The 55,884-nt window shown below is 62.0% G+C and carries 56 protein-coding genes (1 of these 56 only partly in view); 37 read left to right on the top strand and 19 right to left on the bottom strand.

Annotated elements, in window-relative coordinates; all coding sequences use genetic code 11:
* A protein-coding gene (locus ACD590_RS00280; RefSeq protein WP_128408555.1) for a ribokinase crosses the window boundary here: on the top strand, positions 1-106 show its end. Its footprint begins 794 nt before the window's first position; only the last 106 of its 900 coding nucleotides appear in the window; the start codon falls outside the window, past its left edge; the stop codon is at positions 104-106.
* Positions 107-452: 346 nt separating this feature from the next.
* Entirely contained in the window at positions 453-2,792 is a 2,340-nt protein-coding gene (locus tag ACD590_RS00275; protein ID WP_439001914.1) for a methyl-accepting chemotaxis protein, read from the top strand.
* A gap of 87 nt (positions 2,793-2,879) precedes the next feature.
* Here the strand turns inward: ACD590_RS00275 and ptsN are convergent, their stop codons facing one another.
* The 7 genes from ptsN to lptC all read right to left on the bottom strand — a co-directional run bounded on the left by ptsN (position 2,880) and on the right by lptC (position 9,187).
* Positions 2,880-3,344, bottom strand: coding sequence for a PTS IIA-like nitrogen regulatory protein PtsN (gene ptsN / locus ACD590_RS00270; protein ID WP_018244527.1), 465 nt, complete (start codon positions 3,342-3,344; stop codon positions 2,880-2,882).
* A 73-nt stretch (positions 3,345-3,417) separates the two neighbouring features.
* The gene (hpf, locus tag ACD590_RS00265; RefSeq protein WP_017958734.1) at positions 3,418-3,993 is read right to left on the bottom strand and encodes a ribosome hibernation-promoting factor, HPF/YfiA family; all 576 of its coding nucleotides are present in this window, start codon (positions 3,991-3,993) and stop codon (positions 3,418-3,420) included.
* A 292-nt stretch (positions 3,994-4,285) separates the two neighbouring features.
* Positions 4,286-5,209 (bottom strand): DMT family transporter, encoded by a 924-nt coding sequence (locus tag ACD590_RS00260; RefSeq protein WP_439001913.1) that lies wholly within the window; start codon positions 5,207-5,209, stop codon positions 4,286-4,288.
* A gap of 129 nt (positions 5,210-5,338) precedes the next feature.
* A complete protein-coding gene (gene rpoN, locus ACD590_RS00255) occupies positions 5,339-6,898 on the bottom strand; it encodes an RNA polymerase factor sigma-54 (protein ID WP_018244525.1) in 1,560 nt (519 codons plus the stop codon).
* 155 nt (positions 6,899-7,053) lie between these two features.
* On the bottom strand, positions 7,054-7,830 hold the full coding sequence (gene lptB, locus ACD590_RS00250) for an LPS export ABC transporter ATP-binding protein (protein ID WP_003556077.1): 777 nt from the start codon (positions 7,828-7,830) through the stop codon (positions 7,054-7,056).
* Positions 7,831-7,870: 40 nt separating this feature from the next.
* Positions 7,871-8,506 carry an LptA/OstA family protein gene (locus ACD590_RS00245; protein ID WP_439001912.1) on the bottom strand — a complete coding sequence of 212 codons (636 nt, stop codon included), beginning with the start codon at positions 8,504-8,506 and terminating at the stop codon, positions 7,871-7,873.
* A gap of 15 nt (positions 8,507-8,521) precedes the next feature.
* A complete protein-coding gene (lptC, locus tag ACD590_RS00240) occupies positions 8,522-9,187 on the bottom strand; it encodes an LPS export ABC transporter periplasmic protein LptC (protein ID WP_439001911.1) in 666 nt (221 codons plus the stop codon).
* 225 nt (positions 9,188-9,412) lie between these two features.
* Between lptC and sppA the strand changes: the two genes are divergently transcribed.
* The 3 genes from sppA (at position 9,413) to ACD590_RS00225 (ending at position 11,188) form a co-directional block, all read left to right on the top strand.
* Complete coding sequence (sppA, locus tag ACD590_RS00235) at positions 9,413-10,363, top strand: signal peptide peptidase SppA (protein ID WP_439001910.1); 951 nt, start codon at positions 9,413-9,415, stop codon at positions 10,361-10,363.
* Between the two features lie 29 nt (positions 10,364-10,392).
* Positions 10,393-10,692 (top strand): integration host factor subunit beta, encoded by a 300-nt coding sequence (locus ACD590_RS00230; protein WP_003544934.1) that lies wholly within the window; start codon positions 10,393-10,395, stop codon positions 10,690-10,692.
* 163 nt (positions 10,693-10,855) lie between these two features.
* Positions 10,856-11,188, top strand: a complete 333-nt coding sequence (locus tag ACD590_RS00225) for a LapA family protein (protein WP_018447771.1) — start codon at positions 10,856-10,858, stop codon at positions 11,186-11,188.
* Between the two features lie 52 nt (positions 11,189-11,240).
* On the opposite strand, the gene ACD590_RS00220 is transcribed toward ACD590_RS00225, so the two are convergent.
* Positions 11,241-11,675 (bottom strand): GNAT family N-acetyltransferase, encoded by a 435-nt coding sequence (locus ACD590_RS00220; protein ID WP_026230891.1) that lies wholly within the window; start codon positions 11,673-11,675, stop codon positions 11,241-11,243.
* 37 nt (positions 11,676-11,712) lie between these two features.
* Entirely contained in the window at positions 11,713-12,168 is a 456-nt protein-coding gene (locus tag ACD590_RS00215; RefSeq protein WP_047617260.1) for an SRPBCC family protein, read from the bottom strand.
* 121 nt (positions 12,169-12,289) lie between these two features.
* On the opposite strand from ACD590_RS00215, the gene ACD590_RS00210 reads away from it, so the two are divergent.
* From ACD590_RS00210 to ACD590_RS00185, 6 genes are all read left to right on the top strand, one after another.
* Entirely contained in the window at positions 12,290-12,880 is a 591-nt protein-coding gene (locus ACD590_RS00210; protein WP_282680766.1) for an NUDIX hydrolase, read from the top strand.
* A 187-nt stretch (positions 12,881-13,067) separates the two neighbouring features.
* The gene (locus tag ACD590_RS00205; RefSeq protein WP_028731669.1) at positions 13,068-14,165 is read left to right on the top strand and encodes a class I SAM-dependent methyltransferase; all 1,098 of its coding nucleotides are present in this window, start codon (positions 13,068-13,070) and stop codon (positions 14,163-14,165) included.
* Positions 14,162-15,022 carry a TrmH family RNA methyltransferase gene (locus ACD590_RS00200; protein WP_210066780.1) on the top strand — a complete coding sequence of 287 codons (861 nt, stop codon included), beginning with the start codon at positions 14,162-14,164 and terminating at the stop codon, positions 15,020-15,022. The genes ACD590_RS00205 and ACD590_RS00200 overlap by 4 nt, the downstream gene beginning before the upstream one ends.
* Entirely contained in the window at positions 15,019-15,522 is a 504-nt protein-coding gene (lspA, locus tag ACD590_RS00195; RefSeq protein ID WP_018244515.1) for a signal peptidase II, read from the top strand. The genes ACD590_RS00200 and lspA overlap by 4 nt, the downstream gene beginning before the upstream one ends.
* Positions 15,523-15,577: 55 nt before the next feature.
* Positions 15,578-17,860, top strand: coding sequence for an ATP-binding protein (locus ACD590_RS00190; protein WP_439001909.1), 2,283 nt, complete (start codon positions 15,578-15,580; stop codon positions 17,858-17,860).
* 108 nt (positions 17,861-17,968) lie between these two features.
* Entirely contained in the window at positions 17,969-18,847 is an 879-nt protein-coding gene (locus ACD590_RS00185) for a GNAT family N-acetyltransferase (protein ID WP_018244513.1), read from the top strand.
* 33 nt (positions 18,848-18,880) lie between these two features.
* On the opposite strand, the gene ACD590_RS00180 is transcribed toward ACD590_RS00185, so the two are convergent.
* Entirely contained in the window at positions 18,881-19,420 is a 540-nt protein-coding gene (locus ACD590_RS00180) for a L,D-transpeptidase family protein (protein ID WP_130715480.1), read from the bottom strand.
* A 176-nt stretch (positions 19,421-19,596) separates the two neighbouring features.
* Positions 19,597-21,882 carry an NADP-dependent malic enzyme gene (locus tag ACD590_RS00175; protein ID WP_130651594.1) on the bottom strand — a complete coding sequence of 762 codons (2,286 nt, stop codon included), beginning with the start codon at positions 21,880-21,882 and terminating at the stop codon, positions 19,597-19,599.
* 113 nt (positions 21,883-21,995) lie between these two features.
* On the opposite strand from ACD590_RS00175, the gene mutS reads away from it, so the two are divergent.
* The 4 genes from mutS to murJ all read left to right on the top strand — a co-directional run bounded on the left by mutS (position 21,996) and on the right by murJ (position 29,656).
* On the top strand, positions 21,996-24,722 hold the full coding sequence (gene mutS / locus ACD590_RS00170; protein WP_439001908.1) for a DNA mismatch repair protein MutS: 2,727 nt from the start codon (positions 21,996-21,998) through the stop codon (positions 24,720-24,722).
* Positions 24,723-24,734: 12 nt separating this feature from the next.
* Positions 24,735-25,010 (top strand): hypothetical protein, encoded by a 276-nt coding sequence (locus ACD590_RS00165; RefSeq protein WP_018244509.1) that lies wholly within the window; start codon positions 24,735-24,737, stop codon positions 25,008-25,010.
* Between the two features lie 134 nt (positions 25,011-25,144).
* Positions 25,145-28,051, top strand: a complete 2,907-nt coding sequence (locus ACD590_RS00160; protein ID WP_439001907.1) for a [protein-PII] uridylyltransferase — start codon at positions 25,145-25,147, stop codon at positions 28,049-28,051.
* Positions 28,052-28,075: 24 nt separating this feature from the next.
* On the top strand, positions 28,076-29,656 hold the full coding sequence (gene murJ / locus ACD590_RS00155) for a murein biosynthesis integral membrane protein MurJ (RefSeq protein WP_131631068.1): 1,581 nt from the start codon (positions 28,076-28,078) through the stop codon (positions 29,654-29,656).
* A 24-nt stretch (positions 29,657-29,680) separates the two neighbouring features.
* Here the strand turns inward: murJ and ACD590_RS00150 are convergent, their stop codons facing one another.
* Positions 29,681-30,109: a YcbK family protein gene (locus ACD590_RS00150; protein ID WP_018244506.1), complete on the bottom strand. Its 429-nt coding sequence runs from the start codon at positions 30,107-30,109 to the stop codon at positions 29,681-29,683.
* Between the two features lie 187 nt (positions 30,110-30,296).
* Between ACD590_RS00150 and ACD590_RS00145 the strand changes: the two genes are divergently transcribed.
* From ACD590_RS00145 to trmB, 16 genes are all read left to right on the top strand, one after another.
* Complete coding sequence (locus ACD590_RS00145) at positions 30,297-30,695, top strand: VOC family protein (protein WP_028731679.1); 399 nt, start codon at positions 30,297-30,299, stop codon at positions 30,693-30,695.
* A 96-nt stretch (positions 30,696-30,791) separates the two neighbouring features.
* Entirely contained in the window at positions 30,792-31,856 is a 1,065-nt protein-coding gene (trpS, locus tag ACD590_RS00140) for a tryptophan--tRNA ligase (RefSeq protein WP_439001906.1), read from the top strand.
* Positions 31,857-32,006: 150 nt separating this feature from the next.
* Positions 32,007-32,498, top strand: coding sequence for a universal stress protein (locus ACD590_RS00135; protein ID WP_003544884.1), 492 nt, complete (start codon positions 32,007-32,009; stop codon positions 32,496-32,498).
* Positions 32,499-32,717: 219 nt separating this feature from the next.
* Complete coding sequence (locus ACD590_RS00130) at positions 32,718-33,284, top strand: NifU family protein (RefSeq protein ID WP_018447786.1); 567 nt, start codon at positions 32,718-32,720, stop codon at positions 33,282-33,284.
* 88 nt (positions 33,285-33,372) lie between these two features.
* Positions 33,373-34,035: a tRNA (adenosine(37)-N6)-threonylcarbamoyltransferase complex dimerization subunit type 1 TsaB gene (tsaB, locus tag ACD590_RS00125; RefSeq protein WP_018244502.1), complete on the top strand. Its 663-nt coding sequence runs from the start codon at positions 33,373-33,375 to the stop codon at positions 34,033-34,035.
* Positions 34,032-34,532 carry a GNAT family N-acetyltransferase gene (locus ACD590_RS00120; protein ID WP_018244501.1) on the top strand — a complete coding sequence of 167 codons (501 nt, stop codon included), beginning with the start codon at positions 34,032-34,034 and terminating at the stop codon, positions 34,530-34,532. The genes tsaB and ACD590_RS00120 overlap by 4 nt, the downstream gene beginning before the upstream one ends.
* Before the next feature lie 82 nt (positions 34,533-34,614).
* Complete coding sequence (locus ACD590_RS00115; RefSeq protein ID WP_003544875.1) at positions 34,615-35,043, top strand: Fur family transcriptional regulator; 429 nt, start codon at positions 34,615-34,617, stop codon at positions 35,041-35,043.
* Between the two features lie 27 nt (positions 35,044-35,070).
* The gene (locus ACD590_RS00110; protein WP_047617281.1) at positions 35,071-35,868 is read left to right on the top strand and encodes a lysophospholipid acyltransferase family protein; all 798 of its coding nucleotides are present in this window, start codon (positions 35,071-35,073) and stop codon (positions 35,866-35,868) included.
* Between the two features lie 96 nt (positions 35,869-35,964).
* The gene (gene miaB, locus ACD590_RS00105; RefSeq protein ID WP_439001905.1) at positions 35,965-37,398 is read left to right on the top strand and encodes a tRNA (N6-isopentenyl adenosine(37)-C2)-methylthiotransferase MiaB; all 1,434 of its coding nucleotides are present in this window, start codon (positions 35,965-35,967) and stop codon (positions 37,396-37,398) included.
* 18 nt (positions 37,399-37,416) lie between these two features.
* Positions 37,417-38,469, top strand: coding sequence for a PhoH family protein (locus tag ACD590_RS00100; RefSeq protein ID WP_018244498.1), 1,053 nt, complete (start codon positions 37,417-37,419; stop codon positions 38,467-38,469).
* Positions 38,469-38,984, top strand: a complete 516-nt coding sequence (ybeY, locus tag ACD590_RS00095; protein WP_018244497.1) for an rRNA maturation RNase YbeY — start codon at positions 38,469-38,471, stop codon at positions 38,982-38,984. Before ACD590_RS00100 ends, ybeY begins: the two co-directional genes overlap by 1 nt.
* A complete protein-coding gene (locus ACD590_RS00090) occupies positions 38,981-40,126 on the top strand; it encodes a hemolysin family protein (protein WP_018244496.1) in 1,146 nt (381 codons plus the stop codon). The genes ybeY and ACD590_RS00090 overlap by 4 nt, the downstream gene beginning before the upstream one ends.
* Before the next feature lie 80 nt (positions 40,127-40,206).
* Positions 40,207-41,811: an apolipoprotein N-acyltransferase gene (gene lnt / locus ACD590_RS00085; protein WP_439001904.1), complete on the top strand. Its 1,605-nt coding sequence runs from the start codon at positions 40,207-40,209 to the stop codon at positions 41,809-41,811.
* 152 nt (positions 41,812-41,963) lie between these two features.
* Positions 41,964-42,380 carry a helix-turn-helix domain-containing protein gene (locus tag ACD590_RS00080; protein ID WP_018244494.1) on the top strand — a complete coding sequence of 139 codons (417 nt, stop codon included), beginning with the start codon at positions 41,964-41,966 and terminating at the stop codon, positions 42,378-42,380.
* 178 nt (positions 42,381-42,558) lie between these two features.
* Positions 42,559-43,797: a methionine adenosyltransferase gene (metK, locus tag ACD590_RS00075; protein ID WP_018244493.1), complete on the top strand. Its 1,239-nt coding sequence runs from the start codon at positions 42,559-42,561 to the stop codon at positions 43,795-43,797.
* An 8-nt stretch (positions 43,798-43,805) separates the two neighbouring features.
* Positions 43,806-44,507 carry a tRNA (guanine(46)-N(7))-methyltransferase TrmB gene (trmB, locus tag ACD590_RS00070; protein ID WP_439001903.1) on the top strand — a complete coding sequence of 234 codons (702 nt, stop codon included), beginning with the start codon at positions 43,806-43,808 and terminating at the stop codon, positions 44,505-44,507.
* A gap of 102 nt (positions 44,508-44,609) precedes the next feature.
* Here the strand turns inward: trmB and ACD590_RS00065 are convergent, their stop codons facing one another.
* Positions 44,610-45,326 (bottom strand): helix-turn-helix transcriptional regulator, encoded by a 717-nt coding sequence (locus ACD590_RS00065; RefSeq protein WP_439001902.1) that lies wholly within the window; start codon positions 45,324-45,326, stop codon positions 44,610-44,612.
* An 89-nt stretch (positions 45,327-45,415) separates the two neighbouring features.
* Between ACD590_RS00065 and ACD590_RS00060 the strand changes: the two genes are divergently transcribed.
* Complete coding sequence (locus tag ACD590_RS00060) at positions 45,416-45,814, top strand: VOC family protein (protein ID WP_028731685.1); 399 nt, start codon at positions 45,416-45,418, stop codon at positions 45,812-45,814.
* Between the two features lie 276 nt (positions 45,815-46,090).
* On the opposite strand, the gene ACD590_RS00055 is transcribed toward ACD590_RS00060, so the two are convergent.
* Together ACD590_RS00055 and ACD590_RS00050 are read right to left on the bottom strand one after the other, a co-directional pair.
* On the bottom strand, positions 46,091-46,348 hold the full coding sequence (locus tag ACD590_RS00055; protein ID WP_003556039.1) for a DUF1150 family protein: 258 nt from the start codon (positions 46,346-46,348) through the stop codon (positions 46,091-46,093).
* A 47-nt stretch (positions 46,349-46,395) separates the two neighbouring features.
* On the bottom strand, positions 46,396-46,821 hold the full coding sequence (locus ACD590_RS00050; protein ID WP_003583826.1) for an Hsp20 family protein: 426 nt from the start codon (positions 46,819-46,821) through the stop codon (positions 46,396-46,398).
* Positions 46,822-47,099: 278 nt separating this feature from the next.
* Here ACD590_RS00050 and ACD590_RS00045 point away from each other — a divergent pair, with 278 nt between their 5' ends.
* Entirely contained in the window at positions 47,100-48,044 is a 945-nt protein-coding gene (locus ACD590_RS00045; RefSeq protein ID WP_439001901.1) for a nucleoside hydrolase, read from the top strand.
* A gap of 41 nt (positions 48,045-48,085) precedes the next feature.
* Here the strand turns inward: ACD590_RS00045 and grpE are convergent, their stop codons facing one another.
* Together grpE and hrcA are read right to left on the bottom strand one after the other, a co-directional pair.
* Positions 48,086-48,718, bottom strand: a complete 633-nt coding sequence (grpE, locus tag ACD590_RS00040) for a nucleotide exchange factor GrpE (RefSeq protein ID WP_018244488.1) — start codon at positions 48,716-48,718, stop codon at positions 48,086-48,088.
* 111 nt (positions 48,719-48,829) lie between these two features.
* On the bottom strand, positions 48,830-49,918 hold the full coding sequence (gene hrcA / locus ACD590_RS00035; RefSeq protein ID WP_018244487.1) for a heat-inducible transcriptional repressor HrcA: 1,089 nt from the start codon (positions 49,916-49,918) through the stop codon (positions 48,830-48,832).
* A gap of 128 nt (positions 49,919-50,046) precedes the next feature.
* Here hrcA and rph point away from each other — a divergent pair, with 128 nt between their 5' ends.
* Genes rph through hemW form a run of 4 tightly spaced genes read left to right on the top strand, consistent with a single transcriptional unit; the run spans position 50,047 to position 53,045 of the window.
* Positions 50,047-50,766, top strand: a complete 720-nt coding sequence (rph, locus tag ACD590_RS00030; protein WP_011650181.1) for a ribonuclease PH — start codon at positions 50,047-50,049, stop codon at positions 50,764-50,766.
* Entirely contained in the window at positions 50,763-51,188 is a 426-nt protein-coding gene (locus ACD590_RS00025) for a VOC family protein (protein ID WP_047617300.1), read from the top strand. The genes rph and ACD590_RS00025 overlap by 4 nt, the downstream gene beginning before the upstream one ends.
* Positions 51,189-51,833: an RdgB/HAM1 family non-canonical purine NTP pyrophosphatase gene (gene rdgB / locus ACD590_RS00020; protein ID WP_018447798.1), complete on the top strand. Its 645-nt coding sequence runs from the start codon at positions 51,189-51,191 to the stop codon at positions 51,831-51,833.
* A 9-nt stretch (positions 51,834-51,842) separates the two neighbouring features.
* Positions 51,843-53,045 (top strand): radical SAM family heme chaperone HemW, encoded by a 1,203-nt coding sequence (hemW, locus tag ACD590_RS00015; protein WP_439001900.1) that lies wholly within the window; start codon positions 51,843-51,845, stop codon positions 53,043-53,045.
* A gap of 140 nt (positions 53,046-53,185) precedes the next feature.
* On the opposite strand, the gene ACD590_RS00010 is transcribed toward hemW, so the two are convergent.
* Both ACD590_RS00010 and dnaA read right to left on the bottom strand, forming a co-directional pair.
* The gene (locus ACD590_RS00010) at positions 53,186-54,298 is read right to left on the bottom strand and encodes a saccharopine dehydrogenase family protein (RefSeq protein WP_018244483.1); all 1,113 of its coding nucleotides are present in this window, start codon (positions 54,296-54,298) and stop codon (positions 53,186-53,188) included.
* 137 nt (positions 54,299-54,435) lie between these two features.
* Positions 54,436-55,884, bottom strand: a 1,449-nt coding sequence (gene dnaA, locus ACD590_RS00005) for a chromosomal replication initiator protein DnaA (RefSeq protein WP_439001899.1), incomplete at its 5' end; no start/stop codon positions are given.

Below are 55,884 nucleotides of genomic sequence, written 5' to 3'. Positions count from 1 at the left end.
TGTCTCGGCGCTGCGCCGCGCGGCGGTTGCCGGTTCGCTCGCCTGCCTCAAGGCCGGGGCGCAACCGTCGATCCCTTTGAGCGAGGAAGTCGCAGACAGGATATAGCCGCGTCTCTTTGCGAAGCCGCCGGCAAAACTCCCTGTAATTCAGGGCGTTTCGGCGATTTTCATGGCCCCGATCGATAGAGTTTCATTTAAATTTAAGAGATTTCCGGCGATGTTCCTCGTGGTCGCCGGCGCCTCCCGCCTTTCGGATTCCGGACGTCCACCGCATAATTCCTTAAATCGGAGTCGATTTAAGGACAAAATTATGCAGCGATTCAAAGTGCTACAGCGTCCTTTGCGGCTCTCGAAAAGATGCGCGGCGCTGTAGCCGGCTGCCCCATGATGGGGCGAGCCTTTGCTCCTGTGCCGGAGAATGCCCGTTCGGCGCATCCTTGCCCGAGGACCCCATGTTCATTTTTCGCATGAAATCGCTTGCCGCGAAACTCATCGTCATCACCGGCATCGCCATCGCGCTTGTTCTCATCGTTTCGAACTTTTTCCTCATCGGCCAGACCCGGGATCGCGTCCAGACGCTGACGATGGATCAGGCCAACCTCGAGGCAAAGTCGATCGCCAATGAAATCGCCGCCAATGTCGGCGAACTCGCCAGCGCCGCACGCACCATGTCGGGCGTCATCGGCCGCGGCCATGAAGGCAAATCGCTCGATCGCAAGGGCATGATCAATGTGTTGAAGGCCAATCTCGAGCAGAACGCCTTCGCCTTCGGCAGCTGGTTCTGCGAGCAGCTCGGCGCGCTTGACGGCAAAACCACCGAGATCGCCAACAATAATGACGAAGGCACCAACAAGAACGGCGCCTTCACGCCCTACTGGTCGAAGACCAAGGACGGTGGCATTCAATATTCGACCTTCGATAATGATTATACCGCCGCATGGTGGAAGCTTGCCGCCGACAGCGGCAAGGGCGCGATCACCACGCCCTATATGGCCGAGGGAACAGATGTGCCGACGCTGCTGACCTCGATTGCCTATCCGGTCATGTCTGATGGTAAGATGATCGGCGTCGGCGGCGTCGACATTTCGCTGAAGTCGCTGACCGACAAGCTGCAGGCGCTGCATCCTTTCGGTTCGGGCCGCGTCACGCTGTTGTCGCAGGCCGGCAACTGGATCGTCGCGCCGATCCCCGACCTGATGACCAAGGAATATGACGGCGAGGGCGCCGACATCGTCAAGACGGCGCTGTCCAGCAAGCAGCCCGGTCTCGTCAGGAACCTCACCTATGACGGCCTCGATCCCTTCGATCGCGTCGTCTATCCGTTCGCGGTTCCCGGCGTCAACGCCACCTGGGTCGTGCTCGTCGACGTGCCACACACGGCGATTAACGCGCCGGTGCGAGACCAGACCTACGTGATGATCATCAACGGGCTGATCGTGCTTGGTGCCGTCATGCTGGCGCTCTATTTCGCCGTCCGCTCTTTCGTGCAACGGCCGCTCGGCGGGCTCGTCGCCAGCGTCAAAGCGCTGAGCGACGGCCAATATGGCGAACCGGTCGCTGCTCAAGATCGCAGCGACGAAGTCGGTTCGGTCGCCAAGGCGCTCGAAGGCTTCCGCTTCACGCTCGCCGACAGCCGCCGCCTCGAAGACGAAGCCGCCAGAGAACGGCAGGCGGCCGAGACCGAGCGTAGCCGCTCGGAATCGGAACGCCAGGAATCGGTGTCGCTGCAGCGCCATATCGTCTCGATCGTCGGCGCCGGCCTTTCCGCGCTGTCGCAGGGCAATCTTAGTCACCGCATCACCGACGAATTCCCCGGTGAATACGGCAAGCTGAAACAGGATTTCAACGCAGCGCTCGCGAGCCTGGAAGAGACCATCAACACGATGAACCTCAGCGTCGCCAATATCGGCTCCGGCACCGGTGAAATCAGCAACAGTGCTTCCGACCTCGCCAAGCGCACCGAGCAGCAGGCAGCAAGCCTGGAAGAGACGGCGGCCGCGCTCAACGAGCTCACCGCGCAGGTCGATTCCAGCGCCGAGAATGCGCGCACGGCAGCCGAGAACGTCAACCTCGCCTGCCAGGATGCCGAAAAGTCCGGCGAAGTGGTGCAGAAGGCGATTGCCTCGATGCAAGGGATCGAACAATCTTCGACGGAGGTTTCGCGGATCATCGGCGTCATCGACGAGATCGCCTTCCAGACCAACCTGCTGGCCCTGAATGCCGGTGTCGAGGCGGCGCGTGCCGGGGAAGCCGGCAAGGGTTTTGCCGTCGTCGCCCAGGAGGTGCGCGAACTCGCACAGCGTTCGGCCAATGCCGCAAAGGAAATCAAGACGCTGATCAACACCTCGGCCGTCCAGGTCAAGGAAGGCGTCGATCTCGTCGGGCGCGCCGGCGGCACGCTGCACAAGATCGCCGAACAGGTGATGGGCATCAACGACCTCATCCGGCAGATCTCGGCATCGGCCAGCGAACAGGCTGTCGGCCTGAAGGAAATCAACCAGGCCATGAACCAGATGGACCAGGTAACGCAGCAGAATGCGGCCATGGTGGAGGAAGCGACCGCGGCGAGCGTCGCACTCAACGACGAGGCGCAGACGCTGAAGTCGCTCGCCACCCGCTTCAATGTCTCGGGTTCGAGGAACGCCGCAGCCCTTGCCTCCGTCGCGCAAAAGATGCGGGCGCCGGCGGCTGCGGCCCCTTCGCTTCGCGTGAGCGCCCCGGCGGTCCGTCGCTCCCTTGCCCCGTCGCCTGGATCCGCGGCCGTGGCGCAGGACAGCTGGGAAGAGTTCTGATCGTTCAGCGCATCATAATGCGAAAGGCGCCTGAGAGATCAGGCGCCTTTCGCATTCGAGAATCGATGCGTTATCGCGCGACGTGCGTCAGGCAGCGTTCGACGTCTGCTCTTCGTTGAGGAAGGCATAGATCGCCTGGGAGGAATCGGTGGCGCGCAGCTTGGCGACCAGATCGTGATCGCGCAGCACGCGGGCGATCCGCGACAGAGCCTTGAGATGATCGGCGCCCGCCCCTTCCGGCGCAAGCAGCAGGAAGACGAGATCGACCGGCTGGTCGTCCAGCGCCTCGAAATCGACCGGCTGCTCCAGCCGGGCGAAGATGCCGACGATCGAATGGATGTTGACCAGCTTGCCGTGGGGAATGGCGATGCCGTTGCCGACGCCGGTCGAGCCAAGGCGCTCGCGCTGCAGGATGACGTCGAAGATCTCCCGTTCGGAGAGCCCGGTGATCCTGGCGGCTCTTGCGGCCAACTCCTGAAGCAGCTGTTTCTTGGAATTTACTCTGAGGGCGGGAATGATCGCATCCTGATGGAGCAAATCTGCCAATGCCATTTCTTTTTCCTTCTGTCGCCGGGATCAGATAATGCAAGGAGCGGCGGCAATACCGCCGCTCACCACCCTGATCTCAGCCTTTGATACTGGCTGAATCGATCCAGCCAATATTTCCGTCGTGCCGACGGTAAACGATGTTCAGATGTTCCTTGCCGGGGCTGCGGAACAGGAGAAGCGGCTCGTCGGTCATGTCGAGCGCCATCACGGCGGTGGCGACCGACATGGTCTTCAACTGCTTCGTGCTTTCAGCGACGATCGCGGGAGCGAAATCGTCGGCGATTTCATCATCGTGATCAGGAACGGAATCCATAACCGTGTAGGAGACCTCTGCAAAACCATTCAGATGGTTTCCGGCGTGATGGTCCTTCAGCTTGCGCTTGTAACGCCGCAGCCGTTTTTCGATCCGCTGGGAGGCGGCGTCGAAAGCCAACTGCGGGTCGGTCGCCTCGCCGGCCGCATGCAACACCACCCCGCTGTCCAGATGCAGCTTGCAATCCGCCGAGTAACGAGAACTCGCCTTTTCCACGGTCACCTGGCCGGAATATCCCCCGTCGAAGTATTTCGTGATGGCCATACCAATTTGGTCCTCGATCTTTTGACGGAAGGATTCACCAATTTCCATATGTTTCCCGGATACACGCACACTCATGGAGTTTCCCTTCTTATGGTCGTTTGCGGGTATCAGTTTACGCCAAGCATCAGGTTCATCCAAGCACTTCGCGCAATCTCAAGCAAGATCGGCTTAGGCCTGCGGGTCCTTGGTGCCCTGGGGATGATGGGGATAACTCCAGATGCCGTTCACGGCACCGATTGCGGCGCGCTTCTAGCCACAGGTTACCGAAAAGTCAATAGGGCGGCGAATCACCATCAGCGGCACTCGGACAACGTGTGTCGGGTACCTTGCTGGGCAACGCATGCCGCCAATCATCACCCTAACCACCTTACGCGTTTCTCGCTTGAGTTGTATTCACCTTTGCGGGGATCGTCATGGCAGCGACGCCTGCTATGACGCAGACGAGTCCGATCCAGGCCGTCGAGCTCAGCCTTTCGCCGAGGAAGACGATGCCGATCGCAACACCGATCGGCACTCTGAGATAGGCTTGCGAGGTGGTTCCGACCGAGCCCAGCGTCTGGATGAGACGGAAATAGATCGCAAAGGCGAGCGCCGTCGAAAAAGCGGAGAGGGCAAGCAGCGCCAGCATCGATGCTGCCGAGGGATCGAGCTCCCAGGGTCGATCGACGACGAGGCTCATGGGCAAGAGAATGACCGCGCCTGAGATCAGCGAGCCGGCGGCCGGCACTGCGGGATCGAGCCCCTTGAAGTTCTTGCTGAAAATCGCGGCACCTGCATAGCAGATGGTCGCCAGGATGATCGCGAGTTGCGCCATCAGGCTTTCGCCGAGACCGCCGAGCGCTTCGACGCCGATGACGAGGCAGATGCCGGCAAGCCCGGCCATAACGCCGAAAAGCCGTCGCAGCGTCACCTGCTCATGGCGGGTCATCAGCACGGTCAGCAGGAAGGTGAAGATCGGCGTTGCCGAATTCAGGATCACCGCCAATCCGGCATCGACGGACTGTTCGGCCCAGGCGATCAGTGTGAAGGGAACGACGCTGTTCAGACAGGCCTGAACGAAAAACCGCCGCCAGGTCGCACGATCGCGCGGCAGGCGGACACGCCGTTGGCGCAGCACGGCCAGCAGAATGCCCCCGGCAATCAGCGTGCGGGCGGCGATCAACGTTATAGGTGGGATCGTCTCGACGCCGATCTTGATGAAGCTATAGGAGGAACCCCAAAGGGTCGCCAGCACCAGCAGCAGGAAAAGCTCCCTGGCAAGGTTTGGATTTTGCGGCGTCATCGTCGGCATTTCGATCTTCGTTCAAGAGAATTCAAAGGGTTGCAGCGCCGTTGCGCGTCTGAAAAGACGCAGGGCGCTGGAGAGGAATAACGGGATTTGCGGGCAGAATGCTTCGATCCAGGTCGAAGCATGACAGCGTCAGAAGCCGGCGACCTTGGCGAGCGCCCGCTTCTCGCGGCGGCGCTGGACCGAAGAGGCGATGTTCATCGCCTCCCGGTATTTCGCAACCGTGCGGCGGGCGAGATCGACGCCGCCCTTCTTCAGCATGTCGACAATATCGTCATCGGAAAGCACCGCTTCCGGGCTTTCCTGCAGGATCAGCGCACGGATCTTGTGACGCACGGCCTCAGCCGAATGGCTGTCCCCACCAGCGACGGCGCTGATCGAGACGGTGAAGAAATATTTGAGTTCGAAGAGGCCGCGCGGCGTCAGCATATATTTGTTCGACGTGACGCGGCTGACGGTGGATTCATGCATCTTGATCGCCTCGGCGACCGTCTTCAGGTTCAGCGGGCGCAGATAGTCGACGCCGTGCAGCAGGAAGGCGTCCTGCTGGCGGACGATTTCGCTTGCCACCTTCATGATGGTTTTTGCCCGCTGATCAAGGCTGCGCGTCAGCCAGTTGGCGGTCTGCAGGCAATCGGAGAGGAAGGCGTGATCCTCGCCGTTCTTTGTCACCCGGGAAAAATAGGACTGGTTGACCAGCACGCGCGGCAGTGTATCCGGATTGAGCTCGACCAGCCAGCCGCCGTCCGAGGAGGCTCTGACGACCACATCCGGCATGATCGCTTCGGAAACACCTGCCTCGAAACCGCTGCCGGGCTTCGGATTGAGCTGGCGGATCTCGCCGAGCATGTCGAGAAGATCTTCCTCGTCGACGCCGCAGAGCCGCTTCAACGTGGCGAAATCGCGCCGGGCGAGCAGTTCGAGGTTTTCGACCAGAACCTGCATGGCGGGGTCGTATCGGTCCTTCTGCCGGAGCTGGATCGCCAGGCATTCGGCAAGGCTGCGGGCGAAAACACCCGGCGGATCGAGGCTCTGGAGGGTGGCGAGCACGCGCTCGGCCTGTGCGAGGCTCGTGCCCAGCCTCTCGCCCGCCTCGACGATATCGGCCTGCAGATAACCGCAGTCGTCGAGCTGGTCGACGAAATTCTGCGCGATCAGCCGGTCGGCCATGTCAGGCAGGACGAAGGGGATCTGCTGGGCGAGATGATCGCGCAGCGATACCTGGCCGGCGACGAAATCGTCGAGATCATAATCGGCGCCCTCGCCGCTGCCCGGCATCGATTTCCACTGGCTGACGAGCTCGGGCGCATCGAGGCGCTGCGGGGCGCCGTCATCAGGAAAGACGTTGGTATAATTGGCGTCGAGTTCGTCGTTCAGCCGGCTCGTGCTGGCACTGCCGCCATTGTCATACCAGTCGCTGGAGAGCGCCTCGGCGCGGTTGTCATAGCCATCGTCCGACCCGGCATCCTCCGGCTGATGAGCATACTGCTCATCTTCGCTTTCGCCACGTTCTCCGACCGCCTCGCCGTCATTCGACGGAAATTCGAGCAGCGGGTTCTTCTCCACTTCCATGGCGATGAACTGGTTGAGTTCGAAATGGGTCATCTGCAGCAACTGGATGGATTGCATCAGTTGCGGTGTCATCACCAGGGACTGGGTCTGGCGCAGGAAAAGATTGGCGGACAGTGCCATGACGGACGCGAAACTCCCCTCGATTCCTCCGGGAAACCGCGTCCGATCAAGGCTTCAGGCCACGGAAATCCAAGTTGGCCCAAAAATTGCTTTTTTATTGTATTTGGTCAAGCGGAACTATGCCGACAAGGTGAATTTCTGCGGGCCGCCCGGTATCAGAGGCTGAAATTGTCGCCGAGGTAGAGCCGGCGCACTTCCGGATTGTTGACGATGTCGTTCGCCCGGCCATGGGTCAGCACCTCACCGGCATGGATGATGTAGGCGCGGTCGATCAGACCCAGCGTCTCGCGTACATTGTGGTCGGTGATGAGAACGCCGATGCCGCGCGCCGTCAGGTGGTGAACGAGATTCTGGATGTCGGCGACCGAGATCGGGTCGACGCCGGCGAAGGGTTCGTCGAGCAGCATGAAGGTCGGGTCGGTCGCAAGCGCACGCGCGATTTCGAGGCGGCGGCGCTCACCGCCGGAAAGGGCGACGGCGGCACTCTTGCGCAGCTTCTGGATATGGAACTCCTCCAGCAGCTCGTTCAGCTTCTGCTCGCGCTCAGCCTTGTCCTTCACATGCACTTCGAGGACGGCGCGGATATTCTCTTCCACCGTCAGCCCACGGAAGATCGAGGCTTCCTGCGGCAGGTACCCGACGCCGAGACGCGAGCGGCGGTACATCGGCATGGTGGTGACGTCGTTGCCGTCGATCTCGATCGTGCCTTCGTCCACCGGCACAAGGCCGGTGATCATATAAAAACAGGTGGTCTTGCCGGCGCCGTTCGGGCCGAGCAGGCCGACAGCCTCGCCGCGGCGCACCACCAGCGAGACGCCGTTGACGACGCGCCGCGTCGCATAGGTCTTCGTCAGACCGCGTGCGATCAACGTTCCCTGATAACGGCTCTTGTCGGCGGCACCCGCAGCTTGTGGCCCGGGCTTGCCGAACATGGTGGATAGCGATGATAATTTCACGTGGGAGGCCGGCTTCTCAGTTCTGCTTCTGCTGCGGTGTATTCGGCTTCGATTTCGGATCGAGCTGAATTTGGACACGCCCGCCGCAGCTTTCAAGCTCCGCCTGGCCAGTCTGCATGTGAACCGTCAGTTTGCAGCCGGTAAAGACGTTCGGCCCGTCCGACAGGATAACCTTGTTCCCCTCATCTGCCGTGAGGATGAATGTCTGCGAGGCCATGTCGAAATTGCCGTCATCGGCGGTCGCCGTCTGCGTGCCCGAGGTCAAGAGGACCTTGTCCGTCACCAGGATCTTGTCGATATCAGCACTGCCCGATGCAAGCGAGGCCGACTGCTCAGGCTGGGCAGCGGGTTGCGCCCCGTCAGCAGCCGGCTTTGCCGTCTTGTCCTTGTAATAGACGGTCATCTTGCCGGACTGCATCGTCGTCGTGCCTTGAACGACCTTGACCTTGCCGGTGAAAAGCGCGGTGTGTTCCTGGTCATGGATCTCAAGCTTGTCGCTTTCGATCTGGATCGGCTGGTCGTTGGAAAGCTTCATGCCCGACATCGTGGTCGACTGCGCACCCGCGCCCGAGGCCGTCAGAATGAGGGCAAATGCGCCGGCAACGAATGCCATGCCTGTTTTGCAAGTGGAAATGCGACAATCTTTTGTCATGGATGACCCGGCTGGTTAAGTGCCCTGTTTATGGATGGTGGATGGATCGACATTCATGCGAACATTCCCCTCGAATGTGATCACCCGCCCCTTATCGGTTATCTCCATCGACTGCGCAACAATGGAGGCATTGTCCTTGGTTATGGTGACGGGATCGTCGCTCCGCATGTTTCCGCCCTTGATGTCGAGCTGGGCGGACTGGAAATTCGCATTGAGGCCGCTGCTCAGCACCAAAGTGAAGGGGGCCGTCATATGCAGATTGTCGGTGGCGCGGTTGTAGTCGGCGGTCGAGGCGACGACGCGGGCGATCAGGCCGTCATTCATCGGCACGGCGGCCTTGATGGTTTCGAGCGTGATGAGATTGGGATTGCGGATGTCCTGCAGCGCCCTTTCGGCCAGCATCGAATAGTTGATGCCATCGGAATTGCGGCCAGCGATCGCCGGCTTTTCCATCACGACCTTGCCGTTCTCGATCTTGGCGCCTTCCAACTTGATGTTCTCGGGCAGATAGATGCGGACCAACGCCACCGCGGTGAGGCTCGCTGCGATGACCAGGGCCGCCACCGGCAGCAATATTTTCAGCCGCCGCACGCGGGCGGAATGGAACAACGCATCGCCATAGGCATTCTTGCCCGACCCTGAATAGGCGGCATGTCCGTTGTTCTTCAGGGTATCGAGCATAGGCCTCGTCCATGTGCGGTGATCGCCGCGGCTTCATAACAAAGCCGGCCGCCAATCACAGTTCGTTTCGCATTATTACATTGGCTTGCCAATATGGAATTTTTTCTGCAACAAGCAACAAAACGGAAAAACATTGAAAAGTGGCATTCGTACGGGCCGCTGCCACCCTATTTCACCGGGTCGATCGGCGCCATGCCGAAGCCGGTGCCAGCGCTGGAGGTTTTTATGGACAGTTCGATCATCGCGGATCGCCGTCGGCTGCGCCGCAAGCTCGGCTTCTGGCGCCTCATCGCGGTGGCCCTCATCGTGGCACTTGGTTTCGCCTTCTACCGCTTCACCCTCGGCGATGCCGGGACGGAGCGCCCGCACATCGCCCATGTGACGATATCGGGGCTGATCGTCGACGACGACGAGCTTCTGGAGCGGCTGAAGAAGGTCGAGACCAGCGACCAGGTGAAGGCAGCAGTGATTTCGATCTCCTCGCCCGGTGGCACGACCTATGGCGGCGAAAAAATCTTCAAGGCGATCCGCGCGATATCAGCCAAGAAGCCTGTCGTCTCCGACGTCCGCACACTTGCCGCCTCTGCCGGCTACATGATCGCCACCGCCGGCGATACCATCATTGCCGGCGACAGCTCGATTACCGGCTCGATCGGCGTCATCTTCCAGTATCCGCAGATCCAGCCGCTGCTCGACAAGATCGGCGTCTCGCTGCAGGAGATCAAGTCTTCGCCGCTGAAGGCCGAGCCCTCGCCCTTCCACGAGGCGAGCGAGGAAGCCAAAGCGATGATCCGCAACATGGTGGTCGACAGCTATAACTGGTTCGTCGACTTGGTCGCCGACCGGCGCAAGCTGCCGCGCGACGAGGTGCTGAAACTGGCCGACGGCACGATCTATACCGGCCGCCAGGCGCTGAAGGTGAAACTCGTCGATGCCATCGGCGGCGAGGCTGAGATCCGTGCCTATCTCAAATCACGCGGCGTCGACGGCGATCTGCCGATGGTCGACTGGGACAAGAAGAGCAATACGCCCTTTCTGCTCGCTGGGGCTGTTTCGCGGTTGATTACGATCTTCGGTTATGATGATCTCATGAAAACCCAGGATATCAATGGAATCCTGCCCCCAAAGTTGCTTCTTGACGGGCTGCTTTCAGTTTGGCAGGTTGGCCACGATTGATAAGAAATCAATAATTTAAGGGGGCGAATGTGATCAAGTCCGAATTGGTGCAGATTGTTGCCGCACGCAACCCGCATCTCTATCATCGCGACGTCGAGAATATCGTCAACGCGGTTCTCGACGAGATCACGGATGCACTGGCTGCGGGTAACCGAGTCGAATTGCGCGGCTTTGGCGCCTTTTCGGTCAAGAACCGCCCTTCTCGCTCCGGCCGCAACCCGCGGACCGGCGACACCGTCTTCGTCGAGGAGAAGTGGGTGCCCTTCTTCAAGACCGGCAAGGAGCTGCGCGAGCGGCTCAATCCCGGCCAGGCCGACGAAGAGGATTGAGCGGCGCGAACCGCCTGCGGCGAAACCGCACTTGAACTCGAGGGCCGTTTTCCTATTCTGGTAACGCATCGTGCTTTGCGCGTCTTACAAAGACGCGTCGTGCTGTAAGCATGAAACGCGCCCCTCAAAAAGACCGGCGCAATCTGCCGCGTGGAGACCTCAAATGGCCAAGAAGATCGTCAACCTATTGATTTTGCTGCCGCTCGGCGTCATCCTCATCGTCTTCTGCGTCGCCAACCGGCAGAGCGTCACGCTCGCCTTCAATCCGTTCCGGCCTGATGATCAGGTGCTCGCGGTTTCCGCGCCCTTCTTCGTCTTCCTGTTCATCGCGCTGATTACAGGCATGCTGATCGGCGCGGCCGCCACCTGGTTCAGCCAGGGCAAACACCGCAAGCGCGCCCGCACCGAGGCCAAGGAAGCCATCCGCTGGCAAAGCGAGGCCGACCGCCACAAGAACCGCGCCGAGGAGATCGCCGGGCAGCTGCCGGCGCGATAAAACTGGTCAATATTCGTTTGGCTCGGTTTCGGCGGCCGGCTTTCGGCGGCAGTCAAATCGGAAAAAAGCTCAGCTCCTCATAGTCGCCCTCCGGCGACGCGCCGTTGCCGGTCACATGGAAACCATGGGAAAGGTAGAACGCCTTTGCCCGCCGGTTCTTTACCAGGCATTTCAGCCGGTACCGGTGTTGCGGCCATTGCGGCAGCGCGTGCAACAGCGCCGTGCCGGCGCCCCGACCCTGGAATTCCGGTCTTAAGTAGAGCATGTGGATGAAATCGTCCTCCGGCCAGAGCGACAGGAAGCCGGCTACGCTGCCATCCGCATGCTCGCAAACGAAGACCGTCTCGCCATTGGTATGGGCGGCGAAATCCTCGCGATGGAACTTGCCGGGATCGACCCAGACGAATGTTTCGCGGCGCACGGAAAGATAAATCTCCGCGAGCATTTCCTGGTCTTCCGCCCGCGGCGGCCTAATGGTCCACGTCATCATGCCGATTTAAACGAAGCTCCAACCCGCGCCAAGCCTAACCGGCCGCCATCTTCGCGACGACCGCGGCATTGAAATCCGAAAAGAACCCTTCGGCGAGCTTTTGCGAAGCCGAGTCGAGCAGACGGGCGCCGAGCTGGGCGAGCCTGCCGCCGAGTTCGGCCTTCGAGCGGTAGTGCAGGATAGTCTCGGCACCCCTTTCCTCAAGCACGATATCGGCGCTGCCCCTGGCGAAGCCGGCAAGACCGCCCTTGCCTTCGGCCGACAGCGTATAGCTCTTCGGCGCGTCGACATTGGAAAGCGTCAGCAGCCCATGGAAGGTGGCGGACAGCAGGCTGAACCTGACTTTGATCGTCGCCTCGAAGGCGCTCGGCGAAAGCCGCTCGATACCTTGGCAGCCTGGAATGCAGCCACGCATGATGTCGGGATCGTTGAGTGCTGCCCAGACGACGTCCCGCGGCGCGGCGATGCGTTCTTCGCCGGTGAAATCCATTCGATGGCCCCATCTTCGATTCGCTCATCTTATCCCAGCGGGAAAGCGCTTTGCCAAGGCGGGACGGAATGTTATCTGCCGGGTTCCGATGACACACATCTGACACACAAGGGATGGGCCGATGACCGACGAACTGAAGCCCTGGAGCGTGACGGCAAGCCGGATCACCTATGAGGACCGCTGGATCCGGGTCCGGAGCGACGATTGTGTCACCGCCGATGGAACCGTCATCGCGCCCTTTCATGTGCTCGATTATCCCGACTGGATCAACGTTATCCCTGTGATGCCCGACGGGCGCGTGCTGCTGACGCGAGAATACCGGCACGGCCGCGGCGAGATTGTGCTCGGTCTCGTCGCCGGCGGCGTCGAACGCAGCGACAGCAACACCGGCGATACGGCGTTGGCGGCAGCCCAGCGCGAACTCCGGGAGGAAACCGGCTATGAAGCCTCGACCTTCGTCAAACTGCTCACCTCCTATCCGAATGCCGCCAGCCACAGCAACGCCGTAACCAGCTGGCTGGCGCTCGGCCTGAGCAAGGCCGGCGAACCGCGTTTCGACCCGGGCGAGAAGGTCGAGCTGCTGTTTACCGATCTTGCTGCCATCCTTGCCGACCTGCAGTCCGGCGCCGTCATCATGCAGTCGATGCATGTCGCAGCCCTCTTTACGGCGGAAAGCTGGCTTCGCACACAGGCCTCCGAGGGCTTGAAATAGGCGTCGCGCCGGGAGAACCCGCTCCTCTTGCCCGGGCTCGGGCGGCTGCGCAGTTGATCCGCCACGCTTTTCTGGGCTACTGCATAGTCAAAGTGCTGCAGCGTCCTTTGCACGTCTGAAAAGACGCACGGCGCCGCAGCGGACACAAAGCCGATAAGACACCCCGACAGAGATGCGGAAGAGCACGTTGAAACAGAGAGAAGGCCGGCCGGGCCAGAAGAAAACATCAGGTTCTTCCGGTGAAAGCCGCAGGAACGATCGGACAGGCCGGCCGCCGAAGCCGGTCGCGCGGCCTGCGGCGGCCCGCGAGACAGTGCGCGAGGCTGCCGTGCCTGTCGCGGTCGAGCGTCCTCTGATGACACGCAGCGGCGAACGTCCGGTCGAGCGCGTGCCCGTCATCCTCGAATCGCTCGGGGCCGGCGACTTCCACCTGATCGACAGCGGCAACGGCGAAAAGCTGGAGCAATACGGCCCCTACCGCATCATCCGTCCCGAGGCCCAGGCGCTGTGGCGGCCTTCGCTGCCCGCTCATGTCTGGGAAAAGGTCGATGCCGTCTTCACCGGCGATACCGACGAGGAAGGCTCCGGCCGCTGGCGCTTCCCGAAAGATGCGCTCGGCGAGACCTGGCCGCTCAATCTGCTCGGCGTCGATTTCCTCGGCCGCTTCACCTCCTTCCGTCATGTCGGCGTCTTCCCCGAGCAGATCGTCCATTGGAGCTGGATGAAAGAGCAGGTCGAAAAGGCCGGTCGGCCGCTGAAGGTGCTGAATCTCTTCGGTTATACCGGCGTCGCCTCGCTGGTTGCCGCCGCAGCCGGCGCCGAGGTCACCCATGTCGACGCCTCGAAGAAGGCGATCGGCTGGGCGCGGGAAAACCAGGCGCTCGGGCGCATGGAGAAGCTGCCGATCCGCTGGATCTGCGAGGATGCGATGAAATTCATCCTGCGCGAGGAACGGCGCGGCAGCCAGTACGACATCATCCTCACCGATCCGCCGAAATTCGGCCGTGGCCCCAATGGCGAAGTCTGGCATCTCTTCGAGCATCTGCCCTTGATGCTCGATGTCTGCCGCGAGATTCTGTCGCCGAAGGCCGTGGGCCTGGTGCTGACGGCCTATTCGATCCGCGCCAGCTTCTATTCGATCCACGAGCTGATGCGCGAGACGATGCGCGGCGCCGGCGGCGTGGTCGAATCCGGCGAGCTGGTGATTCGCGAAGCCGGCACCGACGGCAAGACGCAGGGCCGCGCGCTTTCCACCTCCCTCTTTTCCCGCTGGGTGCCGAAATGAGCAAAGACTTCCACGACCAGGGACCGCGCAGGGTCGGGCAGGTGAAGGAAGTCACCTCGCTCGCCAATCCGATCATCAAGGACATCAAGGCGCTGACGAACAAGAAGTCGCGCGAGGAAAGCGGTGCTTTCCTGGCCGAAGGACTGAAGCTCGTCATCGATGCGATCGAACTCGGCTGGACGATCCGCACGCTGGTCTATGCCAAGGCCGCCAAAGGCAAGCCGCTGGTCGAGCAGATGGCGGCAAGGACCGTCGCTTCGGGCGGGCTGGTGCTCGAAGTCAGCGAAAAGGTGATCGCCTCGATCACCCGCCGCGACAATCCGCAGATGGTCGTCGGCATCTTCGAGCAGCGCTGGAAGCCGCTGCGGGATATCCGGCCGAGGGATGGCGAGACATGGGTGGCGCTCGACCGGGTGCGCGACCCCGGCAATCTCGGCACCATCATCCGCACGGCCGATGCGGCCGGCGCTTCCGGCATCATTCTGGTCGGAGAAACGACCGACCCTTTCTCGCTCGAAACCGTACGCGCCACCATGGGTTCGGTCTTTGCCGTTCCGGTCGCGCGGGCAACCCCTGAAGAATTCATCGCCTGGCGGAAATCGGCCGGCGTTTCCGTCGTCGCGACGCATCTTGCCGGCGCGGTCGATTACCGGACGATCGACTACCGGAAAAAGCCTGTCGTGCTCCTGATGGGCAACGAACAATCCGGCTTACCGGAGCAACTGGCCAAGGAGGCCGACGCGCTTGCCCGCATTCCGCAGCAGGGCCGCGCCGATTCCTTGAACCTCGCTGTCGCCACCGCCGTCATGCTTTTCGAGGCGCGCCGCCATCTCCTCTCACTTGCCGAGGGCAAATGACCGAACAGACGCTTGCACGCCCCGCGCTGTTTTCGCGCCCGGCACCGATCCTCTTCTTCATCGTCGTCGCCGTTCTCATCGACCAGGTCGTCAAGATCGCCGTCGATCACTACCTGCCGCTACAGGAGGTCGTGCCGGTCATTCCAATGCTGGCGCTCTACCGCACCTACAATCTCGGCGTCGCCTTTTCGATGCTGTCCGGCATGGACGGCTGGTTCATCGTCGGCATGCGGCTCGTCATCGTCGCCTTCGTCATCTGGCTGTGGTACCGCACGGCGAAGGATCGCTGGCTCGCTCATCTCGGTTATGCGCTGATCATCGCCGGGGCGATCGGCAATCTCGTCGACCGCTTCGCCTATGGACATGTGATCGATTACATTCTCTTCTACACCGAGAGCTGGTCCTTCGCGGTCTTCAATCTCGCCGACAGTTTCATCACCATCGGCGCCGGTTGCGTCATTCTCGACGAGCTGCTGCTGCCTAAAAAGGCCGGCCGTTAAAATCTTATCGAAATCCTGAAGGCATTCGGAACGGGCCTCATGTTAGCCAGGTAGCATGCAGAACCTGGGACAGTTGCAGGAAAGATTGTCCGCCGCCTTCGGTGGACCCGCCGCTAAGCCGCATGAGAAGCGGATGGAGGCCCTTTCCTCACGACCGAACGCAGCGGCACCCCGGGGAGCCGATGATCGCCAGAGCGGGCCCGCAGCGACAAGGCGCCTGCTGTTCTACTGGCTGGGCGGCGCCGGCCTTCTTGCCGCAACGATCCTGATGCTGCTTGCCCATGCCGGCGATCCGCTGCTGCTTTCGGGCGGTCTCGTCGTTCTTGGCCTTGCCGTCATCGCCAGTTATGCCCTGCTGATGGTTCGGTCGCGCAAGGCCGGGCAGCGTCCAGGTCAATCCATGCCGGATTGGAACGCCGGCGCAAAGCTGTTTGCCGACGTGCACGACGTGCTCGGCGACATCACGGTCGGCCGCACCATGGACCGGCGCATCATCTCCGCCAACGACACTTTTCGCCGCCTGACCGGGCGCCTGCGTCCGGAAGGACGAACCTGCGAGGAGATCGGCCTTGCCTTCCGCCCCGGTCCGATATCGCACTGCTACGATGTCGAGATCTCGACGCCGGAAGGCCAGCGCATCTTCCTCTGGCGCGACGTCGTTACCCGCGACCCGGCGAACGGCCGCCTGCTGCTGCAGAGCGTTGCCCGCGACGTGACCGACGAGCGGCTCATCGCGCAGGGCCGCGAGGAGGCCCGCCAGAAGGCTGAATATAACAGCGCCGCCAAATCGAGGCTGCTTGCCACCGTCAGCCACGAGGTGCGCACTCCGCTTTCCGGCATTCTCGGCATGACGCATCTGATTGCGGAGACGCGGCTGACGCAGGAGCAGCAGAACTATCTCGCGAGCATCCGCCAGTCCGGCCATGCATTGACGCAGCTCGTCGAGGATCTTCTCGATTTCTCCACCATCGAGGTCGGCCGCTTCGCGCTGCATCCGCGCTCGGAATCGCTGCGCAAGCTTCTGGAAAGCGTCGTCGAGATGCTCGCCCACCGGGCGCATGAAAAGGGTATCGAGATCGGCGCCACCGTGTCATCCGATGTCCCCGAAAATATGAGCTTCGACCCGGCGCGGCTGCGCCAGGTTCTGTTCAACGTCATCGGCAATGCCGTGAAGTTCACCCAGGTCGGCGGCGTCTTCATCCGCGTATCGCTCGACGCCGGCGACTTGCTGATCACCGTGACCGATAGCGGTCCCGGCATGACGGCGGAGGAGCAGGCGCGCGTCTTCGGCGAGTTCGAGCAGGGCGGGACCGTTGCCGACAAGAGCAACGGGACCGGGCTCGGCCTTGCCATCTCCGCCCGCATCATGCGCGAATTCAACGGCGCTCTGACGGTTGCCAGCGAAAAGGGCAGAGGCAGCGAATTCGCCATCCGCTTCCCGGTCGATATCGGCAGCGAGCGCCCCGACCGGCGAAACACGCTGCTTGCCGGCAACAGCGTCGTGCTGCTGGCGCCGACAGGTGCCGCGCGCACCGCCATCGCCGAGACGATCACCGCGCTGGGCGGCCTCTGCCATCTTGTCGGCGACGGCGAGACGGCGCGGTCAACGCTGCTCGGATTGGCAAAGGGCGGACGGCGGCCGACCGACATCATCATCGACCATCGCATGTCGGCGGAATTTTCCGACCATCTTGCCGATCGCGCCGAAATTGCCGCCCTTGGCCTGCGCAAGGTCCTGCTCGTCAACCCGGAAGAACGCAGCGCCCATCCGCTCGACCTTTTCGATGCCTGGTTGATCCGGCCGCTGCGCGAACAGTCGCTGATCGACGTGCTGCGCGGGCGCATGCGCGGCATGGAGAAGCGCGACGCGCTGAACGACAACCAGCCGGGCTTCGGCCTTTCGGTGGCGGAGACGGTGGTTCCCGCCAGCGGGCTCAACATCCTGCTCGGCGAGGACGATCCGATCAATGCCATGCTGGTGCGCGTCGTCCTGGAAAAGGGCGGGCATAAGGTGCGCCATGTCGAAGATTTCGAGTCGCTGCTCGACTGCGCGCTCTGCGAGGCGAATGCCCGGCCCGATATCATCATCAGCGATCTCTCGATGCCGGGTGGGAACGGCATCGACATGCTGGGACGCCTGCGCGGCCACGAGCGGCGGCTCGATCTCGCCTCGGTGCCGGTGATCGTGCTGACTGCCGACAAGAGCGACGATTCACGCCGCCAGGTCTTGCTCAACGGCGCCAACCGCGTCATGGTAAAGCCGGTCGATCCGGTGCGGCTGCTGACCGAAGTTCAGGCGGTCGCCGCACTTTCCGCCCGCCGGGCAGAGGCGCGGTGAGCGCCTCAGGAACCGGCCCGCTGCTTGCGCTTGGAAATTCAAAATGTCACTTTCCTGTCGCAGAGAAGTGTTTTATGGCGTCGATAAGCCGGCAACGGGAGAATCGTCATGTCCGCCATCGACATCCTGAATCGTGACACCACCGCGGAGGCTGCCCCACCCTCGACGGCTGCTGTGCAAAAGGACGGCGATATCCTCGGCCGCATCGGCAATCTGGAGACCCGCCTTGCCCGCACGGCGCGCGAGATCGATGCTGCCCAGGCCGTGCGCTACCGCGTCTTCGTCGACGAAATGAAGGCGCAGCTGCCGCTGGATGCCATGCGCCGGCAGCGTGATGTCGACGCCTATGACGCCGTCTGCGACCATCTTCTCGTTCTCGACCGCTCGATCGAGGGCGACCCGGAAGACCAGATCGTCGGCACCTACCGGCTGTTGCGGCAGGATGTCGCCGTCGCCAATGGCGGTTTTTACTCGGCTTCCGAATTCGAAATCGAGGGCCTTATCGCGAAACATCCGGACAAGCGCTTCATGGAGCTCGGCCGCTCCTGCGTGCTGCCGGAATACCGCACAAAGCGCACCGTCGAGCTCCTGTGGCAGGGCAACTGGGCCTATGCGCTGAAACACGGCGTCAGCGCCATGTTCGGCTGCGCCTCGTTCCCGGGTGTCTATCTCGAAAGCCACGCGCTGGCGCTGTCCTTCCTCTATCACAACGTGCTGGCGAAGAACGAATGGGCCGTCGGGGCACTGCCGGATCTCGCCCGCAACATGGATCTGATGCCGGTCGAGGCCATCAACCCGAAGCGGGCGCTGATGGCGCTGCCGCCGCTGATCAAGGGCTATCTGCGCCTCGGCGCGATGGTCGGCTCCAGCGCGGTCATTGATCATGCCTTCAACACGACCGACGTGCTGATCGTGCTGCCGATCTCCAGCATTTCCGACCGCTACCTGAATTACTACGGCGCCGACGCCGGCCGCTTCGCGAGCTAGAGCCTTTCCTAGTCGCCAGGCCCCGGCAATGTTTCAGGGCATGATCTCTATCGGCGTATGATTGGGGACGCGAGCCCAGATATCGCGCATCTCCGAGTTGGTTACTGCAACACAGCCATCCGTCCAATCCCACAGGTGATGGACGTTTCCGAAGAGGCCCCAGCCATTGGGAAGCCCGTGGATCATGATATCGCCCCCGGCAGGAAAACCTCCTGCTTCAGCGTTGCGCCGATCATCCGGATTTGGATAGGAAATGTGCAGGCTCAGATAGGCCATGGACTTTGGATTTCGCCAGTCTATTTCATAACGTCCTTCAGGTGTTCTCTCGTCACCTTCTCGCTGCTTGGGCCCGGCATCGGCAGCCGTGCCTAAAGAAATCCGGTATGTAGAGATGGGAGCATCGCCTCTCAAAAGGAGCATGCGGCGTTCGGATTTATAAACGCGAATGAGGTCAGCCTGTTGTTCCAATGGCGCATCCGGAGGCGGCGAGCCTGAGCCGACCCTGGCCATCAATTTCGTATAAGCGAAACAGCTGGCGACCACGATGGCTAAAACGACAAGCTTGTTTCTCAACTTGATCTCATCTTCAGGAGGCGCGCTCGAGGCCGGGCACGATCGGCCGGCAATGGCTGGCAGGCTTTGGCGCTCATGATGCTTCACCCCTTGGCGCCAGTCTAAAGCCGGATAAATGCCCGGCCGACACACAAGGCCGGGCACCAGAAGGCGCGTCTCACAAACGCAGGACGAGTTTACGAACCAGCCCCATAGGCGGCGATCGCCGCCATGTTGACGATGTCGCTGTCCTTGGCGCCCATCGAGGTGATCTGCACCGGCTTGTCGACGCCGACGAGAATCGGGCCGATCACCGTGGAGCCGCCGAGCTCCTGCAGCATCTTGGTCGAGATCGAGGCCGAGTGGAAAGCCGGCATGACGAGGACGTTGGCCGGGCCGGAGAGGCGGCAGAAGGGATATTGCTCCATCACCTTGCGGTTCAGGGCGACATCGGCGGCCATCTCGCCATCATATTCGAAATCGACGCGGCGCTTGTCGAGGATTTTCACTGCTTCGCGCACCCGCTCGGAGCGTTCGCCCGAGGGGTGGCCGAAGGTGGAATAGGCAAGCAGAGCGACACGCGGCGGATAACCCATGCGCCGCGCGAGACCTGCGGCTTCCTCGGCGATATCGGCAAGCTCCTCGGCCGTCGGCATGTCATGCACCGCGGTATCGGCAACAAAAACGGTGCGGCCGCGGCAGAGCGCCAGGGATACGCCGATGACGCGATGGCCGGGCTTCTGGTCGATGCAGCGGCGCACATCTTCGAGTGCCGTCGAATAATTGCGGGTAATGCCCGTCACCATGCCGTCGGCGTCGCCGAGCGCCACCATGGTGGCGGCGAAATGGTTGCGGTCGTTGTGGATCAGCCGCTGGGCATCGCGGTGGAGATAACCCTTCCGCTGCAGCCTGGCATAGAGATAGTCGATATAGGCCTCGACCCGGGTCGAGATACGGGCATTGACGATCTCGAGGCCCGGCCGGTTGAGATCGATGCCAGCGCGTTCCGCCGTCGCCCGGATCAGGTCCTCACGACCGAGCAGGATGGCGGTGCCGAGCTGCTGGTTGGCATAGGACATGGCGGCGCGCAGGACCTGTTCTTCCTCGGCCTCGGCAAAGACGATCCGCTTCGGATGGCGGCGGACACGCTCGTAGAGTCTGGCGAGCGTCGAGGCTATCGGATCGCGGCGCGCCGACAACTCGCGGGCGTAGCCGGCCATGTCGGTGATGACCTTGCGGGCGACGCCGCTTTCGATCGCGGCTTGCGCGACGGCAACCGGGATCGCCGAGATCAGCCTGGGATCGAAAGGAACGGGGATGATGTATTGCGACCCGAAACGCGGCCGGTTGCCCTGATAGGCGGCGACCACATCATCCGGCACGTCCTCGCGGGCAAGGTTTGCCAGCGCCTTGACGGCGGCGATCTTCATCGCGTCGTTGATTGTGGAGGCGCGCACATCGAGAGCGCCGCGGAAGATATAGGGAAAGCCGAGGACGTTGTTGACCTGGTTCGGATAGTCCGAACGACCCGTCGCCATGATGGCGTCGTCGCGGATGCGGGCGACCTCTTCCGGCGTGATCTCGGGATCGGGATTGGCCATGGCGAAGATGATCGGCCGTTCGGCCATCGAGCGGATCATCTCGGCCGAAAACGCGCCCTTCTGCGACAGGCCGAAAACGACGTCCGCGCCCTCCATCGCCTCCTCCAGCGTGCGTGCGTCGGTCTTTGCCGCATGCGCCGATTTCCACTGGTTCATGCCCTCGGTGCGGCCCTGGTAGATGACGCCCTTGGTATCGCAGAGGATGACGTTCTCAGGCGCAAAACCCATCGCCTTGATCAGTTCGACGCAGGCGATCGCCGCAGCACCCGCGCCGTTGCAGACGAGCTTCGTCGTCTTCAGGTCGCGGCCGGTCAGCTCCAGCGCATTGATGAGGCCGGCAGCGGCGATGATCGCCGTTCCATGCTGGTCGTCATGGAAGACGGGAATATCCATCAGCTCGCGCAGCCGGCTTTCGATGACGAAACAATCCGGCGCCTTGATATCCTCGAGGTTGATGCCGCCGAAGGAGGGACCGAGGAAGCGCACGCAGTTGATGAACTCGTCGACATTTTCCGTATCGATCTCGAGGTCGATGGAATCGACGTCGGCGAAGCGCTTGAACAGCACCGCCTTGCCTTCCATGACGGGCTTGGAGGCCAGCGCGCCGAGATTACCGAGGCCGAGGATTGCCGTGCCGTTGGAAATGACGGCGACCATGTTGCCGCGGGCGGTGTAATCATAGGCCGTCTGCGGATCGGCGGCGATCGCCTTGACGGGCACGGCAACACCCGGCGAATAGGCAAGCGAGAGGTCGCGCTGCGTCGCCATCGGCTTGGTCGGGTTGATCTCCAGCTTGCCAGGCCGGCCCATTGCGTGAAATTCGAGCGCCTCCTGGTCGGTAACAGACGTCACCGGCCGGTCCTTCTTATCGATATCGGGCATAAATCCTCCAACGTCCTGTGGGCGACGCTTTGCTCTTCCTCAAATGCTGTTGTCATCTATAGCGGCGCGCGGATAGGGTTGGCACCTGTTTTTTTGGGAAAAACTCCACCTCCGTGAACGCACGAATAGACACAGGGAATGAAGCCTTTTCGGCTGCCGAGCTCGCCACGGCAGAAAGCCGTGCCTCGGCGACGCCGATGATGGAGCAATTTATCGAGATCAAGGCGAACAATCCGGGTTCGCTTCTGTTCTATCGCATGGGCGATTTCTATGAGCTGTTCTTCGAGGATGCCCTGGAAGCCTCACGCGCGCTCGGTATCACGCTGACGAAGCGCGGCCAGCACATGGGCCAGGATATCCCGATGTGCGGCGTTCCGGTGCATGCGGCCGACGACTATCTGCAGAAGCTGATTTCCCTCGGCTTCCGTGTCGCCGTCTGCGAGCAGATCGAGGATCCCGCGGAAGCGAAGAAACGCGGCGCGAAATCCGTCGTCAAGCGTGACGTCGTCCGCCTCGTCACTCCAGGCACGATCACCGAGGAAAAGCTGCTTTCGCCCTCGGAATCCAACTATCTGATGGCGCTGACCCGTATTCGCGGCAGCGGCGAGGCCTTGCTGGCGCTGGCCTGGATCGATATTTCCACAGGCGTCTTCCGGCTTGCCGAGACCGAAGCCTCGCGCCTGCTTGCCGATATCCTGCGCATCGATCCGCGCGAACTCATCCTGCCCGACACGATCTTCCACGATCCCGAACTCAAGCCGGTCTTCGACGTGCTCGGCCGGACAGCCGTACCGCAGCCGGCCGTGCTCTTCGACAGCGCCAGCGCAGAAGGCCGGATCGCGCGGTATTTCGGCGTCGCGACGCTCGACGGCTTCGGCACCTTTTCGCGCGCCGAGCTTGCGGCGGCAGCCGCGGCCGTCGCCTATGTCGAGAAGACACAGATCGCCGAGCGGCCGCCGCTTGGAAAGCCGGAGCGGGAAAGTGCCGCTTCGACGCTGTTCATCGACCCCGCCACCCGCGCCAATCTCGAACTTGCCCGCACGCTTTCGGGCGATCGCAACGGCTCGTTGCTGAAGGCGATCGACCGCACCGTCACCGGCGGCGGCGCCAGGCTTCTTGCCGAACGGCTGATGTCGCCGCTGACCGACCCCGCCCGCATCAATGCACGGCTCGATTCGATCGGCTTCCTGATCGGCGAGCCTTTGCTCTGCGGCAATCTGCGCGACACGCTGAAACATGTGCCCGACATGCCGCGCGCGCTGTCTCGGCTGGCGCTCGACCGCGGCGGTCCGCGCGATCTCTGGGCGATCCGCCAGGGCCTGGAAGCGGCGGGCCGACTTGCGGCGATGCTCGGCAAGGCGATGCTGCCCGAAGAGCTCGGCCAGGCATTATCCGGCCTGCAGGCCCTTCCCGCGGCGCTGGAGAAGCTGCTTGCCGAGACGCTTGCCGACGAATTGCCGCTGTTGAAACGCGATGGCGGTTTTCTCCGCGACGGCGCCAGCGGCGAGCTCGACGAGGTCCGGGCACTGCGCGACCAGTCGCGTCGCGTCATCGCCGGCCTGCAATTGCAATATACCGAGGAAACCGGCATCCGGTCGCTGAAGATCAAGCACAACAACGTCCTCGGTTATTTCATCGAAATCACAGCCGGCAATGCCGCGCCGATGACGGAGACGGCGGACGCGAAAGCCCGCTTCATCCACCGCCAGACGATGGCGAACGCCATGCGCTTCACCACGACCGAACTTGCCGATCTCGAAAGCCGCATCGCCAATGCCGCCGACCAGGCGCTTACGATCGAGCTCGAAGCCTTCGACAGGATGACGGCGGCCGTCGTTGCGGAAGCCGAGGCGATCAAATCAGGCGCCCGGGCGCTTGCCGTCATCGACGTCGCCGCAGGTCTGGCGCTTCTCGCCGAGGAGCAGGCCTATTGCCGCCCGCAGGTCGACGGTTCGAAGATGTTTGCCATCGAGGGTGGGCGCCATCCGGTTGTCGAGCAGGCGCTACGGCGGCAGGCTGGCGGCCCCTTCGTCGCCAATCATTGCGATCTCTCGCCAAAGACCGGCGACCGGGACGGGGCGATCTGGCTGCTGACCGGCCCGAACATGGGCGGCAAGTCGACCTTCCTGCGCCAGAATGCGCTCATTGCCATTCTAGCGCAGATGGGCTCCTTCGTGCCGGCGACATCAGCCCATATCGGCATCGTCGACCGGCTTTTCTCGCGTGTCGGCGCCTCAGACGACCTGGCGCGCGGTCGCTCGACCTTCATGGTCGAGATGGTGGAAACGGCGGCGATCCTCAACCAGGCGAGCGACCGTTCCCTTGTCATCCTCGACGAGATCGGCCGCGGCACCGCCACGTTCGACGGTCTTTCCATCGCCTGGGCCGCCGTCGAGCACCTGCATGAGGCCAATCGCTGCCGCGGCCTCTTCGCCACGCATTTCCACGAGCTGACCGTGCTTTCGGAAAAGCTTGGCCGGCTGTCGAACGCCACGATGCGCGTCAAGGAATGGGACGGCGACGTCATTTTCCTGCACGAAGTCGGGCCGGGTGCGGCGGACCGCTCCTACGGCATTCAGGTCGCGCGCCTTGCCGGGCTTCCGGCCTCGGTCGTGGCGCGGGCCCGCGATGTGCTCACCCGTCTGGAAGATGCCGATCGCAAGAACCCGGCGAGCCAGCTGATCGACGACCTGCCGCTCTTCCAGGTGGCGGTGCGCCGCGAGGATACGGCCCGAGGGACCTCCAAGGTCGAGGAGGCGTTGAAAGCGATGAGCCTTGACGACATGACGCCGCGCGAGGCAATGGATGCACTTTACGATCTCAAGAAGAAGCTGAAATAGGAGTAGCGCGCCATGTTCATGGAAAAACTGGTTCGCGAAACCGAGCGCCTCTCGCTCATCTGCTCCATGCTCGATACGATGCGGCGCGCCGACAAGGACCGCAACGCGCGCGGCTGGACTTCGCCGATCGGCATGCTGAAAATCACCCGCTGTTGCGCGATGATCTGCGAACTCGGAACGTCGATCGCCAAGGCGGGCTATCGCGAATGCGACAGGCAGGCGCTTGAAGAGATCATGCGCGAGACACGGCAGGTTCTGCATTTGCTGAATGCGCGAGCCGCCGGCTGAGGATTTCGGGAAAGCCGGCGCCTTGCGTCAAAGCGCCCTTGCATCTTGCAGCGAACCAACACCATTTCGCCAAATTTAAAGGTTCTTGCAGTATGAAAGCCCGTGTCAATCGCCGGGCAAAGGGGCTATAGCGCATGCAGACGAAACAAGCGGCAGGCCGTGAACCGGCAGCCCGGCATGAACAGGAAACCGTCCCGGCGACAGCGATGCGCGACCTCGATTTCTCCAGTATCCTCGACGTCGAGCTCTTGCAGAAGCAGTGTGACGCCGTTGCCGAGGCCAACCGCAACCGGCCCGACATCCTGCGCGCCGATCTTCTGGCCGTGCTGAAGAAGGCGAGCACGGAAGGTCGGCAGAAGGCGCGCACCGCATTGATGGCCGACGGCGGCGGGCTCAATTGCGCCTACCGGATTTCCTGGCTGCAGGACCAGATCATCGCCGCCCTCTACAATTTCGCCACCGCCCATATCTTTCCGCACCAGAAGGACAAGTTCGCGGTGACCGCCGTCGGCGGCTACGGCCGCGACACGCTGGCGCCCGGCTCGGATATCGACCTGCTGTTCCTCTTCCTGCCGAGGCCGGCGGAAGAGACGCACAAGGCGGTCGAATTCATGCTCTACGTGCTCTGGGACATGGGCTTCAAGGTCGGCCATGCCACCCGCACGGTGGAGGAATGCATCGCGCTTTCCAAGTCCGACATGACCATCCGCACCGCCATCCTGGAGATGCGCTACATCTGCGGCCTGCAGCGGCTGGAAACCGAGCTCGAGACCCGCTTCGACAAGGAGATCGTCACCGGCACCGGTCCCGAATTCATCGCCGCCAAGCTGGCCGAGCGCGACGAACGCCACCGCAAGGCCGGCGACACGCGTTATCTCGTCGAACCGAATGTCAAGGAAGGCAAGGGCGGGCTTCGCGACCTGCACACGCTGTTCTGGATCTCGAAATATTATTATCACGTGCGCGACCAGGCGGAACTGGTCAAGCTCGGCGTGCTGTCCAAGCACGAATACCGTCTGCTTGAGAAAGCCGACGATTTTCTCTGGGCGGTGCGCTGCCATATGCACTTCCTGACCGGCAAGGCCGAGGAGCGCCTGTCCTTCGATATCCAGCGCGAGATCGCCGAAGCCTTCGGTTATCACACCCGCCCGGGCCTTTCGGCCGTCGAGCGCTTCATGAAGCACTATTTCCTCGTCGCCAAGGATGTCGGCGACCTCACGCGCATCCTCTGCGCCGCGCTCGAAGACCAGCAGGCGAAGTCGATCCCGGGCCTCACCGGCGTCATCAGCCGCTTCACCCATCGCAACCGCAAGATCGCCGGCAGCGTCGAATTCGTCGAAGACCGCGGCCGCATCGCGCTCGCCGAGCCCGAAGTCTTCAAGCGCGATCCGGTCAACATCATCCGGCTCTTCCACGTCGCCGACATCAACGGGCTCGAATTCCATCCGGACGCGCTGAAACGCGTCACCCGTTCACTCGCTTTGATCGACAACAGCCTACGGGAAAATGACGAGGCCAACCGCCTGTTCATGTCGATCCTGACGTCGAAGCGTGATCCGGCGCTCATCCTGCGCCGGATGAACGAGGCCGGCGTGCTCGGCCGCTTCATCCCCGAATTCGGCAAGATCGTCGCGATGATGCAGTTCAACATGTATCATCACTACACGGTCGACGAACACCTGATCCGCACCGTCGACATTCTCTCCGAGATCGACAAGGGGCGCGCCGAGGATCTGCATCCGCTCGCCAACAAGCTGATGCCCGGCATCGAGGATCGCGAGGCGCTGTATGTCGCCGTTCTCCTTCACGACATCGCCAAAGGCCGCCAGGAGGATCATTCGATCGCCGGCGCCCGCGTCGCCCGCAAGCTCTGCGCCCGTTTCGGCCTGTCGCAGAAGCAGACTGAGATCGTCGTCTGGCTGATCGAGGAACATCTGACCATGTCGATGGTGGCGCAGACCCGCGACCTCACCGACCGCAAGACGATCACCGATTTCGCCGACCGCGTGCAGTCGCTCGACCGGCTGAAGATGCTCTTGATCCTGACGATCTGCGATATCCGTGCCGTCGGTCCGGGCGTCTGGAACGGCTGGAAAGGCCAGCTTCTGCGCACGCTCTATTATGAGACCGAGCTGCTGCTGGCCGGCGGCTTTTCGGAGGTCTCCCGCAAGGAGCGGGCCAATGCCGCCGCCGAGGCGCTGCATTCAGCACTCGCCCACTGGAGCCAGAAGGACCGCAATACCTACACCAAGCTGCACTACCAGCCCTATCTGCTCTCCGTGCCGCTGGAAGACCAGGTCCGTCATGCCCATTTCATCCGCCAGTCGGATAAGGCGGGCCAGGCGCTCGCCACCACTGTGCGCACCGACAGTTTCCACGCGATCACCGAGATCACCGTGCTGTCGCCCGACCATCCGCGACTGCTCGCCGTCATTGCCGGCGCCTGTGCTGCGGCCGGGGCCAACATCGTCGACGCCCAGATCTTCACCACATCGGACGGGCGGGCGCTCGACACGATCCATGTCAGCCGCGAATTTACCGACGATGCCGACGAACTGCGCCGGGCGGCCACGATCGGACGGATGATCGAGGACGTGCTATCCGGCCGCAAGCGGCTGCCCGAAGTCATCGCCACGCGCGCGCGCAATCGCAAGAAAAGCAAGGCATTCGTCATTCCGCCGTCGGTCAACATCACCAACAGCCTGTCGAACAAGTTCACCGTCATCGAGGTCGAATGCCTCGACCGGCCGGGTTTGCTGTCCGAGATCACCGCCGTGCTCTCTGATCTGTCGCTTGACATCCAGTCGGCCCGCATCACCACCTTCGGCGAGAAGGTGATCGACACCTTCTACGTCACCGATCTGGTCGGCCAGAAAATATCAGGCGACAGCAAGCGCGCCAACATCACCGCCCGGATGAAGGCGGTCATGGCCGAGGAGGAGGATGAATTGCGCGAGCGTATGCCCTCCGGCATCATCGCGCCTGCCGCCACCGCCCGGACCCCGCCTACCACCGAAAAGAAGGCCGGTTCCCCCATATGAGCCACCACGCATGAGCCCAAACGCATGAGCCTCGTCAAGAAATTCGCGACCGTCGGCGGCGCCACCCTCGGCAGCCGCATCTTCGGCTTCGCCCGCGAAACGCTGATGGCTGCGGCCCTCGGCACCGGACCGATGGCCGACGTCTTCTACGCCGCCTTCCGCTTTCCGAACCTGTTCCGCCGGCTGTTTGCCGAGGGCGCCTTCAACGCCGCCTTCGTGCCGCTCTTTGCCAAGGAGATCGAGGCGAACGGCACGGATGGCGCCAAGCGTTTTTCGGAAGAAGTCTTCGGCGTCTTGTTTTCGGTACTGCTCCTCATCACCATCGTGATGGAGCTTGCCATGCCGCTGCTGGTGCGCTTCGTCATCGCGCCGGGCTTTGCCGACGATCCCGACAAGTTCTCGATCACGATCCGCATGGCGGCGGTGATGTTTCCCTATCTGATGTGCATGTCGCTGACGGCGATGATGAGCGGCATGCTGAATTCGCTGCATCATTTCTTCGCCGCCGCCATCGCGCCCGTCTTCCTCAACGTGGTGATGATCGGGGCGCTGTTTTATGCGCTCTATACCGGCGCCGATCCGCTGGCGACGGCCTGGTACCTCTCCTGGGGCGTTCTTGCCGCAGGCGTCCTGCAGCTTGCCGTCGTCTATGTCGGCGTGCTTGCGGCCGGCATGAGCATCGGCTTCCGCTTTCCGAAGATGACGCCGAACGTCAAGCGGCTGCTGATCCTGGCTGTGCCGGCTGCGGTGACCGGCGGCATAACCCAGATCAACCAGCTGATCGGCCAGGCGATTGCGTCGTCCCGCGACGGCGCGATCGCAGCACTGCAATATGCCGACCGCATCTATCAGCTGCCGCTCGGCGTCGTCGGCGTCGCCGTCGGCGTGGTGCTTCTGCCGGAACTGGCCCGGGCGCTGAAGGGTGGCAACCTGCGCGAGGCCGGAAACCTGCAGAACCGCTCGATCGAATTCGTGCTGTTCCTGACAATCCCCGCCGCCTTCGCGCTCTGGATCCTGTCCGACGAGATCATCCGTGTGCTCTATGAGCGCGGCGCCTTCCATCAGGAAAATACCGCCGTCGTCGGCTCGATCCTGGCGATTTACGGCATCGGCCTGCCGGCCTTCGTGTTGATCAAGGCATTGCAGCCCGGCTTCTATGCCCGCGAGGACACCAAGACGCCGATGCGCTTTTCGGCCATCGCGGTTGCGACCAACTGCGCCACGGCGCTGACCCTCTTCCCCTATATGGGCGCGCCCGGCATCGCGGTTGCCGAAGCCACTGCCGGCTGGATCAGCACCGTGCTGCTGTTCACCACGCTTTTGCGCCGCGGCCACCTGACATGGGAATGGGCGCTGGCAAAGCGCACGGCTCTGCTGATCGTCGCCGCGGCCGTCATGGGTGCTGCCATCGTCTTCCTCAAGCAATATTGGGCGCCCTGGCTTGCCTCCGGCGCGCCGCTTGTCACCAAGATCGGTACCCTCGGGCTGCTGATTGCGATTGCGATGCTGATCTATTTCGCCGCCGCTTTCCTGGTCGGCGGGGCAAATCTCGGCATGATCCGACGCAATCTGAACCGCAAGCCGGCGCCGGCAAAGGACGGGTGAGGTCGCACTTTTCCTGGCATTGCTTCAGCAATCGACCCATCGCCTTTGCGGTCCGACGTCGACATGGATGATGCCGTTGCAATAGCTGCCGATACCGCCGATGCCCGGCGCGCTTCTTGCGGCAGCAATGATCGTGCGTTCCGACAGGCCGGGCATCCTGATATCGGCCGCCAGACATTTTCCGTGCAGCGACCCATGGCGGCGGGGATGCGGCCTGTGGCCCGAGGTTATCACAGGGCGTCGGCCGGTCTTCGCAGCAATATGCGACAGGACCGCTCGCAGGCGCCCTGGAAAGCAGCCGGCACGAACGCTGACTGTCTGGACCGTATAGGCGAGACGTGCCTGATGTTTTGGAAGATGAACGCCATGCCTTTTCATGTCTTGACCGACGGCACCCGTTGCTGATTGAAAGGCGAAAAGGCCTGCCATGGCGAGCAAAATTGCGTTCTGCATGGTCGCTCCGATCGGCTATCCAGCGACCCCAACGGCGCCGGCACCAGGCGCAGGATTTTCGGTTCAAAAAAAGCTTTTTTGTGAAATTTTATACTCAATTATGAGTAAGTCGGTTGATCAATTCGGCTTAAAATCCGGGGAATTGTGGCTCAAAAGTGGAATAAACATCTCAAACGCGAGGCAGCACATGACGATCCAGTCTCTTTTCCTCGTCACCCTCGTGGTCGACGATTACGACCGCGCCAAGGCTTTTTATTGCGATGGTCTCGGTTTCGCTTGCCTTCAGGACGAGCTGCAGCCGGAGGGCAAGCGCTGGGTGGTGGTGAAGCCGAGGGGTGGGGATGGAGCCGCGTTTCTGCTGGCGCAAGCGGCAGACGAGACGCAGCGCGCGGCCATCGGCAATCAGACGGGTGGCCGTGTCGGCTTCTTTCTGAAGACCGACGATTTCGCCCGCGACCATGCCGCGATGCTGGCAGTCGGCGTGCGCTTTCTGGAAGAGCCGCGTCATGAGGTTTACGGCACGGTGGCGGTCTTTGCGGATCCCTACGGCAACACTTTCGATCTGATCCAACACGCGGCTGCCTGAACCCCTTGATTGCGACCGGTCGGCCGTGCATAAGCCGCCGCGTTAGCAACATGGGCGCAAAGCCCTGGGGCCCTCCACCAGCCTATTGAGGACGACATGAGCGAATTCAAGAAACTCGTATTCTCCGGCGTGCAGCCGACCGGCAATCTGCATCTCGGCAATTATCTCGGCGCGATCCGCCGGTTCGTGGCACTGCAGGAAGGCAATGACTGCATCTACTGCGTCGTCGACATGCATGCGCTCACCGCCCAGCTCGTGCACGAGGACATGCCGAGCCAGACGCGCTCGATCGCCGCTGCCTTCATCGCCGCCGGCATCGACCCGGAAAAGCATATCGTCTTCAATCAGTCGGCCGTGCCGCAGCATGCCGAACTCGCCTGGATCTTCAACTGCGTTGCCCGCATCGGCTGGATGAACCGGATGACGCAGTTCAAGGACAAGGCCGGCAAGGACCGCGAGCAGGCCTCGCTCGGCCTTTACGCCTATCCGAGCCTGATGGCCGCCGACATTCTCGTCTATCGCGGCACCCATGTGCCGGTTGGCGAGGACCAGAAGCAGCATCTGGAGCTTGCCCGCGACATCGCGATGAAGTTCAACCTCGACTATGCCGAGCATATCAGCAGGACCGGCTACGGCGTCGACATCACCGTCGGCAACGAGCCGGTGCATGCCTATTTCCCGATGGTCGAGCCGCTGATCGGCGGGCCGGCGCCGCGCGTCATGTCGCTGCGCGACGGCACCAAGAAAATGTCGAAATCGGATCCCTCCGATCTCTCGCGCATCAACCTGATGGATGACGAGGATGCGATCTCGAAGAAGATCCGCAAGGCCAAGACCGATCCGGACGGCTTGCCGAGCGAGATTGACGGGCTGCAGGGCCGTCCGGAAGCCGACAATCTGGTGGCGATCTATGCCGCACTCGCCGACAAGTCGAAGGCGGACGTGCTGGCCGAATTCGGCGGCCAGCAGTTCTCCGTCTTCAAGCCGGCGCTGGTCGATTTGGCGATCCACGTGCTGGCGCCGATCACCGGCGAAATGCGCCGGCTGATGGACGATACCAGCCATATCGACGCGATCCTGCGCAAGGGCGGCGAGCGCGCCAGGGCCCGTGCCGAAGTGACGATGCAACAGGTGCGCGAGGTCATCGGCTTCCTCTATTGAGATAAATCTTCTCTTCTCTCCGCCTGGGAGAAGGGGACCGTCCGCTGGGGAGAAGGCGACCTTCCCCCGGGGAGAAGAGGATTTCTTCTCGGGCATCAGGGCAAAAACTGGACTTGCAAATTTTCCGCTTCGGGTGTCAGAGTCCGCGCCATGGTATCGAAGCGACTCTCACGGCTCGAAGGTCACCGCCGCAAATTCATGGCGGTGATTGACGGCACACCCGAATGCCAACGCGCCGTTCATTATGCCGGCCGGCGCGCGAAGAATTCCAATGGCGGGCTGGTGCTGCTCTATGTGATCCCGGATGGGGATTTCCAGCAATGGCTCGGCGTCGAAGAAATCATGCGGGCCGAAGCGCGTGAAGAGGCCGAGGCGGTCGTTGCCAAGATCGCCCAGATCGTGCGCGAGACCATCGGCATCGAGCCTGAGGTCGTCATCCGCGAGGGCGGTGCTGCCGAACAGATCAACGCCGTGATCGAGGAAGACCGCGATGTGGCGATCCTGGTTCTGGCCGCCGGTTCGGCGAAGGAAGGTCCAGGGCCGCTGGTCTCCTCGGTCGCGGGCCGCGCGGCGGCGTTTCCGATCCCGGTCACCGTGCTGCCGGATACGCTGACCAACGAGGAAATCGATGCCCTCTGCTAGAGCATGATGCCGAAAAGTGTGAGCGGTTTTCGGACGACATCATGCTCTAACTATTTAATTTAGAACAGGATTCAGATTTTAGGCCGACTTGGCCTAAAATCATCCTGTTCTAGCTTTTCTTGAGTACAAGTCTCTTGATTAGAGCCGTCAATCGGCTTATCTTCTTTTGAAGAATTCTAAAGACGGCCGAGACCATGGGCCGGCCGCATGGAGAACCAGATGTTCATTCAGACCGAAGCCACGCCGAACCCTGCCACGCAGAAGTTCCTGCCGGGCAAGGTGGTGATGGAAAACGGCACGGCCGAGTTCCGCAGCACTGAGGAGGCTGCAGCCTCGCCGCTCGCCGCCCGCCTGTTCGAAATTTCAGGCGTCACCGGCGTCTATTTCGGCTATGATTTCATTTCCGTCTCCAAGGACAATGCCGACTGGCAACATCTTAAGCCGGCTATATTAGGCTCGATCATGGAGCACTTCATGTCCGGCAAGCCGGTCATGGGCGATGCCTCCATCCTTTCCGAAGACGCCGATGCCGGCGACGAATTCTTCGACGAAGGCGATGAATCGATCGTGCTGACCATCAAGGAGCTTCTGGAAACCCGCGTGCGCCCGGCCGTTGCCCAAGACGGCGGCGACATCACCTTCCGCGGCTTCAAGGACGGCAAGGTCTATCTGAACATGAAGGGTTCCTGCGCCGGCTGCCCGTCTTCGACGGCAACACTGAAGCACGGCGTGCAGAACCTGCTGCGCCATTTCGTTCCGGAAGTGCAGGAAGTGATTGCCGCTTAAAAATCTTGAATTCGTCCGGCCGTTCACCTCAGGTTCGGCCGAACGGATTTATCGATAGGCGACACTAGTTTATTCGGAAATTGATGGCATGATCATTCTGGCGCTCGACACGGCAGGTGTGGACTGCGCTGCCGCCGTCTATGACAGCGGCAGGGATACGGTGCTGGGGGAGGCATCGGACATGATCGGCAAGGGGCATGCTGAACATCTGATTGGTATCGTCGATCGCGCGCTGGATCAGGCGGGACTGGCACTTTCTCATATCGACCGCCTTGCCGTCACCATCGGTCCCGGCTCCTTTACCGGTATCCGCGTCGGTGTTGCCGCAGCCCGCGGTTTTGCGCTCTCCCTCAATGTGCCGGCCGTCGGCATCACGACACTCGAAGTCATGGCATCAGCCCAGCGCGACAAGACGCCTCATCGCGCCGTGCTGGCGGCGATGGATGCCAAGCGCGACGAGATCTACCTCCAGTCCTTCGCAGCCGACGGTTCGTCCCTCGACACGCCACGGGCAGTCAGCGTTGCAGAAGCACAGGCATTTGCTGCCGGCTTCGACGGCGAGATCACCGGTTCGGCGACGGCGCTGCTGAAGGCCGACGCCGGCGGCGATCACACCAACAGGTTCCCGATCTCCATCGTGGCGCGCCTGGGCGCTGCCGCCTCCCCCGATGCCGGAAAGCCGAAGCCCCTTTATCTGCGCGGACCCGATGCCAAACCGCAGGCCGGATACGCGATTGCGCGACGAGTATGACGATGCTGGAAGCCTATCTGACGTTGAAACCGGAATTCGAGATCATCGCCATGGAGCGCGAGGATTGCCGCGATGTCGCCGTCCTGCACGGCGAGCGCTTCGCCCGGCCCTGGGGCGACGGTGAATTTCACGGCCTGCTGATGCAGGACACTGTGTTCGGCTTCGTCGCGCGCCAGACCAATGCCATCCTGAAAAAGCCGCTTCCAGGTTTCATTCTTGCCCGCCATGTCGCCGGTGAGGCGGAAATCCTGACCATTGCCGTGCAGGCGAAGGTCGCCCGTGCCGGACTGGGCTGGCGGCTGATGCAGGCGGCGATGCGGGAAGCGCGGTCGCGCGGCGGCGAGAGCATGTTTCTCGAGGTCGACAACGGCAATACGGCAGCGCTTGGCCTCTACCGCAAGCTCGGCTTCGAAAAGGTCGGCGAACGTCAGGGTTACTACAGACAGGAAAACGGCGCCCTCTCCACGGCGCTTGTCATGAAGCGCGTTCTTCGGTAGTTCCCTGGCAGCAAGATGACATGCAGGCCGGCGCAAATGCCGTGCGGCGTTGTCGAAACACGAATGTCTCTATAGGCCGGCGATGACTGATGTAGCCAAGACCCTTGAGGAGCTTTGCACCGAACGCGGCATGCGCATGACCGAGCAGCGCCGCGTGATCGCGCGCATCCTGGAAGACTCGGAAGACCATCCCGACGTCGAAGAACTCTACCGCCGCTCGGTGAAGGTCGATGCGAAGATCTCGATCTCGACCGTCTATCGCACCGTGAAGCTGTTCGAGGATGCCGGCATCATCGCCCGGCACGACTTCCGCGACGGGCGCTCGCGCTACGAAACGGTGCCGGAAGAACACCACGACCATCTGATCGACCTGAAGACCGGCACGGTCATCGAATTCCGCTCGCCGGAGATTGAGGCGTTGCAGGAGCGCATCGCCCGCGAGCACGGCTTCCGGCTGGTCGACCACCGGCTGGAGCTCTACGGCGTGCCGTTGAAGAAGGAAGACCTCTGAAGCAATGGCAGCCCGGGAGACCAGCATTTGATCGCCTGGTTGCGCATCGCCTTTGCCGCGGTCGTCATCCTTGCCGTCAGCATCGTGCTCATGCCGCTGCAGGTGCTGGCGCTGCGTTTCGACTGGCGGCTGCGCCGCAGCCTGCCGCGCGTCTGGCACCGGATCGTCTGCTATTGCCTCGGCATCCGCGTCCGCGTGAGCGGCAAGCTGGAAGATCGCCGGCCGCTGATGCTCTGTTCCAACCATTCTTCCTGGCTGGATATCATGGTGATGTCGGCCGTTGCCGACGTCGTCTTCATTGCCAAGATCGAGGTGCGCGCCTGGCCGATCTTCGGCACGCTCGCCAAGCTGCAGAAGAGCGTCTTCGTCGTGCGTGAGGAGCGGCGCAAGACCGGCCATCAGGCAAACGAGATCGCCGGGCGCATGGCCGACGGTGAGATCGTCGTGCTCTTCCCCGAGGGCACGACCTCGGACGGCAACCGGCTGTTGGAGGTCAAGTCGTCGCTGTTCGGCGCTGCCGCAATGGCGGTGCCGACGTCGCCGACGGGAACCGTCGTGGTGCAGCCGGTGGCGGTTGCCTATACCAGGGTGCACGGCATCGCCATGGGGCGCTATCACCGGCGGCTCGCCGCCTGGCCGGGGGATCTCGACCTCTTGCCGCATCTCATCGATATCGTGCGCTGCGGCGCCATCGACGCCGAAGTTTCCTTCGGTGAGGCGGTGGATTACCGTGCCGATACCAGCCGCAAGGAGGTGAGCGCGACGATTGCCTTGCGCATCCGCAACCTCCTCAACAGCCGACTGCGCGGGCGGGAAATCTCCTAGAGCCTTTCCTTGTCAGATTGCAGCATTCTGACCAGGAAAGGCTCTAAAACAAGATTTCGATTTTCTCCGGCGTCAAAAACCACTAAATAGCGCGCCATGACACAGGACAGCGCCCTTCTCCAGGCCCCGCAGGCAATCCCCCACGAGGGCTCCAACGAGGCCCTCCGCGACGGCAGCAACAGCCGCAAGGTCTTCATCAAGACCTATGGCTGCCAGATGAACGTCTACGATTCGACGCGCATGAGCGATGCCCTCGCCCGCGACGGCTATGAGCCGACGGAAGATATGGAAGAGGCGGACCTCGTTCTCCTCAACACCTGCCATATCAGAGAGAAGGCGGCCGAGAAGGTCTATTCGGCGCTCGGGCGGCTGCGCGAGATGAAAAAGAAGAAGGCGGCGGACGGCCGGGAGATGATGATCGGCGTTGCCGGCTGCGTCGCCCAGGCCGAAGGCGAGGAGATCCTGCGCCGCGCGCCTGCCGTCGACGTCGTCATCGGCCCGCAGACCTATCACCGTCTGCCGGAGGCGCTGCGCCGGGCCAAACAAGGCCAGCGCGTCGTCGATACCGAATATGCGATCGAAGACAAATTCGAGCACCTGCCGATCGCCGAGAGCCGAAAGATCCGCGCCCGCGGCGTTACCGCCTTCCTGACGGTGCAGGAGGGCTGCGACAAGTTCTGCACTTTCTGTGTCGTGCCCTATACACGCGGCTCGGAAGTGTCGCGGCCGGTTTCCCAGATCGTCGAGGAAGCCGAAAAGCTCGCCGAAAGCGGGGTGCGCGAGATCACCCTGCTCGGGCAGAACGTCAACGCCTGGCACGGCGCCGGGCCGCGGGGCGAGGCATGGAGCCTCGGCGACCTGCTCTACCGGCTGGCCGAGATCCCCGGCCTTGCCCGGCTGCGCTATACCACAAGCCATCCGCGCGACATGGACGACCGGCTGATCAATGCCCATCGAGACCTCAGGGCGCTGATGCCCTATCTGCACCTGCCGGTGCAGTCAGGTTCGGACCGCATCCTGAAAGCGATGAACCGGCGTCACACGGCGGCCGAATATCTGGCGCTGATTGCGCGCATCCGCACGGTACGGCCGGACATCGCGCTGTCGGGCGATTTCATCACCGGCTTTCCGGGGGAGACAGACAAGGATTTTGAGGATACACTGAGGCTTGTGGAGGAGGTCCGTTATGCACAGGCCTTCTCGTTCAAATACTCGACACGGCCGGGCACACCCGGCGCGGAACTGAAGGACCAGGTGCCGGAAGAGATCAAGGCAGAACGGCTGGAACGCCTGCAAATGCTTCTCCTGAAGCAGCAGCAGGAATTTGCCGAATCCTGCATCGGCAAAGAGATTGACCTGTTGCTCGAAAAGCCCGGTCGCATGCCGGAACAACTAATCGGACGTTCTCCCTGGCTTCAATCTGTGAATGTTGATGCAAAAGCATCGCAAATCGGTGACATTATCAAAGTGCGAATCACAGGAACCGGAACGAACAGCCTGTTTGCCGAACGCGCAGAGGCTGCGGTTTAACCTAAGGAGCCCGACCGCTTGAACGGACAAGAATTGGTTTCTTCTTCACCGCGCCACCCCCGCACGCCGAGCGACACCAATCACTTCGTCCTGACGTTCGAGAACAACCGCTTCGCCAGCGAGCTCTTCGGTCAATTCGACCAGAACCTCAAACTGCTCGAGCAACGGCTGAACATCGATGCACGGGCGCGCGGCAATTCGGTCGTCATCACAGGCGATATCGTGACCACCAACCAGGCGCGGCGCACACTCGACTATCTCTATGAAAAACTTCAGAAAGGCGGCAGCGTGGAACGATCCGACGTCGAGGGCGCAATCCGTATGGCGGTCGCCGCCGACGATCAGCTCAGCCTGCCAACCATGGAGCGCAAGGCCAAGTTGACGATGGCACAGGTTTCCACACGCAAGAAGACGATCATCGCCCGTACGCCGACCCAGGATGCCTATATCAGGGCGCTGGAACGCGCCGAGCTTGTCTTCGGCGTCGGCCCGGCCGGCACCGGCAAGACCTATCTCGCCGTCGCCCATGCCGCTCAGCTCCTGGAGCGCGGCGCGGTCGAAAAGATCATCCTGTCGCGCCCGGCTGTCGAGGCCGGCGAGCGCCTCGGCTTCCTGCCCGGCGACATGAAGGAAAAGGTCGACCCCTATCTTCGCCCGCTTTATGATGCGCTCTACGACATGATCCCTGCCGACAAGGTCGATCGAGCAATCACCGCCGGTGTCATCGAAATCGCGCCGCTCGCCTTCATGCGCGGCCGCACGCTCGCCAACGCCGCCATCATCCTCGACGAAGCGCAAAACACGACGTCGATGCAGATGAAGATGTTCCTGACGCGTCTTGGCGAAAATGCCCGCATGATCGTAACCGGCGACCCGAGCCAGATCGACCTGCCGCGCGGCGTCAAATCCGGCCTCGTCGAGGCCTTGCAGCTTCTGAACGGCGTCGAAGGCATCTCGATCGTGCGCTTCAAGGATACCGACGTCGTCCGCCATCCGCTGGTCGGGCGCATCGTCAGGGCCTATGATTCCACCTACGCCGTCGAAACCGAAGAAGTCAGCCGGCAGGACTGATGGCCGAACTCGACATCCAGATCAGCGTCGAGGACGTCGGCTGGCCCGGCGAGGAGACGCTGCTGTCGTTTTGCGAACGCGTGCTCGGTGCCGCGGTGGTCTATCTCCGCGACAGCGAGAAGCAGCCCTTCCCGACGATGCCGCCCGAGGTTTCGCTTGTTTTCACCGACGATGCCTCGATCCAGGACATCAACGCCGAATGGCGCGGCAAGGACAAGGCGACCAATGTGCTGTCCTTTCCGGCCTTTCCGGTTCAGCCCGGCAAGATGCCCGGCCCGATGCTCGGCGACATCATCATCGCCCGGGAGACGTTGGAGCGGGAAGCGGCCGAGCTGGAAAAGAGTTTCGACGACCACCTGACCCACCTTCTGGTGCACGGTTTCTTGCATCTTCTCGGCTACGACCATATGAATAGTGCCGAAGCCGAAATTATGGAGGGGCTGGAGACTCGCATTTTGGCCCAGCTCGGCCTATCTGATCCCTACGAGGGTCAAGACCTTAAAATGGAACCATGAGCGACTTTACGACGAAGCCGGCGGCAGACGCCAAGGACTCCGAGTCATCCTCCTCTTCGGACGAGGCAGGCAGTAGTAGTCGGCCATCCGGCCGATCGCAATCCTTCTGGTCGCGCGCCGCGCGCATCCTTCGCCCGCAGCAGGGCTCGCGACTGCGCGAGGATCTCGCCGACGCGCTGATGACCGATGCGGCGGGCGACGACGCCTTTTCGCCCGACGAACGGGCGATGCTCAACAACATCCTGCGCTTTCGCGAGGTGCGCGTCGCCGACGTCATGGTGCCGCGCGCCGATATCGAGGCGGTCGACCAGAACATCACCATCGGCGAGCTGATGATCCTCTTTGAGGAATCCGGCCGCTCGCGCATGCCCGTCTATGCCGATACGCTCGACGATCCGCGTGGCATGGTCCATATCCGCGACCTGCTCTCCTACGTCGCCAAGCAGGCGCGCAACAAGCGCCGCGGCCCGACGAAACCGGCCGTTGCCGTGCCGGCGATCGAGGTTGCGCCCGAAAACATCCAGAAGACCACGCGTTCGGCCAAGACGAATTTCGATCTCGCCCGCGTCGACCTGCAAAAGACGCTGGCCGAGGCCGGTATCATCCGCAAGATCCTGTTCGTGCCGCCGTCGATGCTGGCGTCCGACCTGTTGCGTCGCATGCAGGTGAACCGCACGCAGATGGCGCTCGTCATCGACGAGTATGGCGGCACCGACGGGCTTGCCTCGCATGAGGACATCGTCGAGATGGTGGTCGGCGACATCGACGACGAACATGACGACGAAGAGGTGATGTTCAAGCGCGTCGCCGAAGACGTCTTCATCGCCGACGCGCGCGTCGAACTGGAAGAGATCGCCGCGGCGATCGGGCCGGATTTCGACATCAGCGAGCAGGTCGACGAGGTCGATACGCTGGGCGGCCTGATCTTCTCGGCGCTCGGCCGCATCCCGGTGCGCGGCGAAGTCGTCCAGGCGCTCCCGGGCTTCGAATTCCACATCCTCGACGCCGATCCGCGCCGCATCAAGCGGCTGCGCATCACCCGCAAGCGCCATGCGATCCGCCGCCGGACCAAGCTGGATGGCGACATCTCCCCCGGCTCCGAGGCCGGCGACGACCGGCCGGCGGAATCGACCGCGAACTGACAGCACCCAACTGACGGGACAAAGAGCCGCTTTTTTGAAAGACTGCGAACGGGTTGATTCGCGGTTTGATGGGAGTGCGCATGGAGCGGCTTGCGGACAGGGTTATCCTCGTCTGGGGTTTCAAACGGTCGCTGCTGGCCATCGCCGCCGGGGCATTCGCGGTTCTGGCGCTGCCGCCCATCGGTTTTTTCGCGGCGATGTTCGTCTCCTTCACACTGCTCGTCTGGCTGATCGACGGGGCGGCGGCTTCGCCTGAAAGCGGCCTGATCGGCAGGCTATGGCCGGCGTTTGCCACCGGCTGGCTGTTCGGCTTCGGCTATTTTGTCGCCGGCCTCTGGTGGCTCGGCCATGCGCTGCTGGTCGATCAGGAAGAATTCGCCTGGGCGCTGCCGCTGGCAATCCTCGGGCTGCCGGCCTGTCTTGCAATCTTCTACGGGCTGGCGGCTGCCCTTGCCCGCATCTTCTGGTCAGATGGCATGGGGCGGATCGCCGCCCTTGCGGCAGGCTTCGGGCTGATGGAATGGCTTCGAAGCGTGATCCTCACCGGCTTTCCCTGGAATGCCATCGGCTACGGCATGATGCCGGTTCCGCTGATGATGCAGTCGGCACATGTGATCGGGGCGATGGGGGTGACGGCCCTTGCCGTCTTCGTCTTTTCCGCGCCTGCCCTTGCCGGGACACGGCAAGGGGCGCGGCCGGGCATCGCACTCGCCGTCCTGCTGTTTGCCGCCCATCTCGGTTATGGCGCTTATGCTCTCCATCTCGCGCCGCGGCCGGACGCCTTGCCAGAGGACAAACGGCCGGTGGTGCGGCTGGTGCAGCCGGCCATCGACCAGGCGGCGAAGATGGATAACGACGCCGACCGCGCCGCGATCTTCGAGACGCATCTGAAGCTGTCAGCCGAAGCGCCGAAGAATGGCGGGCGCAAGCCCGATATCATCGTCTGGCCGGAAACCTCGATCCCCTTCATCCTGACCGACAACCAGGATGCGCTGACGCGGATCGCCGATACGCTTGACGACAATCAGATCCTGATCGCCGGCGCCGTACGCGCCGAGGAAATGGGACCGGGCACCCCGGTGCGCTACTATAATTCCATTTACGTGATCGACGGCCGCGGCCAGATCATCGCCGCCTCCGACAAGGTGCATCTGGTGCCTTTCGGCGAATATCTGCCCTTCGAGGACGTGCTCACCGGATTCGGCATCCAGAACGTCGTCGAGATGCCGGGAGGGTTTTCGGCCGCGGCAAGCCGGCACCTGCTGACGCTGCCCGGCGGGCTCAATCTCTATCCGCTGATCTGCTACGAAATCATTTTCCCCGATGAAATGACCGGCGACATAAAAGACGCCAACGCGATCCTCAATATCACCAATGATGCCTGGTTCGGCGCGACGCCCGGCCCCTACCAGCATTTCCAGCAGGCGCGGGTACGGGCCGTGGAAACCGGCCTGCCGCTGATTCGTGATGCCAATAGCGGCATTTCAGCGCTGGTGAATGCCCATGGGGAAATTATTGCGGGTCTCGATCTTGCGGAAACCGGCTTCATCGATACAACGCTCGATAGTATCAGCGACGGGCGCGGAACAACATACCCCCGGCAAACTTACTTCTGGTTGACCGAGGCGCTGCTGATTCTGATTGCGCTAATTTCTCGCAGAGGTTTTATTTCCGGGTTGAATTGACCAAAAACCCCTAAAATTGCATAGTGATGACAATCGGCGTTCTTAACGTATGTTTGAAGGTGGGTTCCTCACCGCTTGCAACGTGGCGTTTTGGGATGGATCAGGGGCATGCCGGTTAGAAACAGGTTGAAATTCTTAGCTAGGGCACGACCATGATTGAAAACAAAAAGAAGCCGAATCCGATCGACATCCATGTTGGCAGCCGTATTCGCCTCCGTCGTACGATGCTGGGCATGAGCCAGGAAAAGCTTGGCGAAAGCCTTGGCATCACATTCCAGCAGATCCAGAAATACGAAAAGGGCACCAACCGCGTCGGCGCAAGCCGTCTGCAGAACATCTCGAACATCCTCAATGTTCCGGTGTCCTTTTTCTTCGAGGACGCGCCCGGCGAACATTCTGCCGGCGGGGGCATGGCCGAAGCCTCCAGTTCGAATTACGTCGTCGATTTCCTGTCTTCCTCGGAAGGCCTGCAGCTCAACCGCGCCTTCGTCAAAATTTCCGATCCCAAGGTTCGCCGCAAGGTCGTGGAGCTGGTGAAAGCTTTGGCAGCTGAAGCCGACGCCGACTGAACGACGACCATCGCAGAATTCGAAAGGCGGTCGAAAGGCCGCCTTTTTTGCGTTTTTGGGGCAAAATTTGTCACTTTGCCGCAGATATAAAGATATATTTATGTCCTTCTGCGCTTGTCATCGGCCCTCGAACTGAGTACCTACTAGCTGGCTTTTATTCTTTGAGGGGAATCCCGAAATGCGCGCGAATTATCTCTTTACCAGCGAATCTGTTGCCGAAGGTCATCCGGACAAAGTCTGTGACCGCATCTCCGACGAGATCGTCGATTTGGTCTACCGCGAAGCGGCCAAGACCGGCGTCAATCCATGGGGCGTGCGCATTGCCTGCGAAACGCTGGCGACGACCAACCGCGTCGTCATCGCCGGCGAAGTTCGTCTGCCGCCGAGCCTGATGAAGAAGGACAAGGACGGCAAGGACGTCATCAACCCGTCGAAGTTCAAGGCCGCCGCTCGCCGCGCCATCAAGGATATCGGCTACGAGCAGGATGGCTTCCACTGGAAGAAGGCCAAGATCGACGTGCTGCTTCACTCGCAGTCGGCCGACATCGCGCAGGGCGTCGACAGCGCTTCTGACCAGCAGGGCGACGAAGGCGCCGGCGACCAGGGCATCATGTTCGGTTATGCCTGCCGCGAAACGCCGGATCTGATGCCGGCTCCGATCTATTATTCCCACAAGATCCTGCAGCTGCTCGCGGTTGCCCGCAAGAAGGGCGACGGCGAAGTTGCCAAGCTCGGCCCCGATGCCAAGAGCCAGGTGACCGTGCGTTACGTCGACGGCAAGCCGTCGGAAGCAACCTCGATCGTGCTTTCGACCCAGCATCTCGACGAGAGCTGGGATTCGAACAAGGTCCGCGCCGTCGTCGAGCCCTATATCCGCGAAGCGCTCGGCGAACTGAAGATCGCTGACGATTGCAAGTGGTACATCAACCCGACCGGCAAGTTCGTCATCGGCGGACCGGACGGCGATGCGGGCCTCACCGGCCGCAAGATCATCGTCGACACCTACGGCGGTGCCGCTCCGCATGGCGGCGGTGCATTCTCCGGCAAGGACACGACGAAGGTCGACCGTTCGGCCGCCTATGCCGCCCGCTATCTTGCCAAGAACGTCGTCGCCGCCGGCCTTGCCGACCGTTGCACGATCCAGATCTCCTACGCGATCGGCGTCGCCCAGCCGCTGTCGATCTATGTCGACCTGCACGGCACCGGCAAGTTCACCGAGGATCAGATCGAGGCAGCGATCCGCAAGAACATGGACCTTTCGCCGACCGGCATCCGCCGCCATCTCGACCTCAACAAGCCGATCTATGCCAAGACCTCCGCTTACGGCCATTTCGGCCGCAAGGCCGGCCGCGACGGCTCGTTCTCCTGGGAGCGCACCGACCTCGTGAAGGCGCTCAAGGAAAGCGTGAAGGCCTGAGATAAAGCATGACGGATATGGAACGCCGCGGCCGGGCGACCGAAGCCTTCTTCGGTCGTCGCAAGGGCAAGGCTCTGCGCGAACAGCAGGCCGAGACGCTGAACAGTCTCCTGCCGGCATTCCTGATCGATCTCGCAGCGGCTCCCCCGGAGCCGCTGCCATCCCTCTTCCCGGTTCCGGTCGAGAGATTGCGGCTGGAAATCGGTTTCGGCGGCGGCGAGCACCTGATCCACCGCGCGCTGGAGACGCCTTCGACCGGCTTCATCGGTGTCGAACCCTTCGTCAATTCCATGCAGAAGCTGTTGTCGCGCATCGGCGAGACGGGTGCCTCCAATATCCGCGTCTATAATGACGACGCGACGCAACTGCTCGATTGGCTGCCGGACGGCTCACTCGATCAGATCGACTTGCTCTATCCCGATCCCTGGCCGAAGCGGAAACACTGGAAACGACGTTTCGTCTCGAAAACCAATCTCGACCGCTTTCATCGCGTGCTGAAGCCTGGCGGCCTGTTCTGCTTCGCCTCCGACATCGACACCTATGTCAACTGGACGCTGATCAAATGCCGCGACCATGGCGGTTTCGACTGGATAGCCAACAATGCAGCGGATTGGCTGACGCCCTATGAGGGCTGGCCGAGCACACGTTATGAGGCCAAGGCCAGGCGCGAGGGCCGGTCTTCGGCCTATCTGACATTCAGGAAGATCTGAAGGCTGCCGACAAGTCGGAGAACGCGCCGGGATGTTCCTCGGCGCGAAAGATTGCATGAGGCGCAAGCCTGACGGATTTCCGGTATTGTGTGGCAAGTGCCATCAATGACCGCTAACCGCCCCACGGGATTTCCGCATTTCGGCATCGCGCCACTGCTGCCATCGCTGCCTCAGCTTGCTCCGGGACATGCCTATGGATTCACCGAGAATCTCGACTTTGAGGATCCGTTCGGTGCGGAAATGACGGAAGGCTTGTTTCGATTGGCACCACGCGATCAAGAGGCTGTGCGTGTCGGCATAGCCGAGAAGCACAGGCCAGACGATGCGGCTGGTGATCGTCTCATCCGCCGCGCGATAGTCGAGCTCAAGCTTGCGGCCTTCCCTGATCGCCAACCTGAGCGGACGCGTATCGCGTGTCACATCGCTGCCGACATCATCCGGTTTGATGCCGACGGCGGGTTGGGCAATATAGGGAAGAAGGTCCTGCGGCATGACCGATGTGATCTTGGCCATCACATCGCTGGCGGCATTCCGCAAGGCCGCGTCATTCAACCTTGCCACCATTTGAACGCCGAGCACGACGGCCTCGATCTCGTCAGGCGTCAGCATGAGCGGCGGCATGTCATATCGCGGATCGAGGACGTAGCCGAACCCCGCTTCACCCTCGATTGGAACACGCTGGGCAATCAGGTGTGCGATATCGCGGTAGACGGTTCGCCGCGCGACCTCAAGTTCATCCGCAAGCTCAGACGAGGTCACCGGGCGGCTCGACCGTCGAAGAATCTGGATGATCTGAAAAAGTCGATCTGCTTTTCGCATGCCTGATGACTCCTGCTGCCACAACGCTGTCAGCACGGCTATGTCACAAAAGCAAGGAAAGAGACGGTCGCGCACCCAAGGAGAAGATCATGAAGTTCGCATCCACCCGCCTCATTGCCTCGGATATGACCGGCATGGTGGCCTTTTATGAGCTTGTGACGGGCTGTCGCGCCGACTGGCTTGCGCCCCTCTTCGCCGAGATCGTCACCCCCGGCGCGAGCCTCGCAATAGGCAGCGCGGAAACCGCGGCCTTGTTCAGCGAAGGCAGTGCGGAGCCCGGGGCCAACAGGACGGCCATTCTCGAGTTCATGGTATCGGACGTCGATGCGGAATTCGCACGGCTCAAGGACCAGGTCACGGTCGTGCACGCCCCCAAGGATTTGCCTTGGGGCAATCGGACAGTGCAGATTTCCGATCCCGAGGGGACACGCGTCGCCCTCTATACCCCCGTAACCGACGCCGCGAGACGGCGTTTCGCCGGCCGTTGATTGACCGACGCTGTTTGCCGGAGCTTTTGTTGGAGTAACGTTCCGCGCGCCGACGACCGCAACCAGCGCGACTCGTCGGCCGCCTCTGGCTCATAGTTGCCCTCGATAGGCCTGGTGGCAGGTGCTACCGAATCCTGGAATTTCAACGTCTCCGCACATAAGGCGTCGAAAGGAGGCTACGCGCATAGGTCGCAACAGCAGCCCCAACCGCAGCAAAATCGAATAAGCGGCCACGCACCGGACGAGCGGTGAAACGCGACAGACGCTAACTGACGGTCAGTGCAGGCTGACCGTCTTCAACTCGTCCTCGGCAGCTTTAAAGAAGGTGCTGGAGCGGTTGTCCGTCAAAAGGATCGGCGTGCCGTCGGCGCCGAAGAGTGCCCAGAGATCGACGGTCGGATCGATATCCGGCGCCTCGGGAAAGCACTTGGCGACCTCATCGGTCCGCATTTTTCTGATATAGGCGACCTCGCCGTTGCCGATGTGGGCAAGCTCGGATTTGGTCAAGTGAGACGTGGCTTCTTTCATCAACATTCCTGTTCCTCCGGGAGAAGGGACCAACGGTTCGACAAACCGTTGTGCTACTGTGAGACCGAAATGTTAATTTTCTTGACCATTCTCGCAGGTTCCGGACGAATTAGATCGACGGAGAGCAGGCCGTTCTTCAGGCCGGCGCCGAGCACCTGCATGCCGTCGGCAAGAACGAAGGTGCGCTGGAACTGGCGGGCGGCGATGCCGCGATAGAGATAATCCCGCTCGCCCTGTTCGACCTGGCGGCCGCGGATCAGAAGCTGGTTCTCCTCAATGGAGACATCGAGTTCCTCCTCGCTGAAGCCGGCCACGGCAAGGGTGATGCGCAAACGTTCCGGCGCGCCGCTGTCGGCGCCGATGCGTTCGATATTATAGGGCGGATATCCGTCGCTCGCCTTGGAAATGCGCTCCAGCGTCTTTTCCATGGCATCGAAGCCCAGAAGCAGGGGGCTGGCGAAAGGGGTAATGCGGCTCATCTCTTTTCAAGTCCTTGACGCAAGCGACCATCCCGGACCTCAAACGCAGCATCCGGATGCCGCTAATATGGGGAGAAGAGCCCGGCGCTGCAAGGCGTGGGCGCGACGTGTCGGCGCGCCCTCTCAATTTTGAGGTGGTGGCGGCCCGGCTCTTTCCTTGACAAAGCCTCCGCTGCCTCGCATCAAAACGTGCCCGCGCGGAATGTGCTGATTTGTGACGGGAAGTGAAGAAATCGGTGCATGCCGATAACACGCAGTGCGAGGATGGAACGATCGGAATGGCAAGCGCAAGAAAGATCATCATCGACACGGATCCCGGCCAGGACGACGCGGCCGCCATCATGCTTGCCTTCGGCAGTCCCGATGAGCTGGAGGTTTTGGGGATCACCACGGTCGCCGGCAACGTGCCGCTTTCGTTTACCAGCCGCAATGCGCGCATCGTCTGCGAGCTCTGCGGCCGGACGGAGACGATGGTTTTTGCCGGCGCCGATGCGCCGATCGCCCGCAAGCTGGTAACGGCCGAACATGTGCACGGCAAGACCGGCCTCGACGGTCCGGAACTCAGCGAGCCGACGATGGCGTTGCAGCCCGGCCATGCCGTCGACTTCATCATCGAGACGCTGCGCCGCGAGCCGGAGGGCACGGTAACGCTGTGCACGCTCGGGCCGCTCACCAATATCGGCATGGCCTTCCAGAAGGCGCCCGACATCGTCCCCCGCATCCGCGAGTTGGTGATGATGGGCGGCGGCTTCTTCGAGGGCGGCAACATCACGCCGGCGGCCGAATTCAACATCTATGTCGACCCCGAGGCCGCCGACATCGTCTTCCGCTCAGGCGTTCCGATCGTGATGATGCCGCTTGACGTGACGCATCAATTGCTGACCCGCAAGGACCGGGTGAAACGCATGGCCGAGATCGGCACGGCGCCGGCAAAGGCCATGGTCGAGATGCTGGAATTCTTTGAGCGCTTCGACATCGAGAAATACGGTTCCGACGGCGGGCCGCTACACGACCCGACCGTTGTCGCCTACCTGCTGAAGCCGGAGCTTTTCCAGGGCCGGGACTGCAATGTCGAGATCGAGGTCCAGTCCGAACTCACCATCGGCATGACGGTCGTCGACTGGTGGCATGTGACCGAGCGCAAGCGCAATGCCAGGGTCATGCGCCATGTCGATGCGGACGGCTTCTTCGATCTGCTGATCGAACGCATCGCCCGCATCTGATCCTTTGGTTTTCCTTCTGCACGAGGCAGAAGGAAGGGATATCAGGCGTCCTTCTCGTCGAAGACAGAGTTGGTTTCGGCTTCGGCCGGCTTCGGGCCGCCCTTGGCGACGCCGACCATGGCCGGGCGCAGCACGCGCTCGCCGATGGTGAAGCCTGCCTGCACGACCTGGACGACCGTGTTGTTCGGCACGTCCGGGTTCGGCACCTCGAACATCGCCTGATGGAAATTCGGATCGAACTTCTGGCCAACCGGCTCCAGCTTGCGAACGCCATGGCGCTCGAGAGCCGACAGCATGGCGCGCTCGGTCATCTCGACACCCTCGATCAGCGTGCTCAGGCCGGCATCGGCCGCAGCCTTGGTCTCCGGAGAGATGGCATCAAGCGCGCGGCGCAGATTGTCGGAGACGGCGAGCATGTCGCGCGCGAAACCCGCGACGGAATAGGACTTGGCATCCTTCACCTCGCGCTCGGTGCGGCGGCGCAGATTGTCCATCTCGGCAGCAAGGCGCAGATAGCGGTCGCGTAGTTCGCCGTTTTCGGCTTTCAGAAGCTCGATCGGGTCCGGCTGGGCGGGCTCTTGCTGCGCAGTTTCGTTCTCGACGTAGGCGGCAGCGTCGGCTGCGGCATCGGCCGCAGTTGCGTCAGGTCCGTTTTTCGTCGTGTCATCGGTCATGACGGTCTCCGGTTGGTGTCTTCAGATGCGCCCGATATCGAGGTTTGACCGAAAAAAATCAAGTCTGCGTGACAAAGAAGCGAAAATTCCGCACACTTGATAGCTGCTTCGTCAAAGCTGATTGCGCGAAAGGCGGGAGACGAGTTGGGCTGTATAGTCCACCATTGGCACGATGCGGGAATAATTGAGCCGCGTCGGGCCAATGACGCCGACGGCGCCGACGATGCGATCATCATCATCACGATAGGGCGCGACGATCAGCGACGAGCCGGACAGCGAGAAGAGCTTGTTTTCCGAACCGATGAAGATGCGCACCCCCGAACCGCTTTCGGCGAGATTGAGAATCTCGATCAGGCTGTCCTTCTTCTCGAGATCGTCGAACAGCAGGCGCAGCCGGTCGAGATCCTCGGCGCCGGCCAGGCCCTCGAGCAGGTTGGCGCGGCCGCGGATGATCAGCTGAGCGGGCTTTCCCTCGTCCGGGCTACCAGACCAGACAGCGATGCCGCGCTCGACGAGATCGCGCGACAGGGCATCGAGCTCATGACGGACGTCGTCCTTCAGCCGGCTTAGTTGTTTGCGAAGCTCCGGCAGGGTCTGGCCGGACATGTGGGCATTGAGAAAATTCGCCGCCTCCGTCAGCTGCGAGGAGGTGACGCCCGCCGGCAGCTCGATGATGCGGTTTTCCACCTGATCGTGGTCGCCGACGAGCACGGCGAGCGCCTTTGTCGGCTCGAGCCGGATGAACTCGACATGTTTCAGCACCGGATCGCTTTTCGAGGTGATGACAAGGCCGGCGCCGCGCGAAATGCCGGATAGCATGCGGCTTGCCTCGTTCATCATCGATTCCACGGGGTTGCCGCCGCTTTCGGCCCGCACCTGCCGGTCGATGTTGGCGCGCTCCTCGGCGGAGAGGTCGCCGACCTGCATGAAGGCATCGACGAAGAAGCGCAGGCCGATCTGGGTCGGCAGCCGGCCGGCGCTGACATGCGGCGAATAGATCAGGCCGAGCTCTTCGAGATCGCTCATGACGTTGCGCACCGAGGCCGGCGACAGCGACATCGGCAGCAGCCGGGACAGGTTGCGCGAACCGAGCGGCTCGCCGCTTTCCAGATAACCTTCGACGATGCGACGAAAAATTTCCCTGGAGCGCTCGTCCAGCGCAGCTACGGCATCCGAAACCGACGTCGACCTGATGCCCATGAAGCTTTCGAACCCGCGCTGATGATACTTCCCGAAAAGTAAGTCAAACTCGCACCCGTGGCAAAAGGGAATTTGCAAATGAGCGCCGCCAATCGTAGAAGCGGTCAAATAAACTCCAGGAGATAAGAATGCGGCCTTCAGGCAGAAAAATCGACCAGATGCGCAAGGTCTCGTTCGAGCGCAATTTTTCCAAGCACGCGGAAGGCTCCTGCCTGGTGAAGTTCGGCGATACGCATGTGCTCTGCACGGCGAGCCTCGAAGAAAAGACGCCGCCATGGCTGCGCAATACCGGCAAGGGCTGGGTCACGGCCGAATACGGCATGCTGCCGCGGGCGACCGGCGAACGCATGAAGCGCGAGGCCGCCGCTGGCAAGCAGGGCGGCCGCACCCAGGAAATCCAACGGCTGATCGGCCGGTCGTTGCGTGCCGTCGTCGACCTGCAGGCGCTCGGCGAACGGCAGATCACGCTCGATTGCGACGTCATCCAAGCCGATGGCGGCACGCGGACCGCTTCGATCACCGGCGGCTGGATCGCGCTTTACGACTGCCTGAAATGGATGGAAAGCCGTAACATGATCAAGGTCGACCGGGTCCTGAAGGATCATGTCGCCGCCATCTCCTGCGGCATCTTCGCCAGCCAGCCGGTGATCGATCTCGATTACCTCGAGGACTCCTCGGCCGAGACCGATGCGAACTTCGTCATGACGGGAACCGGCGGGATCGTCGAGATCCAGGGCACGGCCGAAGGCACGCCGTTCAGCGAAGGAGAATTCACCTCGCTGATGCAGCTTGCCAGAAATGGCATCGGCGAACTCGTGGCGTTACAGAAGCAAGCCGTCGAAGGATGAACCCCATGCTGGAAGGCATGTTGGAAACGGCGCTCTATGCGCGGGATCTCGACCAGGCCGAGACGTTCTACGAAGACGTTCTCGGACTTGAAAAGATCGCCCGCGCCGCCAACCGGCATGTCTTCTTCCGCTGCGGGCCAGGCGTTCTCTTGATCTTCAACCCCGAGCAAACGGTGAAGCCGCCGGCGCCTGAAGCACTGCAGGTGCCGCCGCATGGCACGACCGGCGAGGGCCATGCCTGTTTCCGGGTGTCCGGCCGCAATATCGATGCCATGGCCGAACGGCTGACGGCGGCGGGTGTCGCGATCGAATCCGAGGTGCGCTGGCCGAACGGCGGCCGCTCGATCTATTTCCGCGATCCGGCCGGCAACAGCCTGGAATGCGCGGAGGCTAAAATCTGGGGCATCGAACAGGATATCTGAATGCGCAAGCTTGAAACGAAGACCATCGTCGTCGCCAGCCACAATGCCGGCAAGATCCGCGAGATCCAGGAATTGATCGGGCCGCTCGGCTTCACCGCCAAATCGGCCGCCGAGCTGAACTTCGTCGAACCGGATGAGACCGGCACGAGCTTCGAGGAGAACGCGACGATCAAGGCGGTCGCCTCGGCCAATGCCGCCGGCATGCCGGCGCTTTCGGACGATTCCGGGCTGGTGGTCGACGCACTCGGCGGCGATCCTGGTGTCTACACCGCCAATTGGGCGGAGAAGGCCGACGGCACGCGCGATTTCGACATGGCGATGGCCAAGGTGGAAAAGGCGCTGCAGGATGCGGGCGCGACAAAGTCCGAACAGCGCACGGCGCGTTTCATCAGCGTGCTCTGCCTCGCCTGGCCGGATGGGCACACGGAGCTGTTCCGCGGCGAGGTGGAAGGCAGCGTCGTCTGGCCGCCGCGCGGCACCCAGGGCTTCGGCTACGATCCGGTGTTCCAGCCTGAGGGCTACGGCATCACCTTCGGCGAAATGAGCGGCGAGGAAAAACACGGCTGGAATGTCGGCAAGCCGCAAGCGCTGTCGCACCGGGCCCGCGCCTTCAAACTCTTTGTCGAAACCTGCCTGGAGGCATAAGGTCGGTCCGTGGTCAATCTCGACACGCCAAGCATCTCGCGCGACGCGGCCCTGCTGCCCGATACCGGCGAGCCGGGCTTCGGCGTCTATGTGCATTGGCCCTTCTGCGCGGCGAAGTGTCCCTATTGCGACTTCAACAGCCATGTGCGCCACCAGCCGGTGGATCAGGAGCGCTTTACATCAGCCTTCCTGACGGAGATGGCGACGGTCCGATCCATGAGCGGGCCGAAGACGGTGACGAGCATCTTCCTCGGCGGCGGCACCCCCTCGCTGATGAAGCCGGAAACGGTTTCGGCCATTCTCGACGGCATTGCACGGCACTGGCATGTGCCTGCCGGTATCGAGATCACCATGGAGGCCAACCCTTCGAGCGTCGAGGCCGAACGCTTCCGCGGCTATCGGGCGGCCGGCGTCAATCGCGTCTCGCTGGGCGTGCAGGCACTGAATGACCGGGATCTGAAATTCCTCGGCCGGCTGCATGATGTCGCCGACGCGCTGAAGGCGATACGGCTGGCCCGCGACATTTTTCCGCGCATGTCCTTCGACCTGATCTATGCCCGGCCCGGCCAGACGGTCGAGGAATGGGAAAAGGAACTGAAGGAGGCGATCTCCTACGCGGTCGACCATCTTTCGCTCTATCAGCTGACCATCGAGGAAGGCACGCCCTTCTACGGCCTGCACAAGGCCGGCAAGCTGATCGTACCGGACGGCGAGCAATCGGCGCTCCTCTACGAGGCGACGCAGGAGATCACCGCGCGCGAGGGCATGCCGGCCTATGAGGTTTCCAATCATGCCCGGCCGGGGGCTGAAAGCCGGCATAACCTGACCTACTGGCGCTACGGCGATTATGCCGGCATCGGTCCAGGCGCCCATGGCCGGTTGACGCGTGGCCCGGAGAAGCTCGCGACGGCGACCGAGCGCAAGCCGGAAACCTGGCTCGACATGGTCGAGCGTGACGGGCACGGCATTCTCGACGAGGAGCGGCTCGGCTTTGAGGAACAGTCCGACGAGCTGCTGCTGATGGGGCTGCGGCTTAGGGAAGGCGTCGATCTTGCCCGCTGGCAGCAGCTTTCGGGCCGCGACCTCGACCCGAAACGCGAGGAATTCCTGCTCGAACACAAATTCATCGAGCGGATCGGCAATTCACGCCTGCGCTGCACGCCGTCCGGCATGCTGATCCTCGATTCCGTCGTCGCCGATCTCGCCTGCTGACGTCAATACGACGAGCGGAATTGCAGCGCGGCGGCATCGATGTTGTCGCCGCGCCGAAAAGTGTGTCTCAGCGGTGGCTACTGCATAATTCCTTAATTCGAAATCGATTTAAGGATAAAATTATGCAGCAATTCAAAGTGCTACAGCGTCCTTTGCGCGTCTGAAGGGACGCGCGGCGCTGTAGTCGCACCCGCCTTGAAGAGGCTGCCAGTTGGCGTTTTCAGGAACATCTCCAGCGGAATATGCTCCTGGTGCAGGAAGCCGGTTGCCGGCAGCAGGCCGTCGCGGACCATCTCGATGACGGCGACGACGGAGGCTGACGTCGTCCAGGCGATCGCCGTGCGGCGCGCGCCGGCAATCTCGATCGGGTAATAGGCGCGCACGAACTCCTTGCGGCGCAGGCTGCCATTCTCGGTGCCTTCGGCGGCGACATGGACATAGACGACATCGTCTTCAACAGGCGGCTTGGCATTGGTCAGGATCTCGCCGGCGAGCTTGCGCTTGTCGCGCATCAATAGCTCATGGAAGAAGAAGTTCATCAGCTCCATATGGCCGGGATAACGCATGGTCTTGTAATCGAGATTGTCGATCTTGCCGAGCATCGTATCGCACATGGTGCCAAGGCCACCCGACGTCGTGAAGGCTTCGAGCTTGACGCCGCCGACATAGACGGTCTCGTGCCATTCCATAGGCGAGACGAGCTTGCGCACACCGCCCTCGATGACCTCGCAGTCGTTCAGATATTCGTTGACGACGCCTTCGGGCGACCAGTTGAAGGCGTAGCCGAGCAGTCCGGTCGGATGCTGCGGCAGGGCGCCGACGCGCATGCGGATCGAACGGCAGCGATCGAAGCCGTCGGCCAGGCTTGCGCCGACGATGCCGACGAAACCCGGCGCCAGGCCGCATTGCGGCGCCATCAGGCCGCGGGCGGTCTTCGACAGCTCGATGATGAAATTGGTTGTGGGAACGTCTTCGGTCAGATCGAAATAATGGATGCCGGCAAGATGGGCGGCGCGCGCCAGCTCGATGTTCAAATGATAGGGCAGGCAGGAGAGCACAGCCTCGACATTCGAGAGCAGTTCGCCGATCACTTGGGGATCGGAGATATCGCCGGTGCGGCACTTGAAAGGGACGTCGCTCAGCGGCAATTGCGCGTCGACGCCGATGACCTCGAAGCCGCCTTCATGCAAAAGCGTCGCCGCCAGCCGTCCGACCTTGCCCAGGCCGAGAACGGCGATCTTTTCAAAACTCATACATTCCTCCCACGCGCCGTTTTGGCGCTTCAGTCTTTGACATGCACGTAATGCGCGGGAGGTATAGAATAAAAAACTTATAAAGGAAAACGGCCGGAATCGCTTCCAGCCGTTCAATCCTTAAGAAAACCCGTCGATTATTCGTTGATCAAGCGCTTCAGAAGCTCGACTTCGTGCGAAAGTTTGGTGTCTCCCGAAATCAGCTCCTCGATCTTGCGTACGGCATGCAGCACGGTCGTGTGATCGCGCCCGCCGAAACGGCGGCCAATCTCCGGGAAGGAGCGCGGCGTCAGTGTCTTCGACAGATACATGGCGATCTGGCGCGGCTTGACGATGACGCGAGTGCGGCGGTTCGAGACCAGTTCCTGACGCGAGACGTTGTAATGTCTTGCGACGATGCGCTGGATATCCTCGATGCGCACACGACGAGGCTCGCCGGAGCCGACCAGATGGGCGAGCAGTTCGTCCACACGTTCGATCGACAGGTTCGGCTCGAAGGAGCGGCGGAAGACCAGCTGGTTGAAGGCGCCTTCAAGTTCGCGGCCACTGGCCGTGACGTTGCGAGCAACGTGCTGGAGCAGCTCGGCGGGAATTTCGAGCGACGGATCTTCGAGCCGGGCTACAGCAAGGCGACGCTTGAGGATTTCAAGACGCATCTCGTAATCCGGCGCGTCGAGTTCGATCGCGACACCGCCCTGCAGGCGCGAGCGAACGCGGGGATCGAGCGACTCCAGCTCCCAAGGCGCGCGGTCGGCGGCAACGACGACCTGCTTGGCGCTGTCGAGCAGCATGTTCAGGAGATGGCAGAATTCATGCTGGATCATCTTGCCCTGCAGGAACTGCATGTCGTCGATAATCAGGAGATCGATGTTGCGCAGCGAATCCTTCAGCGTCAGCGCATCATTGTCGCGGATCGCGGTGGCGAAGCGCCACATGAAATATTCGGCCGTCAGATAGACGACACGCAGCGCCCGCGGGTTCTGCACCGCGGCATTGGCGACCGCCTGCAGCAGGTGGGTCTTGCCGAGGCCGACGGTCGAATGGATGAAGAGCGGGTTGAAGCGCACGGCGCCCTGACCGGCTTCCGCGATCGTCTTTGCAGCCGCAAGCGCGACCCGGTTCGAGCTGCCTTCGACGAAGGTGTCGAAGGTAAAGCGGCTATCGAGCGGCGAACCGAAGAGCGGCGAGCCAAAGCTTGCAGGCCTTGCGGCGGCAACAGCCGACACCGCCTGCTGGACGGCCTGACCGGCCGGCTGGGCGCTTGTCGGGCGGCGCATCTGCGTGGGGGCGGCTGGTTCCGGTACCGCCGCTTCGTCGAGTGGCTTCATGCCATGGCGCGTCGCCGTACGCACCAGGACTTCGATTTTCAGAATTTCCGGATCTTCGGCCTGGAACAGACCGGTGATGAGATCGAGATAACGATTGTTGATCCACGACTTCAGGAAGGTCGTGGGGACCGAAAGGCGAACGACGCTCTTCGATACCGAATGCAGCTTCAGCCGGGCGAACCAGCTGGCGTAGACATCCTGACCGACCTGAGCCTTCAAGCGCGCACTGACGCGCTCAAACAATACGTTCTGCTTCAT

Origin of the sequence: Rhizobium sp. 862_C5_N1_2 (assembly GCF_051811205.1) — a bacterium.
GTDB classification, from domain to species: Bacteria; Pseudomonadota; Alphaproteobacteria; order Rhizobiales; family Rhizobiaceae; genus Rhizobium; species Rhizobium leguminosarum.
The sequence above is the reverse complement of the archived record's forward strand: the minus strand, read 5'-3'. Positions and strand labels throughout refer to the sequence as shown.

What these genes read in the sequence shown, in the direction of transcription:
- metK (WP_018244493.1), top strand. Translation starts at nt 42,559, where the DNA reads ATGCGCGCGAATTATCTCTTTACCAGCGAATCTGTTGCCGAAGGTCAT.
- ACD590_RS00165 (WP_018244509.1), top strand. Translation starts at nt 24,735, where the DNA reads ATGTTCATGGAAAAACTGGTTCGCGAAACCGAGCGCCTCTCGCTCATC.
- ACD590_RS00275 (WP_439001914.1), top strand. Translation starts at nt 453, where the DNA reads ATGTTCATTTTTCGCATGAAATCGCTTGCCGCGAAACTCATCGTCATC.
- hrcA (WP_018244487.1), bottom strand. Translation starts at nt 49,918, where the DNA reads ATGGGCATCAGGTCGACGTCGGTTTCGGATGCCGTAGCTGCGCTGGAC.
- ACD590_RS00080 (WP_018244494.1), top strand. Translation starts at nt 41,964, where the DNA reads ATGATTGAAAACAAAAAGAAGCCGAATCCGATCGACATCCATGTTGGC.
- ACD590_RS00200 (WP_210066780.1), top strand. Translation starts at nt 14,162, where the DNA reads ATGAGCAAAGACTTCCACGACCAGGGACCGCGCAGGGTCGGGCAGGTG.
- ACD590_RS00245 (WP_439001912.1), bottom strand. Translation starts at nt 8,506, where the DNA reads ATGACAAAAGATTGTCGCATTTCCACTTGCAAAACAGGCATGGCATTC.
- ACD590_RS00045 (WP_439001901.1), top strand. Translation starts at nt 47,100, where the DNA reads ATGGCAAGCGCAAGAAAGATCATCATCGACACGGATCCCGGCCAGGAC.
- rph (WP_011650181.1), top strand. Translation starts at nt 50,047, where the DNA reads ATGCGGCCTTCAGGCAGAAAAATCGACCAGATGCGCAAGGTCTCGTTC.
- rpoN (WP_018244525.1), bottom strand. Translation starts at nt 6,898, where the DNA reads ATGGCACTGTCCGCCAATCTTTTCCTGCGCCAGACCCAGTCCCTGGTG.
- ACD590_RS00185 (WP_018244513.1), top strand. Translation starts at nt 17,969, where the DNA reads ATGTCCGCCATCGACATCCTGAATCGTGACACCACCGCGGAGGCTGCC.
- ptsN (WP_018244527.1), bottom strand. Translation starts at nt 3,344, where the DNA reads ATGGCATTGGCAGATTTGCTCCATCAGGATGCGATCATTCCCGCCCTC.
- ACD590_RS00215 (WP_047617260.1), bottom strand. Translation starts at nt 12,168, where the DNA reads ATGGATTTCACCGGCGAAGAACGCATCGCCGCGCCGCGGGACGTCGTC.
- ACD590_RS00115 (WP_003544875.1), top strand. Translation starts at nt 34,615, where the DNA reads ATGACTGATGTAGCCAAGACCCTTGAGGAGCTTTGCACCGAACGCGGC.
- trpS (WP_439001906.1), top strand. Translation starts at nt 30,792, where the DNA reads ATGAGCGAATTCAAGAAACTCGTATTCTCCGGCGTGCAGCCGACCGGC.
- ACD590_RS00130 (WP_018447786.1), top strand. Translation starts at nt 32,718, where the DNA reads ATGTTCATTCAGACCGAAGCCACGCCGAACCCTGCCACGCAGAAGTTC.
- lspA (WP_018244515.1), top strand. Translation starts at nt 15,019, where the DNA reads ATGACCGAACAGACGCTTGCACGCCCCGCGCTGTTTTCGCGCCCGGCA.
- tsaB (WP_018244502.1), top strand. Translation starts at nt 33,373, where the DNA reads ATGATCATTCTGGCGCTCGACACGGCAGGTGTGGACTGCGCTGCCGCC.
- ACD590_RS00190 (WP_439001909.1), top strand. Translation starts at nt 15,578, where the DNA reads ATGCAGAACCTGGGACAGTTGCAGGAAAGATTGTCCGCCGCCTTCGGT.
- lptB (WP_003556077.1), bottom strand. Translation starts at nt 7,830, where the DNA reads ATGTTCGGCAAGCCCGGGCCACAAGCTGCGGGTGCCGCCGACAAGAGC.
- ACD590_RS00050 (WP_003583826.1), bottom strand. Translation starts at nt 46,821, where the DNA reads ATGAGCCGCATTACCCCTTTCGCCAGCCCCCTGCTTCTGGGCTTCGAT.
- murJ (WP_131631068.1), top strand. Translation starts at nt 28,076, where the DNA reads ATGAGCCTCGTCAAGAAATTCGCGACCGTCGGCGGCGCCACCCTCGGC.
- ACD590_RS00060 (WP_028731685.1), top strand. Translation starts at nt 45,416, where the DNA reads ATGAAGTTCGCATCCACCCGCCTCATTGCCTCGGATATGACCGGCATG.
- ybeY (WP_018244497.1), top strand. Translation starts at nt 38,469, where the DNA reads ATGGCCGAACTCGACATCCAGATCAGCGTCGAGGACGTCGGCTGGCCC.
- hpf (WP_017958734.1), bottom strand. Translation starts at nt 3,993, where the DNA reads ATGAGTGTGCGTGTATCCGGGAAACATATGGAAATTGGTGAATCCTTC.
- grpE (WP_018244488.1), bottom strand. Translation starts at nt 48,718, where the DNA reads ATGACCGATGACACGACGAAAAACGGACCTGACGCAACTGCGGCCGAT.
- ACD590_RS00010 (WP_018244483.1), bottom strand. Translation starts at nt 54,298, where the DNA reads ATGAGTTTTGAAAAGATCGCCGTTCTCGGCCTGGGCAAGGTCGGACGG.
- sppA (WP_439001910.1), top strand. Translation starts at nt 9,413, where the DNA reads ATGGACAGTTCGATCATCGCGGATCGCCGTCGGCTGCGCCGCAAGCTC.
- ACD590_RS00210 (WP_282680766.1), top strand. Translation starts at nt 12,290, where the DNA reads ATGACCGACGAACTGAAGCCCTGGAGCGTGACGGCAAGCCGGATCACC.
- ACD590_RS00260 (WP_439001913.1), bottom strand. Translation starts at nt 5,209, where the DNA reads ATGCCGACGATGACGCCGCAAAATCCAAACCTTGCCAGGGAGCTTTTC.
- ACD590_RS00090 (WP_018244496.1), top strand. Translation starts at nt 38,981, where the DNA reads ATGAGCGACTTTACGACGAAGCCGGCGGCAGACGCCAAGGACTCCGAG.
- ACD590_RS00160 (WP_439001907.1), top strand. Translation starts at nt 25,145, where the DNA reads ATGCAGACGAAACAAGCGGCAGGCCGTGAACCGGCAGCCCGGCATGAA.
- ACD590_RS00145 (WP_028731679.1), top strand. Translation starts at nt 30,297, where the DNA reads ATGACGATCCAGTCTCTTTTCCTCGTCACCCTCGTGGTCGACGATTAC.
- ACD590_RS00175 (WP_130651594.1), bottom strand. Translation starts at nt 21,882, where the DNA reads ATGCCCGATATCGATAAGAAGGACCGGCCGGTGACGTCTGTTACCGAC.
- rdgB (WP_018447798.1), top strand. Translation starts at nt 51,189, where the DNA reads ATGCGCAAGCTTGAAACGAAGACCATCGTCGTCGCCAGCCACAATGCC.
- ACD590_RS00225 (WP_018447771.1), top strand. Translation starts at nt 10,856, where the DNA reads ATGGCCAAGAAGATCGTCAACCTATTGATTTTGCTGCCGCTCGGCGTC.
- lnt (WP_439001904.1), top strand. Translation starts at nt 40,207, where the DNA reads ATGGAGCGGCTTGCGGACAGGGTTATCCTCGTCTGGGGTTTCAAACGG.
- lptC (WP_439001911.1), bottom strand. Translation starts at nt 9,187, where the DNA reads ATGCTCGATACCCTGAAGAACAACGGACATGCCGCCTATTCAGGGTCG.
- ACD590_RS00150 (WP_018244506.1), bottom strand. Translation starts at nt 30,109, where the DNA reads ATGCAGAACGCAATTTTGCTCGCCATGGCAGGCCTTTTCGCCTTTCAA.
- ACD590_RS00055 (WP_003556039.1), bottom strand. Translation starts at nt 46,348, where the DNA reads ATGTTGATGAAAGAAGCCACGTCTCACTTGACCAAATCCGAGCTTGCC.
- trmB (WP_439001903.1), top strand. Translation starts at nt 43,806, where the DNA reads ATGACGGATATGGAACGCCGCGGCCGGGCGACCGAAGCCTTCTTCGGT.
- ACD590_RS00120 (WP_018244501.1), top strand. Translation starts at nt 34,032, where the DNA reads ATGACGATGCTGGAAGCCTATCTGACGTTGAAACCGGAATTCGAGATC.
- ACD590_RS00220 (WP_026230891.1), bottom strand. Translation starts at nt 11,675, where the DNA reads ATGACGTGGACCATTAGGCCGCCGCGGGCGGAAGACCAGGAAATGCTC.
- miaB (WP_439001905.1), top strand. Translation starts at nt 35,965, where the DNA reads ATGACACAGGACAGCGCCCTTCTCCAGGCCCCGCAGGCAATCCCCCAC.
- ACD590_RS00135 (WP_003544884.1), top strand. Translation starts at nt 32,007, where the DNA reads ATGGTATCGAAGCGACTCTCACGGCTCGAAGGTCACCGCCGCAAATTC.
- ACD590_RS00065 (WP_439001902.1), bottom strand. Translation starts at nt 45,326, where the DNA reads ATGCGAAAAGCAGATCGACTTTTTCAGATCATCCAGATTCTTCGACGG.
- ACD590_RS00025 (WP_047617300.1), top strand. Translation starts at nt 50,763, where the DNA reads ATGAACCCCATGCTGGAAGGCATGTTGGAAACGGCGCTCTATGCGCGG.